57 protein-coding genes, 2 tRNA genes, 2 other RNA genes and 1 riboswitch (2 of these 62 only partly in view) are annotated in these 55,777 nt (G+C 54.5%); of the genes, 29 read left to right on the top strand and 32 right to left on the bottom strand.

What is annotated here, in order from left to right; translation table 11 throughout:
• Together mdtG and AM379_RS16620 are read left to right on the top strand one after the other, a co-directional pair.
• On the top strand, nt 1–63 hold the final stretch of the coding sequence (gene mdtG / locus AM379_RS16625; RefSeq protein WP_032681267.1) for a multidrug efflux MFS transporter MdtG. The gene continues 1,167 nt to the left of window position 1, outside the view; the window shows 63 of its 1,230 coding nt (coding positions 1,168–1,230); the start codon falls outside the window, past its left edge; its stop codon occupies nt 61–63.
• A gap of 84 nt (nt 64–147) precedes the next feature.
• Nucleotides 148–522 (top strand): MysB family protein, encoded by a 375-nt coding sequence (locus tag AM379_RS16620; protein ID WP_020884694.1) that lies wholly within the window; start codon nt 148–150, stop codon nt 520–522.
• A 6-nt stretch (nt 523–528) separates the two neighbouring features.
• Here the strand turns inward: AM379_RS16620 and AM379_RS16615 are convergent, their stop codons facing one another.
• From AM379_RS16615 to mdoG, 3 genes are all read right to left on the bottom strand, one after another.
• Nucleotides 529–756, bottom strand: a complete 228-nt coding sequence (locus AM379_RS16615; protein ID WP_020884695.1) for a YceK/YidQ family lipoprotein — start codon at nt 754–756, stop codon at nt 529–531.
• Between the two features lie 81 nt (nt 757–837).
• Nucleotides 838–3,366, bottom strand: a complete 2,529-nt coding sequence (gene mdoH / locus AM379_RS16610; RefSeq protein WP_106503929.1) for a glucans biosynthesis glucosyltransferase MdoH — start codon at nt 3,364–3,366, stop codon at nt 838–840.
• Nucleotides 3,359–4,912, bottom strand: coding sequence for a glucans biosynthesis protein MdoG (gene mdoG, locus AM379_RS16605; RefSeq protein ID WP_025204472.1), 1,554 nt, complete (start codon nt 4,910–4,912; stop codon nt 3,359–3,361). Before mdoG ends, mdoH begins: the two co-directional genes overlap by 8 nt.
• Before the next feature lie 255 nt (nt 4,913–5,167).
• Here mdoG and mdoC point away from each other — a divergent pair, with 255 nt between their 5' ends.
• Nucleotides 5,168–6,307, top strand: coding sequence for a glucans biosynthesis protein MdoC (gene mdoC, locus AM379_RS16595; protein WP_014169528.1), 1,140 nt, complete (start codon nt 5,168–5,170; stop codon nt 6,305–6,307).
• A gap of 34 nt (nt 6,308–6,341) precedes the next feature.
• Here mdoC and ymdB read toward each other — a convergent pair whose 3' ends face one another.
• The 5 genes from ymdB to csgB form a co-directional block, all read right to left on the bottom strand.
• Nucleotides 6,342–6,884 carry an O-acetyl-ADP-ribose deacetylase gene (gene ymdB, locus AM379_RS16590; RefSeq protein WP_106503928.1) on the bottom strand — a complete coding sequence of 181 codons (543 nt, stop codon included), beginning with the start codon at nt 6,882–6,884 and terminating at the stop codon, nt 6,342–6,344.
• 106 nt (nt 6,885–6,990) lie between these two features.
• A complete protein-coding gene (locus AM379_RS16585) occupies nt 6,991–7,311 on the bottom strand; it encodes a hypothetical protein (RefSeq protein ID WP_014169526.1) in 321 nt (106 codons plus the stop codon).
• A 159-nt stretch (nt 7,312–7,470) separates the two neighbouring features.
• Nucleotides 7,471–7,803 carry a curli assembly chaperone CsgC gene (csgC, locus tag AM379_RS16580; protein WP_106503927.1) on the bottom strand — a complete coding sequence of 111 codons (333 nt, stop codon included), beginning with the start codon at nt 7,801–7,803 and terminating at the stop codon, nt 7,471–7,473.
• Between the two features lie 59 nt (nt 7,804–7,862).
• Nucleotides 7,863–8,318 carry a curli major subunit CsgA gene (gene csgA, locus AM379_RS16575; RefSeq protein WP_014169524.1) on the bottom strand — a complete coding sequence of 152 codons (456 nt, stop codon included), beginning with the start codon at nt 8,316–8,318 and terminating at the stop codon, nt 7,863–7,865.
• Nucleotides 8,319–8,359: 41 nt separating this feature from the next.
• Nucleotides 8,360–8,815 (bottom strand): curli minor subunit CsgB, encoded by a 456-nt coding sequence (csgB, locus tag AM379_RS16570; protein ID WP_044857904.1) that lies wholly within the window; start codon nt 8,813–8,815, stop codon nt 8,360–8,362.
• 766 nt (nt 8,816–9,581) lie between these two features.
• On the opposite strand from csgB, the gene csgD reads away from it, so the two are divergent.
• Genes csgD through csgG form a run of 4 tightly spaced genes read left to right on the top strand, consistent with a single transcriptional unit; the run spans nt 9,582 to nt 11,923 of the window.
• Complete coding sequence (gene csgD, locus AM379_RS16565) at nt 9,582–10,232, top strand: biofilm master transcriptional regulator CsgD (protein ID WP_020884699.1); 651 nt, start codon at nt 9,582–9,584, stop codon at nt 10,230–10,232.
• A gap of 4 nt (nt 10,233–10,236) precedes the next feature.
• Nucleotides 10,237–10,626: a curli production assembly/transport protein CsgE gene (gene csgE, locus AM379_RS16560; RefSeq protein ID WP_106503926.1), complete on the top strand. Its 390-nt coding sequence runs from the start codon at nt 10,237–10,239 to the stop codon at nt 10,624–10,626.
• Between the two features lie 23 nt (nt 10,627–10,649).
• Complete coding sequence (gene csgF / locus AM379_RS16555; RefSeq protein ID WP_020884701.1) at nt 10,650–11,063, top strand: curli production assembly/transport protein CsgF; 414 nt, start codon at nt 10,650–10,652, stop codon at nt 11,061–11,063.
• Nucleotides 11,064–11,089: 26 nt separating this feature from the next.
• Nucleotides 11,090–11,923, top strand: a complete 834-nt coding sequence (gene csgG, locus AM379_RS16550) for a curli production assembly/transport protein CsgG (RefSeq protein ID WP_014169519.1) — start codon at nt 11,090–11,092, stop codon at nt 11,921–11,923.
• A 43-nt stretch (nt 11,924–11,966) separates the two neighbouring features.
• On the opposite strand, the gene AM379_RS16545 is transcribed toward csgG, so the two are convergent.
• The 4 genes from AM379_RS16545 to ghrA form a co-directional block, all read right to left on the bottom strand.
• On the bottom strand, nt 11,967–12,449 hold the full coding sequence (locus AM379_RS16545) for a DUF1097 domain-containing protein (RefSeq protein ID WP_074147008.1): 483 nt from the start codon (nt 12,447–12,449) through the stop codon (nt 11,967–11,969).
• A 96-nt stretch (nt 12,450–12,545) separates the two neighbouring features.
• Nucleotides 12,546–13,100: a TorD/DmsD family molecular chaperone gene (locus tag AM379_RS16540; protein WP_106503925.1), complete on the bottom strand. Its 555-nt coding sequence runs from the start codon at nt 13,098–13,100 to the stop codon at nt 12,546–12,548.
• Nucleotides 13,101–13,120: 20 nt separating this feature from the next.
• Complete coding sequence (locus AM379_RS16535) at nt 13,121–13,858, bottom strand: phosphatase (RefSeq protein ID WP_063925095.1); 738 nt, start codon at nt 13,856–13,858, stop codon at nt 13,121–13,123.
• Nucleotides 13,859–13,942: 84 nt separating this feature from the next.
• A complete protein-coding gene (ghrA, locus tag AM379_RS16530) occupies nt 13,943–14,881 on the bottom strand; it encodes a glyoxylate/hydroxypyruvate reductase GhrA (RefSeq protein ID WP_020884704.1) in 939 nt (312 codons plus the stop codon).
• A gap of 232 nt (nt 14,882–15,113) precedes the next feature.
• Between ghrA and AM379_RS16525 the strand changes: the two genes are divergently transcribed.
• Nucleotides 15,114–15,201 (top strand) — tRNA-Ser (locus AM379_RS16525).
• Nucleotides 15,202–15,245: 44 nt separating this feature from the next.
• Nucleotides 15,246–15,383: non-coding RNA, RtT sRNA (locus tag AM379_RS16520), on the top strand.
• A gap of 120 nt (nt 15,384–15,503) precedes the next feature.
• Here AM379_RS16520 and AM379_RS16515 read toward each other — a convergent pair.
• Entirely contained in the window at nt 15,504–16,409 is a 906-nt protein-coding gene (locus AM379_RS16515; RefSeq protein ID WP_025204476.1) for a LysR family transcriptional regulator, read from the bottom strand.
• 109 nt (nt 16,410–16,518) lie between these two features.
• On the opposite strand from AM379_RS16515, the gene AM379_RS16510 reads away from it, so the two are divergent.
• From AM379_RS16510 to AM379_RS16495, 4 genes are all read left to right on the top strand, one after another.
• On the top strand, nt 16,519–17,379 hold the full coding sequence (locus AM379_RS16510; RefSeq protein ID WP_020884706.1) for a pirin family protein: 861 nt from the start codon (nt 16,519–16,521) through the stop codon (nt 17,377–17,379).
• A gap of 20 nt (nt 17,380–17,399) precedes the next feature.
• On the top strand, nt 17,400–18,077 hold the full coding sequence (locus tag AM379_RS16505; protein ID WP_032677857.1) for an isochorismatase family protein: 678 nt from the start codon (nt 17,400–17,402) through the stop codon (nt 18,075–18,077).
• 147 nt (nt 18,078–18,224) lie between these two features.
• A tRNA-Ser gene (locus tag AM379_RS16500) sits at nt 18,225–18,312 on the top strand.
• Nucleotides 18,313–18,356: 44 nt separating this feature from the next.
• A non-coding RNA gene (locus tag AM379_RS16495) (RtT sRNA) lies at nt 18,357–18,494 on the top strand.
• Nucleotides 18,495–18,610: 116 nt separating this feature from the next.
• On the opposite strand, the gene phoH is transcribed toward AM379_RS16495, so the two are convergent.
• The 4 genes from phoH to efeU all read right to left on the bottom strand — a co-directional run bounded on the left by phoH (nt 18,611) and on the right by efeU (nt 23,191).
• Nucleotides 18,611–19,399 carry a phosphate starvation-inducible protein PhoH gene (phoH, locus tag AM379_RS16490; protein WP_024908976.1) on the bottom strand — a complete coding sequence of 263 codons (789 nt, stop codon included), beginning with the start codon at nt 19,397–19,399 and terminating at the stop codon, nt 18,611–18,613.
• A gap of 499 nt (nt 19,400–19,898) precedes the next feature.
• Nucleotides 19,899–21,182 carry an iron uptake transporter deferrochelatase/peroxidase subunit gene (gene efeB, locus AM379_RS16485; protein WP_106503924.1) on the bottom strand — a complete coding sequence of 428 codons (1,284 nt, stop codon included), beginning with the start codon at nt 21,180–21,182 and terminating at the stop codon, nt 19,899–19,901.
• A gap of 5 nt (nt 21,183–21,187) precedes the next feature.
• Complete coding sequence (gene efeO / locus AM379_RS16480) at nt 21,188–22,315, bottom strand: iron uptake system protein EfeO (RefSeq protein ID WP_032681274.1); 1,128 nt, start codon at nt 22,313–22,315, stop codon at nt 21,188–21,190.
• Between the two features lie 42 nt (nt 22,316–22,357).
• Nucleotides 22,358–23,191, bottom strand: a complete 834-nt coding sequence (efeU, locus tag AM379_RS16475; RefSeq protein WP_020884710.1) for an iron uptake transporter permease EfeU — start codon at nt 23,189–23,191, stop codon at nt 22,358–22,360.
• A gap of 251 nt (nt 23,192–23,442) precedes the next feature.
• Here efeU and AM379_RS16465 point away from each other — a divergent pair, with 251 nt between their 5' ends.
• Nucleotides 23,443–24,627, top strand: a complete 1,185-nt coding sequence (locus AM379_RS16465) for a NupC/NupG family nucleoside CNT transporter (RefSeq protein WP_014169507.1) — start codon at nt 23,443–23,445, stop codon at nt 24,625–24,627.
• A 32-nt stretch (nt 24,628–24,659) separates the two neighbouring features.
• Here the strand turns inward: AM379_RS16465 and AM379_RS16460 are convergent, their stop codons facing one another.
• Together AM379_RS16460 and putP are read right to left on the bottom strand one after the other, a co-directional pair.
• A complete protein-coding gene (locus AM379_RS16460; RefSeq protein ID WP_014169506.1) occupies nt 24,660–25,079 on the bottom strand; it encodes a DUF3574 domain-containing protein in 420 nt (139 codons plus the stop codon).
• A gap of 115 nt (nt 25,080–25,194) precedes the next feature.
• Complete coding sequence (putP, locus tag AM379_RS16455) at nt 25,195–26,703, bottom strand: sodium/proline symporter PutP (protein ID WP_020884712.1); 1,509 nt, start codon at nt 26,701–26,703, stop codon at nt 25,195–25,197.
• 423 nt (nt 26,704–27,126) lie between these two features.
• Here putP and putA point away from each other — a divergent pair, with 423 nt between their 5' ends.
• Nucleotides 27,127–31,089 carry a trifunctional transcriptional regulator/proline dehydrogenase/L-glutamate gamma-semialdehyde dehydrogenase gene (gene putA / locus AM379_RS16450; protein WP_073395893.1) on the top strand — a complete coding sequence of 1,321 codons (3,963 nt, stop codon included), beginning with the start codon at nt 27,127–27,129 and terminating at the stop codon, nt 31,087–31,089.
• A gap of 101 nt (nt 31,090–31,190) precedes the next feature.
• Nucleotides 31,191–31,586, top strand: coding sequence for a lysozyme inhibitor LprI family protein (locus tag AM379_RS16445; RefSeq protein ID WP_020884714.1), 396 nt, complete (start codon nt 31,191–31,193; stop codon nt 31,584–31,586).
• On the opposite strand, the gene rutR is transcribed toward AM379_RS16445, so the two are convergent.
• Nucleotides 31,583–32,221 (bottom strand): HTH-type transcriptional regulator RutR, encoded by a 639-nt coding sequence (gene rutR / locus AM379_RS16440; protein ID WP_014169502.1) that lies wholly within the window; start codon nt 32,219–32,221, stop codon nt 31,583–31,585. The genes AM379_RS16445 and rutR overlap by 4 nt on opposite strands.
• 243 nt (nt 32,222–32,464) lie before the next feature.
• Between rutR and rutA the strand changes: the two genes are divergently transcribed.
• From rutA to rutG, 7 genes are read left to right on the top strand one after another with little or no spacing between them, the layout of a single operon-like run.
• Nucleotides 32,465–33,556, top strand: coding sequence for a pyrimidine utilization protein A (gene rutA / locus AM379_RS16435; RefSeq protein ID WP_025204484.1), 1,092 nt, complete (start codon nt 32,465–32,467; stop codon nt 33,554–33,556).
• On the top strand, nt 33,556–34,245 hold the full coding sequence (rutB, locus tag AM379_RS16430; protein WP_020884717.1) for a pyrimidine utilization protein B: 690 nt from the start codon (nt 33,556–33,558) through the stop codon (nt 34,243–34,245). The genes rutA and rutB overlap by 1 nt, the downstream gene beginning before the upstream one ends.
• 11 nt (nt 34,246–34,256) lie before the next feature.
• The gene (rutC, locus tag AM379_RS16425) at nt 34,257–34,643 is read left to right on the top strand and encodes a pyrimidine utilization protein C (protein WP_050736619.1); all 387 of its coding nucleotides are present in this window, start codon (nt 34,257–34,259) and stop codon (nt 34,641–34,643) included.
• Between the two features lie 7 nt (nt 34,644–34,650).
• Entirely contained in the window at nt 34,651–35,451 is an 801-nt protein-coding gene (gene rutD, locus AM379_RS16420) for a pyrimidine utilization protein D (protein WP_020884719.1), read from the top strand.
• Between the two features lie 9 nt (nt 35,452–35,460).
• On the top strand, nt 35,461–36,051 hold the full coding sequence (locus tag AM379_RS16415) for a malonic semialdehyde reductase (protein WP_025204485.1): 591 nt from the start codon (nt 35,461–35,463) through the stop codon (nt 36,049–36,051).
• 9 nt (nt 36,052–36,060) lie between these two features.
• Nucleotides 36,061–36,555 (top strand): NADH-dependent FMN reductase RutF, encoded by a 495-nt coding sequence (rutF, locus tag AM379_RS16410; protein WP_014169496.1) that lies wholly within the window; start codon nt 36,061–36,063, stop codon nt 36,553–36,555.
• Nucleotides 36,556–36,576: 21 nt separating this feature from the next.
• Nucleotides 36,577–37,905, top strand: coding sequence for a pyrimidine utilization transport protein G (gene rutG, locus AM379_RS16405; protein ID WP_014169495.1), 1,329 nt, complete (start codon nt 36,577–36,579; stop codon nt 37,903–37,905).
• Here rutG and AM379_RS16400 read toward each other — a convergent pair.
• Both AM379_RS16400 and AM379_RS16395 read right to left on the bottom strand, forming a co-directional pair.
• Nucleotides 37,893–38,816, bottom strand: a complete 924-nt coding sequence (locus AM379_RS16400; RefSeq protein ID WP_041162529.1) for a DMT family transporter — start codon at nt 38,814–38,816, stop codon at nt 37,893–37,895. The two genes, rutG and AM379_RS16400, sit on opposite strands and share 13 nt — an antisense overlap.
• Nucleotides 38,817–38,933: 117 nt before the next feature.
• Nucleotides 38,934–39,104, bottom strand: coding sequence for a general stress protein (locus tag AM379_RS16395; protein WP_001273664.1), 171 nt, complete (start codon nt 39,102–39,104; stop codon nt 38,934–38,936).
• A 391-nt stretch (nt 39,105–39,495) separates the two neighbouring features.
• On the opposite strand from AM379_RS16395, the gene wrbA reads away from it, so the two are divergent.
• Entirely contained in the window at nt 39,496–40,092 is a 597-nt protein-coding gene (gene wrbA, locus AM379_RS16390; protein ID WP_014169491.1) for an NAD(P)H:quinone oxidoreductase, read from the top strand.
• Nucleotides 40,093–40,110: 18 nt separating this feature from the next.
• Nucleotides 40,111–40,338, top strand: coding sequence for a YccJ family protein (locus tag AM379_RS16385; RefSeq protein ID WP_106503922.1), 228 nt, complete (start codon nt 40,111–40,113; stop codon nt 40,336–40,338).
• 32 nt (nt 40,339–40,370) lie between these two features.
• Here the strand turns inward: AM379_RS16385 and agp are convergent, their stop codons facing one another.
• Complete coding sequence (agp, locus tag AM379_RS16380) at nt 40,371–41,612, bottom strand: bifunctional glucose-1-phosphatase/inositol phosphatase (RefSeq protein WP_106503921.1); 1,242 nt, start codon at nt 41,610–41,612, stop codon at nt 40,371–40,373.
• Nucleotides 41,613–41,698: 86 nt separating this feature from the next.
• Nucleotides 41,699–42,058, bottom strand: coding sequence for a winged helix-turn-helix transcriptional regulator (locus AM379_RS16375; RefSeq protein ID WP_014169488.1), 360 nt, complete (start codon nt 42,056–42,058; stop codon nt 41,699–41,701).
• A 100-nt stretch (nt 42,059–42,158) separates the two neighbouring features.
• Here AM379_RS16375 and AM379_RS16370 point away from each other — a divergent pair, with 100 nt between their 5' ends.
• Nucleotides 42,159–42,908: an SDR family oxidoreductase gene (locus AM379_RS16370; RefSeq protein ID WP_106503920.1), complete on the top strand. Its 750-nt coding sequence runs from the start codon at nt 42,159–42,161 to the stop codon at nt 42,906–42,908.
• 1 nt (nt 42,909) lies between these two features.
• Here the strand turns inward: AM379_RS16370 and AM379_RS16365 are convergent, their stop codons facing one another.
• The gene (locus AM379_RS16365) at nt 42,910–43,413 is read right to left on the bottom strand and encodes a DedA family protein (protein WP_106504364.1); all 504 of its coding nucleotides are present in this window, start codon (nt 43,411–43,413) and stop codon (nt 42,910–42,912) included.
• A gap of 288 nt (nt 43,414–43,701) precedes the next feature.
• A riboswitch (M-box (ykoK) riboswitch) is annotated at nt 43,702–43,871 on the top strand.
• A gap of 60 nt (nt 43,872–43,931) precedes the next feature.
• Between AM379_RS16365 and AM379_RS16360 the strand changes: the two genes are divergently transcribed.
• Nucleotides 43,932–44,933, top strand: coding sequence for a magnesium transporter (locus AM379_RS16360; protein ID WP_020884727.1), 1,002 nt, complete (start codon nt 43,932–43,934; stop codon nt 44,931–44,933).
• A gap of 41 nt (nt 44,934–44,974) precedes the next feature.
• Here AM379_RS16360 and AM379_RS16355 read toward each other — a convergent pair whose 3' ends face one another.
• A complete protein-coding gene (locus AM379_RS16355; protein ID WP_106503919.1) occupies nt 44,975–46,051 on the bottom strand; it encodes a LacI family DNA-binding transcriptional regulator in 1,077 nt (358 codons plus the stop codon).
• A gap of 269 nt (nt 46,052–46,320) precedes the next feature.
• On the opposite strand from AM379_RS16355, the gene AM379_RS16350 reads away from it, so the two are divergent.
• The gene (locus AM379_RS16350; protein ID WP_025204490.1) at nt 46,321–47,586 is read left to right on the top strand and encodes a maltoporin; all 1,266 of its coding nucleotides are present in this window, start codon (nt 46,321–46,323) and stop codon (nt 47,584–47,586) included.
• A 104-nt stretch (nt 47,587–47,690) separates the two neighbouring features.
• Here the strand turns inward: AM379_RS16350 and AM379_RS16345 are convergent, their stop codons facing one another.
• The 6 genes from AM379_RS16345 to AM379_RS16320 all read right to left on the bottom strand — a co-directional run bounded on the left by AM379_RS16345 (nt 47,691) and on the right by AM379_RS16320 (nt 54,765).
• Complete coding sequence (locus AM379_RS16345) at nt 47,691–47,933, bottom strand: glucose PTS transporter subunit EIIB (RefSeq protein WP_025204491.1); 243 nt, start codon at nt 47,931–47,933, stop codon at nt 47,691–47,693.
• Nucleotides 47,934–48,032: 99 nt separating this feature from the next.
• Nucleotides 48,033–50,090 (bottom strand): beta-galactosidase, encoded by a 2,058-nt coding sequence (locus tag AM379_RS16340; protein WP_106503918.1) that lies wholly within the window; start codon nt 50,088–50,090, stop codon nt 48,033–48,035.
• Between the two features lie 30 nt (nt 50,091–50,120).
• Nucleotides 50,121–51,323, bottom strand: a complete 1,203-nt coding sequence (locus tag AM379_RS16335) for a glycoside hydrolase family 53 protein (protein WP_040017106.1) — start codon at nt 51,321–51,323, stop codon at nt 50,121–50,123.
• A gap of 2 nt (nt 51,324–51,325) precedes the next feature.
• Nucleotides 51,326–52,177: a sugar ABC transporter permease gene (locus tag AM379_RS16330; RefSeq protein WP_014169479.1), complete on the bottom strand. Its 852-nt coding sequence runs from the start codon at nt 52,175–52,177 to the stop codon at nt 51,326–51,328.
• Nucleotides 52,178–52,188: 11 nt separating this feature from the next.
• On the bottom strand, nt 52,189–53,493 hold the full coding sequence (locus AM379_RS16325; RefSeq protein WP_047357206.1) for a carbohydrate ABC transporter permease: 1,305 nt from the start codon (nt 53,491–53,493) through the stop codon (nt 52,189–52,191).
• Nucleotides 53,494–53,550: 57 nt separating this feature from the next.
• Nucleotides 53,551–54,765 (bottom strand): extracellular solute-binding protein, encoded by a 1,215-nt coding sequence (locus AM379_RS16320; RefSeq protein WP_047744289.1) that lies wholly within the window; start codon nt 54,763–54,765, stop codon nt 53,551–53,553.
• 321 nt (nt 54,766–55,086) lie between these two features.
• Here AM379_RS16320 and AM379_RS16315 point away from each other — a divergent pair, with 321 nt between their 5' ends.
• On the top strand, nt 55,087–55,777 hold the 5' portion of the coding sequence (locus tag AM379_RS16315) for an ABC transporter ATP-binding protein (protein WP_106503917.1). Its footprint extends 425 nt past the window's final position; 691 of the gene's 1,116 nt are visible here — the first part of the coding sequence; it begins with the start codon at nt 55,087–55,089; its stop codon lies beyond the right edge, outside the window.

The raw sequence follows: 55,777 nt of genomic DNA, 5'->3' as shown, positions 1-55,777 counted from the left end.
ATTTATTCGTGGTTCAGTTTATCGAGGGCTTTACGACCAGTCGTTAATAAGACAAACGCGTGACAGCTTATTTTTGCATTCATACTTGCAGAACCCGATATTCAGCTATTCTTTCCCTGAAACCTTCAGGAAAACAGGGAGACACCAATGACCATGTACGCCACACTGGAAGAAGCTATTGATGCCGCTCGTGAAGAGTTCCTCGCCGATAATCCCGGCGTTGAGGAAGAAAATGCTGACGTGCAACAACTTAATATCCAGAAATACGTTCTGCAGGACGGGGATATTATGTGGCAGGCCGAATTCTTTGCTGATGATGGCGAGGAAGGAGAATGTTTGCCGGTCCTGAGCGGAGAAGGTGCGCAGGCCGTCTTTGATGGCGACTATGACGAAATCGAACTACGGCAGGAATGGCTTGAAGAAAACACCCTGCACGAGTGGGATGAGGGCGAATTTCAGCTCGAGCCACCGCTGGATACGGAAGAAGGACAGACCGCAGCCGATGAGTGGGATGAGCGTTAATTTCCCCTATTCATAAGGGCCGTGCTGAGCGTCGATCGGCAACAATAGCGTATCGAATACCAGTGAAAACGGTAAATCGAGCACGGTGAGATAGCGCCACGCTGAGTCACGTACATCCCATTTTACCCCGGGGTAGTACTGATTACCGTGGCCTTGCCCTGGAATGGTGCGGCTGATGATGCTGCCACAGCCGCTGAGTAAACACGCCATCATCACGGCGAGGATTATTTTCATCAATGACCTCTAAAAAAATACCGACTTTTCAGCCGGTATTTTTATTTGCCGGGTAGCGTAACGCTGCCGGGCACAGAAGGCTTACTTCGCCTTCAGCGCGAGTGGATTAATTTTAATCTCTTTATAGTGGCTGACCCACGAAGAGTATTTTTCCGGCGCAGACCACACACGGTAGTGAAGGCGTGCCATCGTAACCGGATCGCTCAACAGCACCAGACGACGGTCGCGGTTGAGTTTTTCCGGCGTATCGTTCAGCGCCTGCTCAACGTGACGATCGCGGGCAATCTCCAGTACCTGGCTTGCACGGTGACGCGCTGTCGCCATGGCCGTCGCCAGAGCGTTAAATGACGGGTTAAACACCGCGTGCATAAAACCATCTTCCAGCGAACGTTTGCGGTTCTGCTCCAGATACGTGTCGGTATCCACCAGCACCTGTGGCGGCGAATACTCTTCCGGGATCAGGAACAGTTTCCAGCGTTTGGTACGCAGCCCCACCGTTGAACGGCTCGAAATCACTGACACAAACGGTGACAGGATCAGCGAGAAGACAATCGGTGCCAGCCAGAACAGGAAGCGCAGATCCAGCCAGGCCATACCTGCCGCCCATACCAGACCCAGCAGCAGCTGCGAGCCATGACGCATGAAGGCTTCCCCCCACGGCGTGGAGTCATCATCACGCTGCGGTGAATTCCAGACCACTTCCCAGCCGAGGAACGCGCTGACCACAAACACGGTATGGAACAGCATACGCACCGGCGCCAGCAGCACCGAGAACAGCACTTCCAGCAGAAGCGAGAGCGTCACGCGGCAGAAACCACCGTACTCTTTCGAGCCTTTGCACCAGATCAGAATGATACTGAGCAGCTTAGGCAGGAACAGCAGCACCATGGTGGAGGCAAACAGCGCAATCGCCAGCTCCGGACGCCACTGCGGCCACACCGGGAACAGCTGGCGCGGTTGCAGGAAGTATTGCGGTTCCGTCAGAGCATGCACCACCTGTAGCGCAGTAGAGAGCGCAAGGAACATAAACCACAGCGGTGCGGAGAGATAAGACATTACGCCAGTCAGGAACACAGCACGGTGAACCGGGTGCATCCCTTTTACGAGGAACAGGCGGAAGTTCATCAGGTTACCGTGACACCAGCGGCGGTCACGCTTGAGCTCATCCAACAGGTTCGGCGGCAGCTCTTCGTAAGATCCCGGCAGGTCGTAGGCGATCCAGACGCCCCAGCCAGCACGACGCATCAACGCAGCTTCCACGAAGTCGTGCGACAGAATAGACCCCGCAAACGAACCTTCACCCGGCAGCGGAGCCAGCGCACAGTGCTCAATGAACGGCTTCACGCGGATAATGGCGTTGTGACCCCAGTAGTGAGACTCACCCAGTTGCCAGAAGTGCAGACCAGCGGTAAAGAGCGGCCCGTAGACGCGGGTTGCAAATTGCTGGCAGCGCGCATAAAGCGTGTCCATACCGGACGCTTTTGGCGAAGACTGGATGATCCCCGCGTTCGGGTTGGCTTCCATCAGACGCACCAGACCGCTCAGGCAGTCGCCGCTCATTACGGAGTCAGCATCGAGCACCACCATGTAGCTGTACTGATTCCCCCAGCGACGGCAGAAGTCATCGATGTTTCCGCTTTTACGCTTCACGCGACGACGACGACGGCGGTAGAAGATCTGGCCTTCACCCTGCACTTCCGCGATCAGTTCCATCCAGGCTTTTTGCTCGGCAACGCAGATGTCCGGGTTGTAGCTGTCACTCAGGATATAGACGTCAAAATGCGCCGCGTTACCGGTTGCCTTTACGGACTCCCAGGTCGCACGCAGACCCGCAAATACGCGGTCAACGTCTTCGTTACAGATAGGCATGATCAGCGCCGTACGGTGCTCAGGATTAAGGGGTTCATCCCCGACCGTTGAGGCTGAAATGCTGTATTTGTCCCGCCCCATCAGCAGCTGCAGGAAGCCCATCAGCGCGGTCCAGAAACCGGCTGACACCCAGCAGAAGAGAACGGCAAACAGCAGAAGAATGCCGCTCTGCAGGATATACGGCAGCAGCTGCATGAAGGAGACCCAGATATCCTGGCCCATCATGTCTACAGGGTTGATAAGCGCCCAGCCCTGGTAAGGCAGAATGGTTTTCATGTACCAGGTAGCGACCACGGTCTGCGCCAGCGTCAGTAACAGCAGAATGTAGCGACGAATGGTCCCCACGGTACGCCATTTCTGTTCGGAGGCCTGCTCTTCTTTCGTCAGGCGCGACAGATAGCGCGGCGTAACATCACGCCCACGCAGGCGATCCCAGAAGCGGCCAACCGGGTTGGTGCGCCACGGGTCAGGGAACATTGAGGAACGCGTGGCTTTCGGCATTGCCTGAAGCTGATCGCGTCCTTCATCGTCTTTAATCAACTGCCCTTCTGCCAGCGAGTCTGGCCATGCCTGCTCCAGACGCGCCTTTACTGACCCCAGCGGCGTATCATCGTCACGGGAAAACGGACGATGTTCGCCATCCAGCGCGGTATGCACCGCGCGGATGTCGCTTTTAGGCAGCGCCGCTTTTTCAATGTCCGTCAGCGGCATGGCATCAATATATTCAGATGTATTATTCATTGGCAGGTAGCTGATAGCTCCAGGTTTCACTCAGCGGCTGATCGTTACTGACCAGCGCAGCACGCATTTCAGTGGTCTGTTTCGGATCTTTCACTTTCACGCGCAGCGTCAGACGCCAGCCTTTCGTTACCGGGTTATAGCGTACGGTGTTCTCAACGATTTCACCGTTATCACCGATGCTCGCCTGAGCGGCAACGGCGGTATCCGGGGACAGTTTTTTCATATCCTGGCCCGCGAAGTCCACAACAAAGGCCACGGTGCCATCAGGCTGACGGATCAGGTTAGACTGCTTCACATCACCCGTAGAACGGCGAGTCTGCATGACGTACGCGTTATCCGGCGCATGCAGTTTGTCTTCGTCGCGGCTAAAGGTAATGGTGTATTTGAAGTTCATCTCTTTACCGGCTTCCGGCAGCTGATCCGGCGTCCAGTAAGCAACGATGTTATCGTTGGTTTCGTCATTGGTTGGAATTTCAACCAGCTCAACCTTACCTTTACCCCAGTCACCTTTCGGCGTGACCCAGGCGCTTGGGCGCAGGTCATAGCGGTCATCCAGATCTTCAAATCGGGAGAACTGACGGCCACGCTGCAGGAGGCCGAAACCTTGCGGGTTTTCCATCGCAAAACTGCTAACAGCCAGATGTTTCGGGTTATTCAGCGGACGCCAGATCCACTCACCATTACCTGCATGAATAGAAAGACCGTTGGAATCGTGCAGTTCCGGGCGGAAGTTCGTCGCCGGTGACGGCTGATTCGGCCCAAACAGGAACATACTGGTCAGCGGTGCAACGCCCAGTTTGCCGACTTTATCGCGCAGGTAAACTTTGGACTGCACGTCAACGACCGTGTCACGGCCAGGCATAATCACAAAGCGATAAGCACCGGTCGCACGCGGGGAATCCAGCAGTGCATAAATAGTCAGGCGTTTGTCGGTTGGTTTTGGACGTTCAATCCAGAACTCGCGGAAACGTGGGAACTCTTCACCTGATGGCAGCGCGGTATCAATGGCGAGGCCACGCGCAGAAAGCCCGTACACCTGCCCTGCCCCGATCACGCGGAAGTAGCTGGCACCGAGCATGCTGACGATTTCGTCGTTTTTATCTTTGCTGTTGATCGGGTAAAGCACCTTGAAGCCAGCGAAGCCCAGGTCTTTAACCGTATCTTTATCGTGCTGAACATTGCCAAAATTGAAGTAATCCGGGCTGTACTTGATTTTACGTACCGCGGTCGCCGTCACTTCATTAATGGCAACAGGCGTGTCGAAGTACATTCCCTGATGATAGAACTCAAGCTTGAACGGGGTTTTAATGTTGTTCCAGTACGCTTTGTCATGGTTGAACTGGATCTGCTGATAGTCCGCATACTTCATGTCGCGGAAAACGGAGGGCAAGTTACTTTTTGGCGCTTCGTAGCTCTTGCCTGCCATCGATTTTGCCTGTTTTGCGACATCGTCGATGTTAAAGGCCAGTGCCGATGAGGTATACAGAGATAACACCACTGCAGCACCCAACCAACGCATTTTCATCATCTGTGGTTTATGTTTCATAATAAGTAAGCACTTCCCCCTTTGTGTGCTTATATCGATCCGATCCATTTTAATGGAAACTCAGGCAATCCGACAACATTATCACTGCTTTGTTCAGCTCGCTGGCTCATGGATTAAGCAAATGAAAGAACCCGCTTTTCACTTTGCGTGCTTATCCTGGAGACAGGGTGTCGGTCTTGGTGTAGGGTTGGCTTCGAATGTAACCATTATGAGTCTTAGGGATAAGGCGAAAAGTCTGAGAATGCACAAAGTTATATGAGCTCAACACCTGTAGAACGTGAATATTTCCTCGACTCGATCCGGGCATGGCTGATGCTGTTGGGGATCCCCTTTCACATTTCACTGATTTACTCCAGCCACACCTGGCATGTGAATAGCCAGATGCCTTCCTGGTGGCTCACGCTGTTTAATGACTTTATCCATGCCTTTCGTATGCAGGTGTTTTTTGTCATATCCGGCTATTTCTCCTACATGCTGTTCTTACGCTACCCGGTAAAACGCTGGTGGAAAGTGCGCGTGGAGCGTGTGGGCATTCCGATGTTGACCGCCATTCCCCTGCTGACGTTGCCGCAGTTTATTATGTTGCAGTACGTCAAAGGCAAAGCGGAGAACTGGCCAAATCTGACGCTGTATGAAAAGTACAATACCCTGGTCTGGGAACTGGTGTCTCACCTGTGGTTCCTGCTGGTCCTGGTGGTGCTCACCACGGTCAGCCTGGTCATTTTCAGCCGCCTGCGCCATCGCCTGAGTACCCAGGCCGATACCTTCTTCGCCAATATTACGCTGGGTAAACTGTCTCTGCTCTTTTTGCTGCTGGGTATCGCCTATGCGGCCGTGAGACGCACGCTATTTATCGTGTATCCGCCGATACTGAGTGACGGGCTGTTCAATTTCGTCGTGATGCAGTCGCTGTTTTACATCCCCTTCTTTTTAGCCGGTGCGCTGGCATTTATTCATCCCAAACTTAAATCGCTGTTTACCACCCCGTCGCCATGGTGCGCCCTGGGTGCCGCTATCGCGTTTGCGGCCTATCTGTTAAATCAGCGCTATGGCAGCGGCGATGGCTGGATGTATGAAACAGAAAGCGTGATCACCATGCTGCTGGGTCTGTGGATGGTGAATGTGGTCTTCGCGCTGGGACACCGCTTGCTGAACTTTAAGTCCAGCCGCGTGACCTACTTCGTCAATGCTTCACTGTTTATTTACCTGGTGCACCACCCGCTGACGCTGTTCTTCGGCGCTTATATCACGCCACATATTGCGTCCAACACGCTGGGTTTCTTTACCGGACTGGTCTTTGTGATTGGGATTGCCATCGTGCTTTATGAAATCCATCTGCGGATCCCGCTCCTGCGTTTCCTCTTTTCAGGAAAACCACAGGCTAAAGCCTCATAAACAAACGCGGCGCACTCAGTGCGCCGCGTTTGTTTTAGCTCTCTACGTCCTGTCCACGCTGCGTGAGAAGCCGCTGATAAAGGTGCGTGGTTTCGTCGTCGAAACAGACAAAAATCACCTTCTCAGGCATCGGCTTGAGGGAGAGGTATCGGTAAACGGTCTCTACCGCGATCGTGGCAGCGGCAGGTTTTGGATATCCATATACCCCAGTGCTGATAGCCGGAAAAGCCATCGTCTTATAGCCGTTATCCGCTGCCAGGCGCAGGCAGTTGCGGTACGCCTCCTCCAGAATACTCGCCTCATGCCGATCGCCGCCATGCCATACAGGCCCCACAGCGTGAATCACCGCTTTGGCAGGAAGATCTCCCGCGAGGGTAATCACCGCATGACCCGGAGGACATTCACCCTGCTGCTGACGCACAGCTTTACAGGCCTCAAGGAGCTGCGGTCCTGCAGCCCGGTGGATTGCGCCGTCAACACCGCCCCCGCCCATCAGTGATGGATTGGCCGCATTAACGATCACGTCGACGTGCATCGTCGTAATATCGCCATGAATGACTTCAATTTGCGGTTTCATACGTACCCTCTGCTACCCGCCTTTTTCTTAAGTGTATCGCAGAGGAGGTATGGATAAAAAACTATCGGGGAAAAACCTCTTCCGCCGGGGAGCGGAAGAGCGAGAATTAACGATACTGAATTTGAACAACCGCGAGCGTTTTTTCGGGATTAAGGTACTTCATGCTGAGAGTTGCGAGGCTGGAATCGTTGACCTGACCGTTAAGTACATCTTCATAGCTGACTCTGCGCGTTTGCATCCGATTATTATCCGGGCATGTCATTGCAAACGCGTCATGATGCGGTGTGACCACGCAGGGGTCTGCGACAATAGCGCCGCGAAAATGAATCACACCACCGTCGACAATCGTGGCTGAAAAAGCGGGAGTAATAAATGCAGAGAGGATCAAACCTAAACCATAAACCCGTCGGGCTAAATATTTGGTCACTATATGTACTCCTCAATGAAAGTCGTCCTTGAGGGGTAAACGCGCTCCGTTAGGGCAAACAAAGCATCACGTTATGGAACAGCACTGCACAGCTCCTGATAACAGCATAGCTCAACCGCGCACGCCCGCCATATCCACAACGTCTTGATTTCATAATCATTAGAGCGCACTTCCCGCCGGGGACCATTGCTGTGATAAATGAAGCGATTTCCCGTCAGAGACGGTGACAGTAATGTTCACCTTGTCTCCAGAATCTATATTTAAACTCAGCCGCATTAAATCAGTCGTCTGATTAGCGGGAATAAAAAGTGTGTTTTGTTGCCGTGAAGAACTTTGCCCCCCCTGCCCCTGTCGCAAAGAGACAATCTGCACCTGACATTCACACGGTTCCGTCAGAATAACCTGCGGAATAATGGTGGTCATATTTCCCTGTTGCGATGTTTTAAACGTGATCTGACTGGAAAGCGCCGCGAGGAGAATTAAGGTATTCATGATGAACTCCCGAAAAAAAACAGGGCAAATGCCCTGTTTTTTGTAGCACAGACTGGAAATTAATACTGATGTGCAGTCGCGTGGTTGCCAAAACCAACCTGCTGAACAGTCACAGTGGATCCGGATGCGGTTTGATCAACAGCAGCACCGTTGCCACCACCGTACTGGCTAACGTTCATCACCGAGTGGTTACCATTCCACTGGTCAAGCGTTGCGCTGTTACCGAAACCATTCTGAGTCAGACTAATTGAGCTGTCATCAGAGCCCTGACCAACGTCAGCACCGTTACCGCCGCCACTCTGATTAATGGTCAGTGTGGAATTTCTCGCACTGGTTTGCAAAGCGAGAGCCGAGTTACCGCCACCGTACTGGTAAATGCTCAGCGTTGAATTTGGACCACTGTCATGACCACCGTGGCCATGCCCGTTACCCCAACCGCCTTGATTAATACTACCGGCCATAGCACTACCAGAAACTACGATTGCTGCAATTGCTGCCACTTTGATAAATTTCATGGTAAACCCCCATCGGATTGATTAAAGTCGCCGCTAAATAACTAACGCTGAATAACGCGAATCGCCATTTGCGACTGTCTCTGCACTACAACTGCGGTTTTCTGCGTACCGTACTGCGTAATATTTGCTCTATTACCCGACCCTTTTTGGATAATTTTCGCACTATTACCATATCCATCTTGCGTAATACCTGCATCATTCGCGCTACCGCTCTGATCGATCCAGGCAATATTATAAGTCCCTGATTGATCAACTCTCGCTCTGTTGCCTACTCCATCCTGAGAAACAATGGACAATAATTTTGACCCGTCCTGGCGAACCTGAGCATCATTTAACATGCCCTGCTGACCAATAATGGCTGCCTGATTTAATGATGAACGACTTAATTCATTAACCGTGAAGTTATATTCAGCGTTAGCCAAATCTGAATCAGCCGCGATTACAAATCCAGGCGCACCCAGTAATGTAAACATCATAAATAACGATGTATTTTTCATGTTGTCACCCTGGACCTGGCTATTTGATAACGCCATAACCTTGTTACTGTGACTTCGTGTTAGAACGACTCGTAATTTGTTAACGCGTCGTTACGGTGATGAGTATGTCTGCCGAAACATTTTAAATATCTCACCCGCGTGGCTTATTTTTATTTATCACGTCACCTCAAAGTAGTAATTCCATGCAAAAAAACGTTATAGACCGGGGTTCTTATTTTTCTATTAAGCTTTTCTTAATAATCGATTACGCAGCGGGACGAGAGGGGTAAAGCCCCCATGCAACGGACGCTAAACGAAACGCCAGGAGGACATTTTACACAACACGTGACACGAGACCTGTTTTCTTAAGACGCAGCACCGTTCATTACAGGACTTAGAAAATCTCTGTGACTCATACCTCTTTACAGGAAGAAATAAATAATTAATATTCATAAAAATCAAACAATTATAAATATTTGTATGATTTTTAAAATCTGTGCAGGGTTATTTACATGTACAACTTTCTTATCATTCCACAACATTTAAAAGAGTCCATTTTCACAAATTAATATTGATTTTTACATCCTGTTACACGTTTAACACTTGCTTTAAAGTTAGTAATAGCTAGATTGAAATCAGATGTACGAAATTTGTTTTATATTTACCTCCTGCTGGAGGTTATGGTTTTTTTCTTCACACAGCAGTGCAACATCTGTCAGTACTTCTGGGGTCCTCTTTTTTATCTGGAGGACCGCTGTCAGGTGTCATAAAAAAGTGGGGTTTCATCATGTATAATGAAGTCCAAAGTTTACATGGTCATACGTTACTGTTGATCACAAAACCTTCGTTGCAAGCGACCGCTTTATTACAACATTTAAAGCAATCGCTGTCTCTGCACGGGAAATTACATAATATTCAACGTTCTTTTGATGATATTGCACCTGGCAGTATCATTCTGATTGATATGATGGAAGCGGATAAAAAGCTTATCCATTACTGGCAAGATAATTTAAGCAGGAAAAACAATAATATCCGCGTGTTATTATTGAATACCCCTGATGAGTATCCCTTCAGAGATATTGAAAGCTGGCCGCATATCAATGGTGTGTTCTATATCACGGAAGAAGAAGATCGGCTGGTCGAAGGTCTGCAGGGTATATTGCGTGGCGAGTGTTATTTTTCGCAAAAACTTGCCAGCTACCTCATCACGCACTCCGGAAATTACCGCTATAACAGTTCAGAGTCAGCGCTGCTAACGCACCGTGAGAAAGAGATCCTGAACAAATTGCGCATTGGTGCTTCAAATATTGAAATCGCCCGTTCGTTATTTATCAGCGAAAATACGGTAAAGACGCACCTTTATAATCTTTTCAAGAAGATAGCTGTTAAGAACCGAACTCAGGCTGTTTCATGGGCAAACGATAACCTCAGGCGTTAATCAAATGAAACGTACGTTGAGTTGGATCGTCGCAGCGAGTTTTATGCTCGCTGCCGGGAACGTACGGGCCGTCGAGGTCGAAGTTCCCGGATTGTTAACAGACCACACTGTCTCCTCGGTCGGGCACAATTTTTATCGTGCATTCAGTGACAAATGGGACAGTACATTTACTGGAAATATAACAATCAACGAGCGACCCAGTGCACGATGGGGAAGTTGGATAACAATAACGGCTAATCAGGACGTTATTTATCAAACATTTTTATTCCCCACGAAAATAGACTTCGATAAAAACGTAGCCTTAGCACTGGCTCAATCAGAAGATGCTATTAATCGCCTGCAAATTGATAAAGCGCTATTAAGCACCAGCGATTTAGCAAAAGACGAATTCTAGCGAACCTATATCCGGAGGCTGTCATGCGTATTGCATATGCAGTTGTTTCGATAATGCTAATAACCCCTATAAGCTGGGCCGGAAATATGACGTTCCAGTTCCGTAACCCTAACTTTGGCGGTAATCCCAATAATGGGGCGTTTCTGTTGAACGAAGCCCAGGCGCAAAACTCCTATAAGGATCCCAGCTTTAAGGATTTTAGCGTCGATACCCCATCGGCACTGGACAACTTCACGCAGGCTATCCAGTCGCAGATTTTGGGAGGGTTGCTGACCAACATTAATACCGGCAAACCCGGCCGAATGGTGACCAACGACTTCATTGTCGACATCGCCAACAAGGACGGACAACTCCAGTTGAACGTTACCGATCGAAAAACCGGGAAAACCTCCACCATTCAGGTTTCCGGTCTACAAAGTGATTCAACGAACTTTTAAACAACAACGAAATAAGGACAACGATCATGCAGCGCTTCCTGATATTTGTTGCAGTGTGCTTATTGAGCGGTTGTTTAACTGCTCCACCTAAAGAAGCTGCAAAACCAACATTAATGCCTCGGGCTCAAAGCTATCGTGATTTAACACATTTACCTGCGCCGACCGGTAAAATATTTGTCTCGGTTTACAACATTCAGGATGAAACGGGACAATTTAAACCTTATCCGGCAAGTAACTTCTCTACGGCAGTGCCACAGAGCGCCACCGCCATGCTGGTGACCGCCCTGAAAGATTCGCACTGGTTTATTCCTCTGGAACGTCAGGGTCTGCAGAACCTGTTAAATGAACGGAAAATTATTCGCGCTGCGCAGGAAAATGGCACCGTCGCGAATAATAACCGCATGCCGCTGGAATCACTGGCCGCGGCGAACGTCATGATCGAGGGATCGATTATTGGTTATGAAAGCAACGTTAAATCGGGTGGTGTGGGCGCGCGTTACTTTGGTATCGGTGCTGATACGCAATATCAGCTCGACCAAATCGCCGTTAACCTGCGTGTCGTCAACGTCAGCACGGGCGAAGTGCTCTCTTCGGTAACGACCAGCAAAACCATTCTTTCTTATGAAGTGCAGGCCGGGGTTTTCCGCTTCATCGATTACCAGCGTTTGCTGGAGGGTGAAATCGGGTATACCTCTAACGAACCGGTCATGATGTGTCTGATGTCAGCCATAGAAACCGGGGTAATCTTCCTGATTAATGATGGTATCGATCGTGGATTGTGGGACCTGCAGAACAAAGCAGAGGCGCAAAACCCGATACTGGTTAAATACCGCGATATGTCAGTGCCTCCGGAATCCTGACAGGAAGCGCATAAAAAAGGCGAGATCATCATCTCGCCTTTTTTTATTCGCTTACCGCACTGATGTTTTGCGCTTTATCCCGTCTGGCGGCCAGCCAGAGGCCGCTGTTCTTCATAGCATAGCCAAACACCAACCCCAGCATTAGCGAGGGAAGCACCAGTGCCCAGTCCCCCTGCCCTGCAAACGTCGCGCATGCGCCCATAAAGGTACCGGGTACAAACGACAGCAGCATATGCTTTGCCTGGATACACATCAAAAACGCGACTACGCCGGTCATGATATAGCCCAGGATCTCCAGATGCGGGGCCAGCGCGCTGCCCTTCATAATCACGAGTGCCCAGATAACACCGCTCATCAGGGTACAGCCAGAGATAAAAAGCCCTTTTACGCCGCCCTGCGGGCAGGCAAAGTAAGCCGTACAGCCCAGAAACCCGGCCCAGCTGAGCAACCCGAGAGAGACCGCCACCCATCCCCATAGTCCGGAGAGAATGCCTGTCGTAAATGCGATACACAGTAATATGTTCATGGCGCGCATCTTAGCAGAAGCGCGCCATGAAAATGAGATCAGATGCACATTCCGTGCAAGATGAAATGTATGGTTGCAGAATTTATGTGACCTAAATCACTCTTTATCCTCTTCTTCCAGCTCATCCCACATTGCCGCAATGGCGTCGCGGGTCAGCGGAGCCAGCGTTCTCCAGAACGGCGAGGTCGCATGTGCTTCAACTTTGCCGAGGAAAGTACCGCACCACGGCAGCAGAAACTCTTCGAAGAGCGTTTCGATAGCCTTGTTCTCATCATCAGCGGCGTGATCTTCAATCCAGGACGCAGCCAGCAACAGCGTTCCGATATGGTCCGCAGGGGTATCCGTCAGCGGCATTCCGCGTTCAGAGAGAAACGCGCGCACTTCCGCTTCCGTCGCCCCTTCCTGCCAGGCTGAACGGTACGGCGAAACGCGGCATTCGTCGCCAATAAACAGTGCGTTGTAATCCGTTGAAATCTGCTGCATATCGCAACTTTTTTGCAGACGCTCCAGCAACTCATCCTGTTCCAGCGGCCAGTTTTGCGCCAGTTTCCCTTCACGAATCAGGGTAAAGAGTGGAACCAGCAGCGGGTCTTGCGGCTGACGATAGAACAGCGTACCCAGCACGCGGCAAAGGATGGAAAACTCATTCATTTTTTTATTCCATTACACAATTAAAGATCGGCAAATTCATCAATCGGATCCATTCCGCGTGACTCGAGGAAATCAAGCATGCGGCGTGGGGTAACGTTAAGGATCCTGTCTTCCGGGAAATCCACGTCATTCAGTATTTTCAGGCATTCACTAAAATCACCCAGCGTAAACGCGGTATGGGAATCGGAACCCAGCGCCACCATGCCACCGGCATCCCGCACTGCAGCTGCCACGGCGCGACAGTTTGCTTCACTGCCCTTACGCGAGTGAACAAAAGAAGAGTTATTGATCTCCAGCGCCACGTGGTGTTTCGCTGCCGCCTGGGCAACAGCCTCGATATCAATCGGGTATTTAGGATTACCCGGATGAGAAATAATGTGCACGTTGCCGCTGGCTATAGCAGCAATCATCGCTCGGGTGTTCGTCTCTTTATCCTGCGGCGCGAAAACCGGCTCGTGGAAACCGGCAAGGATCAGATCCAGAGAGGTCAGCATCGGTCCGGTGCAGTCGATTTCACCGTCTGTATTTTTAATGTTTGCCTCGATGCCGCGCAGTATCCCAATACCGTCCACCAGACGTGGCCAGATCCGCATATTCACAAAATGCCAGTAGTGCGGCGCATCTGCCATGTCCGGGCCGTGATCGGTAATCGCAAAAAGCGTAATGCCCTTGCGTTTCGCTTGCGCGATATAATCATGGAGGTTGCTATACGCGTGGGTACTGGCGACGGTGTGCATATGCAGGTCAACGGGATACATCTTTCTCTCCTCTGCGGTTTTTCCAAAGGATAGCAGTTATCTGCAGCGAATATTAGCAAAAACCCGGCTAACGCCGGGTTTCACTCAGTAGCCGCGCTGTCTGTCGACCTGTCCGGTTACCGGATGGCCCTGCTCCATCTCACTGATGGTGTGGGTAATATAGGCCACAGCTTCCGCCGGACGCGTGACCGCTGCAATGTGCGGCGTCATCGCCACACGCGGATGTGCCCACAGCGGGCTTTCGGCCGGTAACGGCTCGCGGCTGTACACATCCAGCATCGCCCCTTTCAGTTTTCCGCTGTTCAGCGCCTGCAGCAGATCGGACTCAACAAGGTGTACCCCGCGCGCCAGGTTCATTACGTAACTCTGGTCAGCCAGTTGATTAAGCAGTGCACCATTGATAATCCCCACCGTTTCGGCCGTATTTGGCAGCAGGTTGATGAGCACGCGCGTACCGTTCAGGAACGCAGGAAGCTCATCAGCGCCGGCAAAACTTTCTACGCCCGGATAATCCTTGCGGCTACGGCTCCAGCAACGCAGTGGGAAGCCCCACGGGGCAAGTGCTTCAGCGACTTTTGAGCCGAGCACGCCAGCCCCGAGGATACCAATGGTAAAATCTTCGCGCTGATAATCCGGCAGCGGCTCCCAGTGGGATTGCTGTTTTAATGCCTGATAGTCGTCGAAGCGGCGGAACCAGTGCAGCACCTGGCTGACAGCATACTCCTGCATTTGCTGTCCCATGCCGGTATCTTCCAGACGGAAAAGAGGGATCTCTTCCGGCAGCATTTCAGGGTGTGCTTTCAGTTTGCTCAGAATAGAATCCACGCCGGCGCCCAGTGCAAAAACGGCCTTCAGTTTACGGCCCTGGAGCATTTCTACCGGCGGATGCCAGACCAGCGCGTAGTCAGCATGTTCGTTATCACCACGTTTCCACTCACGCACGCGCGCCCCGGGCAACGCTGCCGAAAGTGCCTTAATCCAGTAAGCAGTATCAAAAGTGGGGTGATAGAAGATTATATCCATAGTCATTCCTGCCTTTTATTGCGCTGTTTTGTGTTCATTTTCAACTGGATTGCCAGCATAACAAATTTTTACCGCCACCGCGTTGTTGATAAAAAAGGCGCTTTCAGCACATTTAAAAGCCATGTTGACTGAAGTTTGTCTAAATGCGCTGATTTACTGAAAAAGTGAGTTGACGCCAGTTCGGCTTTTCCTTACATTAGCGCCCGTCCCGGCAACAACGGGATGACAATATGGTGAGGTGTCCGAGTGGCTGAAGGAGCACGCCTGGAAAGTGTGTATACGGCAACGTATCGGGGGTTCGAATCCCCCCCTCACCGCCATATTCAAGATGAGAGCTCGTACGAAAGTACGGGCTTTTTTCTTTTATATTCCCCGGAAAGGGGGGATGAGAATCCCCGACCGGGGTTCGACAACGGGCGACAGCCAGTTGGACAGACTGAGCGCGCAGCGAACAGGCTGCCCGCAGGGCGAGCGAAGCGAGTCAATCCCCCCCTCACCGACATATTTAAGATGAGAGCTCGAACGAAAGTACGGGCTTTTTTCTTTTATATTCCCCGCCCATGCAGCATGAGGCCTTGTGTGGTGTAAGATCCTCACCCACGCTCCAGGGGAGAGGGAAAGATTAATCTTCCACCATTCGCGCATACTCTTCGGTAAGAAAATCCACCAGTGCCCTGACAGACGGGAGTAACCCGCGTCTTGAAGGATACACAGCATGAATCACCTCACGTCGTGGCTCCCAGGCATCAAGTACGCGAATGAGGTCCCCTGACGCAAGCTGATCTTTCACCATCAATATGGGCAACTGCACCACGCCGATACCCGCTATAGCCGCTTCACGCAACGCCAGCATATCGGTAGTGATCAGGCGAGGATGATAATGGATTTCCGCCTTCGCCCCTTCGGGTCCGCTCAGTTCCCATTTATGGATGTGTTTACCCTCGTTCGTGCTTAATCCGGGCCAGGCACTGAGTTCAGAGGGCACCAACGGTTTACCCATCCGCTGAATCAACGCCGGTGCGGCGACCAGACAATGTCCCCGGTCAGCCAGTACCCTTAACACCAGATCGCTGTCATCGAACGGACGCGGGCGCACACGGATCGCGACATCAATCCCCTCCCCCACCAGGTCTACCCGCCGGTTGGTTGCCTCAAGCTGCAGCGCGATCCCTGGATAGCGCGCCATAAATCTCGCCAGCATCGGGCCAACATGGACATGCAACAATGTTATCGGGCAGGTGATCCTGACAATACCGCGCGGCTCAGCCTGTAACGCGGCCACCGCCTCCTCAGCAGCTTCTGCTTCCACCATCATCGCTTTACAGTGCTGATAGAAGGTCTGGCCTACTTCTGTCACCGTAAACTGCCGCGTTGTGCGATGTATTAACCGCACGCCAAGCCGCTCTTCCAGCTGAGCTATCCGGCGACTTAGCCGGGACTTCGGCAAATCGAGCGCACGCCCCGCGGCAGCAAAACCACCGTAGTCGACCACCTTCACAAACCAGACGAAGTCATTGAGATCCTGCATAAATCCTCATCGTTCTATTTTCAGAACAGTGAATGCCATTTTCACTATCTACCGGGATATTAACGCTGAATATAAGCTAATTACATCAACAACGCTTCAGGAGTTCATCATGAAAAACGTAACAGGCGTGTATACCGCTCCCCGTCAACACTGGGTTGGTGATGGTTTCCCGGTACGTTCAATGTTTTCTTACCAGACGCACGGCGAGCCGCTCAGCCCGTTTTTACTGCTGGACTATGCCGGGCCATACACCTTCCCGGCGGATGGGGCAAAGCGCGGCGTCGGCGAGCATCCACACCGGGGTTTCGAAACGGTCACCCTCGTCTATTCCGGCGAAGTTGAACATCGCGATTCCACCGGCAGAGGCGGCGTAATAGGCCCCGGGGACGTGCAATGGATGACGGCGGGCGCTGGCATTTTGCACGAGGAGTTCCACTCCAGCGCGTTCGCGCAGAAAGGCGGTGAACTGAAAATGATGCAGCTGTGGGTCAACCTGCCTGCCAAAGACAAAATGGCGACGCCGGGCTACCAGAGCATCACTAAGGCGGATATCCCTGTGGTCACGCTGCCGGATAACAGCGGCTCGCTGCGGGTTATCGCAGGTCGCTACGAGGATGTTGCTGGCCCCGCGCACACCTTTTCGCCGCTAAACGTCTGGGACATCGCGCTCAATCAGGGTAGCCATCTCACGCTCAGTCAGCCGGAGGGCTGGAGCACGGCGCTGGTTGTGATGGAAGGCACCATTACAGTGAACGGAACAGCCCAGGCAGGCGAGGCACAGCTGGTTGTATTAAGCCAGCAAGGCGACACACTCCATCTGGAAGCGAGCCTCGATGCCAAAGTCCTGCTGATGGCCGGCGAGCCGCTGAATGAACCCATCGTGGGCTATGGGCCGTTTGTGATGAACAGTAAAACCGAAATCGCGGAAGCCATTCGTGATTTCAACTCCGGCCGCTTCGGCCAGATCTGATGGTAATAAAGGAGAAGAAGATGTCTGCACCTGCAAATTTTAACGGCTCACGCCCGGTTATTGATGTAAACGATGCGGTGATGTTGCTTATCGATCACCAGAGCGGACTTTTCCAGACCGTGGGGGATATGCCAATGCCAGAGTTGCGCGCACGTGCTGCGGCGCTGGCAAAAATCGCTACCCTGGCGAAGATCCCGGTGATCACCACCGCTTCTGTTCCACAGGGACCGAATGGCCCCCTTATCCCGGAGATCCACACTAATGCGCCACATGCGCAATACGTTCCACGTAAAGGTGAGATCAACGCCTGGGATAACCCGGAGTTTGTGGCTGCGGTGAAAGCCACCGGGCGCAAAACGTTGATCATCGCCGGCACCATCACCAGCGTCTGCATGGCGTTTCCCTCTATTAGCGCAGTCGCGGAGGGTTATAAAGTGTTTGCGGTTATTGATGCCTCCGGCACCTACAGCAAAATGGCTCAGGAGATCACCCTGGCGCGCGTGGTCCAGGCCGGGGTGGTACCAATGGATACCGCGGCGGTTGCCTCTGAGATCCAGCGGACATGGAACCGGGAAGATGCAGCCGAGTGGGCTGAAGTGTATACCCATATCTTCCCTGCCTATCAGTTGCTGATCGAAAGCTATACCAGAGCACAAGAGGTGGTCAAAAACAGCGAAGTGCTCGATTCACAGCGTTAATCACCGGCTCCACGGTCAAAAAGACGTGGAGCTGATTATTGCTTAACCGAACAAGCACTAAAGCAGAAAATCTGCTTGACCGTTTTAGCGCAACTCCCTATAGTAGCGCCCCGTTGCCCCCCAAGCGGTCAGGCAGCAAAACAATATGGTGAGGTGTCCGAGTGGCTGAAGGAGCACGCCTGGAAAGTGTGTATACGGCAACGTATCGGGGGTTCGAATCCCCCCCTCACCGCCATATTCAAGATAAGAGCTCGTACGAAAGTACGGGCTTTTTTCTTTTATATTCCCCGGACAGGGGGGATGAGAATCCCCGACCGGGGTTCGACAACTGGCGACAGCCAGTTGGACAGACTGAGCGCGCAGCGAACAGGCTGCCCGCAGGGCGAGCGAAGCGAGTCAATCCCCCCCTCACCGCCATATTTAAGATGAGAGCGCGTACGAAAGTACGGGCTTTTTTCTTTTATATTCCCCGGACAGGACGCCCGCACAAAAAACAAAGCCCGGTTTCCCGGGCCTTGAACACAACGGCTTACTCAATAGTACGCTTGCAACGTACGCTGGCAGAGCGCTGAACGCACGCAGTCTTCTTTCGTGAAGCGTACCACCCCAATCATCTCATCTTCCTCAAAACGTGACATGGCGTCGCTCAGTCCGGACTTCACGCCCGACGGCAGATCGCACTGGGTAATATCACCATTGACGATGACCGTCACGTTTTCCCCGAGGCGCGTTAAAAACATCTTCATTTGCGCTGCGGTCACGTTCTGAGCCTCGTCAAGAATGACGACCGCATTTTCAAATGTACGTCCGCGCATATAAGCGAACGGCGCGATTTCCACCTTGCCAATCTCTGGTCGCAGACAGTACTGCATAAAGGATGCTCCCAGACGTTTCACCAGCACGTCATAGACGGGCCTGAAGTAAGGGGCAAACTTCTCTGAAATATCTCCGGGCAAGAAGCCAAGATCTTCATCAGCCTGCAGTACCGGACGGGTGACAATAATTCTCTCCACGTCTTTATGGATCAGCGCCTCTGCCGCTTTGGCTGCACTGATCCACGTTTTCCCGCATCCGGCTTCGCCGGTTGCAAAGATGAGCTGTTTACTCTCGATAGCATTCAGGTAGTGCGCCTGAGCCTCATTGCGCGCCACAATTGGAGAATTATCACGGCTGTCTCGGGCCATGCCAATTGCTTCTACGCCACTCATCTGCACAAGCGAGGTGACCGATTCTTCTTCACGCTGTTTATGACTACGTGAATCCCGTCTCAGCACACGTTTTGCTTCGCGACGAGCTTTGATCACTGCTTTTTGTCTTCCCATGGATAGCACCTTGAGTTGTTGGTATTCATCACACGTGCCAGTTTCAGCACGATTATGCGCACGAACATCAGAGGGTTGGCTTCCTTGTAAGCCATTGCTTGCTTTACCGGATGACGCAACAGAACGGCTACGCGCACCATTCTGCACGTCGGTCGAAAGAGATTCTTGAGTCGAGGGGGATAATTTTGTGGTAAGGAAATCGCTGCCGGAGTCTGAGCCTCCGCGCCGGGTGCTGCGGGTGTTGTGTTTACCATGTCCAGTACAGGACGCAACCATTCGCGATCTCCATAGTGATTCAGCATCACTGCCGGGAACTACCGCTGTCTTATCTTAAGTACATCAGGAGTTATCATAAATGCAACATTTATTTTACCTGAACGTAACTTTAAGACTGTCCCTACAGTGGAAATCAGTCTCATACAGGAATATTACAGAAATATAACAGCAGGACAGGCATATGAAAAAATAATGTCCCCGCGAATTATCGCAGGGACAATTATCAGGCTTCAATCAACCCTTGAGCGAGATAGGCGTTGCGATCGCGTGCGCCAGGCAGGGCAAAGAAATAACCGCCGCCGATGGGTTTAATGTACTCTTCCAGCGCTTCCCCGTTTAAGCGTTTCTGTACGGTCAGGAAGCCCTTCTCCAGGTCGTGCTGATAGCAGACAAACAGCAGCCCCATATCGAGTTGGCCGGCGTTGGTTACGCCAAGTGAATAGCTATATCCCCGACGCATCATCAGGCTGAATTGTGTCTCTTTGGTACGCGGATTGGCCAGGCGGATATGGCTGTCCAGTGCGATGACATCGCCATTCGGATCGCTGGCGTAGTCAGGCACATCATGCTCGTTCTTCATCCCGAGCGGAGCGCCACTCTGTTTATCGCGGCCAAAAATCGTCTGCTGCTCTTTGAGCGGCGTACGGTCCCAGAACTCCACGTGGAACTGAATAATCCGCACCGCCTGATAGCTTCCACCCACAGCCCATGCCGGCTCGCCCTGATCGGCCGTCACCCAGACCACCTCTTTCATGAGCGGGTCATTACGGCTGTCCGGGTTGGCCGTGCCGTCTTTAAAGCCCAGCAGGTTTACGGGCGTCTCTTTCCCTTTGCTGCGGGCGGCATGGTCAGAGATAAACCCTTCCCGCTTCCAGCGAACGCTCAGCAGGTCCGGCGTGTGCTTGATGATGTCGCGCAGCGCGTGGATCACCGTATCCTGGGTGTTGGCGCAAATTTGCAGGAGCAGATCGCCGTGGCAGAGAGCAGCATCCAGAGAGTCATTCGGGAAACGCGTCATTTTCTGCAGCGCTTTTGGCTTCTGTTTTGCCAGCCCGTAGCGCGCATCAAACAGCGACTCACCGAGCGAAACGGTTATCGTCAGGTTATCCGGAGCGATAAATGCCCCGAGGATACCGGAATCCATCGGCGGCAGACGCGGGTTAGGCGTGTCCGGCGCCGGACCACCGGCGGTGAGAAACGCGATGCGCGTCGTCAGCAGGCGGAACAAACGCTCAAGATCGGCTTTATCGCTTGCCAGCGAATCAAAAGCCACCAGCATCATGGAGGCCTGCTGTGGCGTCAGAATGCCCGACTGATGCTCGCCATAAAAAGGCTGCGTCTCCATGCGTGCATTGGGTGACAGCGTGCCGGGAGCACTTTGCGGTTTCGCCGCATGCGCCACCGGACACCCTCCGGCCAGAGCAAGGGCGCCCCCCAGCGCCCCTACCCCTTTTAACAATCGACGACGTGAAGGTTCCACCACGTCGTGTTCATTCTGCTTGTTCATCGTGCTTAATCCAGACCCAGTACGCCACGCAGCAGGGAGAGATCTTCCGCCAGTGTGGTAATCGGGCCTTTCAGCGCGTTACGGTCGGCATCGGTCAGTTTATCGTAGGTTTCAAACCCGTCTTTGGTACGGTACTTCGCCAGAATGGTGTCGACTTTTTTGAAGTTGGCATCCACTTTCGCCAGCAGTTCGCTGTTATCTTTCTGCAGCTGAGGACGCAGCAGATCGACAATTTTCTGCGCGCCATCGACGTTGGCCTGGAAGTCCCACAGGTCGGTGTGGCTGTAACGGTCTTCTTCACCGCTGATTTTACTTGCCGCCACTTCTTCAATCAGACCCGCGGCACCGCCCACCACTTTTGATGGCGGGAAGGCCAGCTCACTGATGCGTTTTTGCAGCTCAAGCACGTCACTGTTCAGCTGATTGGCATATTTATCCATCCCTTTGAGAGTGTTATCGCCAAACAGGGCTTTCTCCAGACGGTGGAAGCCGGTAAATTTCGGGTCGGCGGCTTTTTGCTCAAAATCATCTTCACGGGCATCAATGCTGCCATCCAGGTCAGAGAACAACTCGGCAATCGGCTCAATACGCTCGTAATGCTGACGGGTTGGCGCATACAGGGATTTCGCTTTCGCGATATCGCCCGCTTTTACTGCATCGGTGAAGGCTTTAGTACCGGTAGCCAGGTCCGCCGTCTCTTTGATGACATACGCTTTATAAGCAGTAATCGCATCACCCAGGCTCAACAGGGCCGTGCCTTTTCCGGCATCGGCCGTGGCGTCGCCCTTCACGATAAGCTTGCCTTTAGGGTTCGTCAGCAGCCCGCAGGTCATCTCATATTCACCCGGTTGCAGGTTGGCGGTCATCTTCTGACTAAAGCCCGGCGCGATATTTTCACGCTCTTCCACCACCATGACGCCTTTCAGGATTTCCCACTCCAGCGCCTTCTGGCTGTGGTTCTGAATAATAAACTGGGTTTTGCCGCTGTTGACCGTGATGGTCATTGGCTCGCACTGCTTATCATTGACCGAAACCTTGACCTGCGGAACATCCGCGCCCCAGGCGGAAAATGCTGAAGCGAACAGCGCGGCAAGGCCTGCGCATAACGCACTACGACGGAACTGAATTGCCATGACTCTTCCCTTTAAAAGTATGTTGTAACTAATGCAGTCAGATTACGGCGCAACGCGCGACGTCTGAGTGCCGGTGCGCGGCGGCATGGCAAACAGCACCAGCGCCGGAACCAAATAGATAAAATACATCGCCACTTCGCTGACGCTCGGCGTTTCCTGGTAACCAAATATACCTTCGAGCAAGGTACCGGTCAGGGAGTGCGTTGAGAGCACGTTACTGAGGTCGAACGCCACTTCCTGGAAGTGATTCCACAGGCCCGCTTCGTGGAAAGCGCGGATCGCCCCCGCCGCCAGCCCAGCGGCCACCAGCAGAATAAACAGGCTGGTCCATTTAAAGAACGCACCCAGGTTAAGACGAATGCCGCCCCAGTAGAGCAGGAAGCCCAGCACCACAGCAGTGGCCAGACCCAGCATCGCACCCAGCGGTGGCCAGATCCCCACATCCTGCTGAAATGCCGCCAGCAGGAAGAAAACCGACTCCAGCCCTTCCCGCGCCACGGCGAAAAAGACCATCATGATCAGCGCCCAGCCGTGGTTATTGCCCTTTTGCAGGGCGTTATCCACCGCTTGCTCCAGCTGCACCTTCACGTTGCGGGACACTTTACGCATCCAGAACACCATCCAGGTGAGGATTACCACGGCAATGACGGCCACGATCCCTTCAAACAACTCTTGCTCTTTCTGGGGAAACTCACCGGTGGTTTCATTGATAAGAATGCCAAGGCCCAGACAGAGTGCTGCGGCGAGGAATACCCCTATCCACATGACACCGATCCAGCGTCCACGCTGGGTTCGCTTCAGATAACTGGCGATGAGGCTGACGATGAGGGCCGCTTCGAGACCTTCACGTAACATAATGAGAAATGGAACAAACATGCCGACACCTTAAATGTTTATCGCGGTCAACGGATGCAAAGAAAGGTAAATTCTTGTGATAGTGATTATCATTACGCCAGCAAGAAAAACAAGCGAAATGTGTGTTGTTTTGATGACGAGTTGTAAACACCCAGCCTGGTAATAATTGCTGGCGTTATCGTTAAGTTTATAAGTTATAGCGAAAATGCCCATTTACGGTTAATCAGGGCTGTGGCTAAATATCTGCCTCAAAAACCAACTGAAAATTAACCATGTTTAACATTATCCATTTCCTGCTGGCGCTGGTGATTATTCTTGCGCTTGCCTGGCTGGTGAGTTTCGACCGCCGAAAAATTCGCATTCGTTTTGTTTTACAGCTGATTGTCATTGAAATAGCCCTGGCGTTCTTTTTCCTGCATGCCGAAAGCGGGCTGTTCATTATTAAATATGTCTCGGGATTCTTTGAGTCACTGCTGAAATTCGCGGCTGAAGGCACCAATTTCGTCTTTGGCGGGATGGGTGAAAAAGGACTGGCGTTCATTTTCCTCGGCGTACTCTGCCCGATTATTTTTATCTCCGCACTGATTGGTATTCTTCAGCACTGGCGAATTCTGCCGATTTTTATTCGGGTGATCGGGACACTGCTGTCAAAACTGAATGGCATGGGTAAGCTGGAATCGTTCAACGCGGTGAGCTCGCTGATCCTCGGACAGTCTGAAAACTTTATTGCCTACAAGGGTGTACTGGGCGACCTCTCCTCTCGTCGTCTCTTCACCATGGCGGCCACGGCCATGTCGACGGTATCCCTGTCGATTGTCGGTGCCTATATGACCATGCTCGACGCCAAATTTGTCGTTGCCGCGCTCATCCTGAACATGTTCAGCACCTTTATTATTCTCTCCATTATCAACCCGGCGCGCCCGGAAGCAGAGCCGGACATCAAGCTTGAAAAGCTGCACGAGTCCCAGAGCTTCTTCGAAATGCTTGGCGAGTATATTCTGGCCGGTTTTAAAGTGGCGATGATTATTCTGGCGATGCTGATTGGCTTTATTGCCCTTATTAGCGCCGTTAACGCCCTCTTCTCCAGCGTATTTGGTATGAGCTTCCAGCAGATCCTGGGCTATGTATTTTATCCGCTGGCGTGGCTGGTTGGTATTCCGCTGAGCGACGCGTTGAATGCCGGCAGTATTATGGCAACCAAGCTGGTCGCAAATGAATTTGTGGCAATGATTGAGCTGCAAAAAATTGCGCATCAGATGTCACCCCGCGGACTGGGCATTTTGTCCGTTTTCCTGGTGTCGTTCGCTAACTTTGCCTCTATCGGCATTGTGGCCGGGGCGATCAAAGGCCTGAACGAGCAACAGGGGAACGTGGTATCGCGTTTTGGCTTACGTCTGGTGTATGGCGCGACGCTGGTCAGTTTGCTGTCCGCCAGCTTTGCAGGACTGGTGCTGTAAGCGATAACGGCGGGTTCTCCCGCCGTCTTTCATTAAAACTGCACGCACACCGGCTGATCGACCCGCATCACCGACTCCTGCGCGAAGCGTGATTTATAAATACCGCGCAACGCTTCAATATTCTTCTCGCTCTGCGCATCTTTACCGTGGATCAGCATAAGCGCCTTGCTCGGTTCACGCGCCACTTTCCCGTCGTTACCCAGCCACTGCCCGCGCGCATCAAAGACCGTCAGGCCATCGCGAAAACGCGGCGTCACGTCCTGGTCAACGAACTGCTGCCACTCGCCGGTGGTAATTTGCGCCCCTGCAGGACGGTTTAGCCCGAAATAGAGCGTGGTTTGCTGCATCTGGTTATCCGCTTTGCAGGTCTCCATCGCCGCGTGTTGCGACGGCACGCTGCAGCCCGCCAGCATCAATAATGCCGCTGCCATTACCCCTGTTTTGATTGTCATGCTTCGCTATCCTCATTGTTATAAGCACAGCGATATCATCGTAAATTGCGGATTTTGGCAAGAAAAAAGCCGGGTAGCGCGCGCGCTTACCCGGCCTGTCTATCAGCGAAAAAGATTACTCAGCCTGCAGCTTAGACGGCGGTGCAGTGTGATAGTGTGCGTCTGCTTCAGCAAAACGTTTCTGCATTGAGGCAGAAGGCGCTTTACCCAGCAGGCTGAACACCACAATGCCGATACTGCCGAAGATGAAGCCCGGGATAATTTCGTACAGACCGAGCCAGGCGAACTGCTTCCAGACGATCACGGTAAGCGCACCGATAATCATCCCCGCCAGCGCGCCGTTGCGGGTCATGCGCGACCACAGCACCGAGAAGAGCACCACCGGACCAAACGCCGCACCAAAGCCCGCCCACGCGTAGCTCACCAGGCCCAGCACGCGGTTCTCAGGGTTTGCCGCCAGTGCAATGGCAATTAAGGCCACCACCAGCACCATGAAACGCCCCACCCATACCAGCTCTTTCTGGCTCGCATCTTTACGCAGGAACGCTTTGTAGAGGTCTTCGGTGATTGCACTTGAGCAGACCAGCAGCTGGCAGCTCAGGGTGGACATCACGGCCGCCAGGATCGCGGAGAGCAGAATACCGGCAATCCACGGGTTGAACAGAATGCCCGCCAGTTCGATGAACACACGCTCGGCGTTCTGGTTTACTGCACCTGCCTGCGCCGGGTTATTGTTGAAGTAAGCGATGCCGAAGAAGCCAACCGCACAGGCACCCGCCAGACAGAGGATCATCCACGTCATACTGATACGACGGGCATGAACAATCGTGTGGTGAGAGTCAGCGGCCATGAAGCGCGCCAGAATGTGCGGCTGACCGAAGTAGCCCAGACCCCAGCCCATCAGAGAAACGATGGCGACAAAGTTCAGCCCTTTCAGCATGTCGACGTTTTCAATGCTCTTCTGCTTAATCACTTCCAGCGAATCAGCAAAGCCGCCGACGGTGAAGATGACAATGACTGGCGTCAGGATCAGAGCGAAGATCATCAGGCTCGCCTGCACGGTGTCAGTCCAGCTTACGGCCAGGAAACCGCCCACGAAGGTATAGAGAATGGTTGCCGCAGCACCGGCCCACAGCGCCGTTTCATAGCTCATGCCGAAGGTGCTTTCGAACAGGCGCGCACCGGCCACAATGCCAGAGGCACAATAGATGGTGAAGAACACGAGGATAACCAGCGCAGAGATAATACGCAGCACGCGGCTGTTATCTTCAAAGCGTCCGGTGAAGTAATCCGGCAGGGTCAACGCATTGTTGTTGGCTTCGGTATGCACGCGCAGACGGCCTGCAACCAGCTTCCAGTTGATCCATGCCCCAACGGTCAGGCCAATGGCGATCCAGCTTTCAGAAATACCGGAGATGAAAATCGCCCCCGGCAGACCCATCAGCAGCCAGCCGCTCATGTCGGACGCGCCCGCAGAGAGTGCGGTGACCATCGGCCCTAAGCTACGCCCGCCCAGAATGTAGTCGTCAAAGTTCTTTGTTGAACGCCATGCCAAAAACCCTATCAGGATCATGCCAAATATATAAACGAGAAATGTCACCAGCATCGGTGTGCTAATTGCCATTCAAATTCTCCAAAATGTCGAGCGACAACCGTCCGGGTTGCCTTGTTATGTCATCACCGGAACGTAGTGATGTGTGTATGTGTTTCTGTTGGCCGCGCGTATCCTGCCGTAAGCAGTGCTCGCACACAAACGATTTAACACTGCATTTACATCAAATTCATCCCTGGTTTTATACGTCTTTCGTATAGGTTGCACTCGCTCACGCTTTTACGGGTTGCACCTTTTAAAAGTGTTAAGTCCCGCATAAAAACAGGCCTCTCATCCAGAAGCCAGCACTTTTTTCCAGCTAACCATCTCTTCACATTCCATTCATTTCCTGGGTTGCAAACCAGGTCACATTTAACACGGTTGCACAAAGTTGCAACATGGTGGATATTTCACGCTATCGATAGCACACGACGACAGAACAACAGGAGCTTTGGCATGGGTATGACCACCATGGGGGTTAAGCTGGATGACGCAACCCGCGAACGGATTAAGACCGCAGCAACCCGCATTGACCGCACGCCGCACTGGCTAATCAAGCAGGCGATTTTTAACTACCTCGAAAGACTCGAAAGCGATGAGGGGCTGCCAGAGCTGCCCGCGCTGCTGGCGGGTGCAGCCAATGAAAGTGATGAGGTTTCCGCCGCTGCTGACGAAAACCATCAGCCGTTCCTTGAATTCGCCGAGCAGATCCTGCCTCAGTCCGTCAGCCGCGCCGCCATTACCGGTGCTTACCGTCGTGCCGAAACCGACGCCGTACCGATGCTGCTGGAGCAGGCCCGTCTGCCAGAAGCCATTGCCTCTCAGGCGCACAGCCTGGCGTATCAGCTTGCCGACAAACTGCGTAACCAGAAAAATGCCACCGGCCGCGCCGGAATGGTACAGGGTCTGCTGCAGGAGTTTTCCCTCTCCTCTCAGGAGGGCGTAGCGCTGATGTGTCTGGCGGAAGCGCTGTTGCGTATTCCTGACAAAGCCACCCGTGACGCACTGATCCGCGACAAAATCAGCAACGGTAACTGGCAGTCACACATTGGCCGCAGCCCGTCGCTGTTCGTCAACGCGGCGACCTGGGGCCTGCTGTTTACCGGCCGACTGGTCTCGACCCATAACGAAGCCAACCTCTCTCGCTCCCTGAACCGTATCATCGGCAAGAGCGGTGAACCGCTGATCCGCAAAGGCGTGGATATGGCGATGCGCCTGATGGGCGAGCAGTTTGTTACCGGCGAAACCATCGCGGAAGCGCTGGCCAACGCCCGTAAGCTCGAAGATAAAGGTTTCCGCTACTCTTACGACATGCTGGGTGAAGCGGCGCTGACCGCCGCCGACGCGCAGGCTTATATGGTCTCTTACCAGCAGGCGATTCACGCCATTGGTAAAGCGTCAAACGGTCGCGGTATTTATGAAGGCCCGGGGATCTCCATCAAGCTCTCGGCCCTGCATCCGCGCTACAGCCGTGCGCAGTACGACCGGGTGATGGAAGAGCTCTATCCGCGCCTGAAATCCCTGACCCTGCTGGCGCGCCAGTACGACATCGGTATCAACATCGATGCCGAAGAGGCCGACCGCCTGGAGATCTCCCTCGATCTGCTGGAAAAACTGTGCTTCGAGCCGGAGCTGGCAGGCTGGAACGGAATTGGTTTCGTTATCCAGGCGTATCAGAAACGTTGTCCGTTCGTGATTGATTACCTGATTGACCTGGCAAGCCGCAGCCGCCGTCGCCTGATGATCCGCCTGGTGAAAGGCGCCTACTGGGACAGCGAAATTAAACGCGCCCAGATGGAAGGTCTGGAAGGCTATCCGGTCTATACCCGCAAGGTTTACACCGATGTCTCATACCTTGCCTGCGCGAAAAAACTGCTCGGCGTGCCGAACCTGATTTACCCGCAGTTTGCCACCCATAACGCCCACACTCTGGCGGCCATCTACAGCCTGGCCGGTCAGAACTACTATCCGGGTCAGTATGAGTTCCAGTGCCTGCACGGCATGGGTGAACCGCTGTACGAGCAGGTCACCGGTAAAGTGGCGGATGGCAAACTGAACCGTCCGTGCCGTATTTATGCCCCGGTGGGCACCCATGAAACCCTGCTGGCGTACCTGGTGCGTCGTCTGCTGGAGAACGGGGCGAACACCTCCTTCGTTAACCGTATCGCCGATACCACCCTGCCACTTGACGAGCTGGTTGCCGATCCGGTGCAGGCGGTTGAGAAGATGGCTGCCCAGGAAGGTCAGATTGGCCTGCCGCATCCGAAGATCCCGCTGCCGCGTGAACTGTACGGCAAAGGTCGCGTGAACTCCGCGGGCCTGGACCTGGCGAACGAACACCGTCTGGCCTCCCTCTCCTCCGCCCTGCTCAACAGCGCGCTGCAGAAATGGCAGGCCAAACCGATTCTGGAGCAGCCCGTCGCTGATGGCGAAATGCAGCCCGTGATTAACCCGGCGGAGCCAAAAGATATCGTCGGCTACGTGCGGGAAGCAACCGAAGCAGAAGTGGATCAGGCGCTGGACAGCGCGGTGAATAACGCGCCAATCTGGTTCGCGACACCGCCGCAAGAGCGTGGCGCCATTCTGGAACGTGCTGCGGTGCTGATGGAAGACCAGATGCAGTCGCTCATCGGGATCCTGGTGCGCGAAGCAGGTAAAACCTTCAGCAACGCCATTGCCGAAGTTCGTGAAGCGGTCGACTTCCTGCACTACTACGCAGGCCAGGTTCGTGATGATTTCGATAACGAAACCCACCGTCCTCTCGGTCCGGTGGTGTGTATCAGTCCGTGGAACTTCCCGCTGGCGATCTTCACCGGCCAGATTGCCGCCGCACTTGCCGCAGGCAACAGCGTGCTGGCAAAACCGGCGGAGCAGACCCCGCTGATTGCCGCTCAGGGTATTAACATTCTGCTGGAAGCAGGCGTGCCTGCGGGTGTCATACAGCTGTTGCCGGGCCGCGGTGAAACGGTCGGGGCGAAACTGACCGCCGATAACCGTGTGCGCGGCGTGATGTTTACCGGCTCGACTGAAGTTGCCTCCCTGCTCCAGCGCAACATCGCCACCCGTCTTGATGCACAGGGGCGTCCAACGCCGCTCATCGCTGAAACCGGCGGCATGAACGCCATGATCGTCGACTCCTCCGCGCTCACCGAGCAGGTGGTGGTCGATGTTCTCGCCTCCGCCTTCGACAGCGCGGGCCAGCGCTGTTCCGCCCTGCGCGTGCTGTGTCTGCAGGATGACGTAGCAGACCACACGCTGAAGATGCTGCGCGGCGCGATGGCCGAATGCCGCATGGGTAACCCGGGCCGCCTCACGACCGATATCGGGCCGGTTATCGACGGAGAAGCCAAAGCGAATATCGAAAACCACATTCAGACCATGCGCGCCAAAGGCCGTCCTGTCTTCCAGGCCGTGCGTGAAAACAGCGAGGATGCCCGCGAGTGGCAGACCGGCACCTTTGTGCCGCCAACGCTGATTGAACTGGCCAGCTTCGACGAGCTGAAAAAAGAGGTCTTTGGCCCGGTATTGCACGTGGTGCGCTACAACCGTAACAACCTCAACGAGCTGATTGAACAGATTAACGCCTCCGGCTATGGCCTGACCCTCGGCGTGCATACCCGCATCGATGAGACCATCGCTCAGGTGACCGGCAGCGCTAAAGTAGGCAACCTGTACGTCAACCGTAACATGGTCGGCGCGGTAGTGGGCGTACAGCCGTTCGGCGGTGAAGGTCTGTCAGGTACCGGTCCAAAAGCCGGTGGTCCACTCTACCTGTACCGTCTGCTGGCAAACCGTCCGGACAATGCGCTCGGCGTGACGCTGGCACGTCAGGATGCCGAACGTCCGGTGGACGCGCAGCTGAAGGCCGTGCTGACACAGCCGCTGGAGGCGCTCATCACGTGGGCAGAAACACGCCCGGAACTGCGCGCTGTCGCACAGCAGTATGGCGAACTGGCGCAGGCGGGAACGCAGCGCCTGCTGCCGGGGCCAACCGGTGAGCGCAACACCTGGACGCTGATGCCGCGCGAGCGTGTGCTGTGCGTGGCGGACAACGAGCAGGATGCGCTGGTTCAGCTGGCCGCTGCTGCTGCAACCGGTTGTGAAGTGCTGTGGCCGGAAGATGCACTGCATCGTGACCTCGCGAAACAGCTGCCGAAAGCGGTCTCTGCCCGCATTCATTTTGCGAAGCCCGATGCCCTGCTGACTCAGCCGTTTGATGCCGTTATCTATCACGGTGATTCCGACCAGCTGCGCGAACTGTGCGAGCAGGTGGCGGCCCGCAGCGGTGCGATTGTTTCGGTACAGGGCTTTGCCCGCGGCGAAACCAACCTGCTGCTGGAACGTCTGTACGTGGAGCGCTCGCTCAGCGTGAACACCGCGGCAGCGGGCGGTAACGCGAGCCTGATGACTATCGGTTAATCGTGTAAAATATCCCCGGTGGCACTACGCTTACCGGGGTGACAAAATAACCCAGGGCCGGATAAGCACAGCGCATCCGGCTTTTTTACATGGAGGGGATGATGAAAAGATATCTGATCGCGGGGGCTGCATTGCTGCTGAGCGCGAACGCGCTGGCAGAAGAGTGCGCAAATGCGACCACCCAGCTTGAAATGAACACCTGTACGGCGCAGCAGTACCAGGCAGCCGATAAAAAACTGAATCAGACGTATCAGGCTGCCATCAAACGCGCAGAAGCCCCACAGCGTGAGCTTCTGAAAAAGGCGCAGCAGGCGTGGATTGCCCTGCGCGATGCCGACTGCAACTTTATCGGGTCGGGTACTGAGGGAGGCAGCGTCCAGCCGATGATCATCAGCCAGTGCCTGAACGAAAAAACCGTTGAGCGTGAAGCGTTTCTTGCCTCACTGATGCAGTGTGAAGAGGGCGATTTAAGCTGCCCTCTTCCGCCGGGAAACTAACGCACGCGGATCCCTTCAATGATCATCTGCTGAACGTTTTCCAGCGTGCTGTGGAAAAACGCCTCATCCTGGAGCGTTTTACCGGTCACCGCTTCAACCTGGGCCGCAAAGTCAGCGTAATGCTGAGTGGAGGCCCAAATCATAAAGATCAGATGATGTGGGTCAACTGGAGCCAGCTTCCCGCCCGCCACCCATCCGGCAATAATGGCCGATTTCTCGTCAACCAGCTGTTTTAAATCCCCGGTCAGTTCCGCCTGCAACAGCGGTGCGCCCTGTAGCATCTCCAGGCAGAACAGCCGTGACGCCTGCGGATAATCACGCGACACCTCCAGCTTCAGGCGAATGTACTCCCTGATCGCCACCAGCGGGGCAAGCTCTTCGCGAAACGCCTTAAGCGGCGCCAGCCAGATATCGAGGATCTGCTGCATCACCGCAATGTAAAGCGCCTCTTTCGACGGGTAGTAGTAGAGCAGATTCGTTTTCGACACCCCGGCCTGTTCCGCCACCTGCTCCAGGCGCGTGCCATGAATACCAAACTGCGAAAAGGTCTCCAGCGCCGCACTCAGGATGGCCTGCTTCTTCGCACTGACCGCCTGCGAACGTTTACCAGGTGTTTTCACTGCACCTTGTGTCATTCCCGCTCTCCATATTTTGCGTTGCCATCAGCATAGCAAAACCCCTCACCGACCACGACACTCTGCACTCCGATCGCGCATGAATGCCTGTTTTCTGTGCAATGTTTTTGACCATTTAGTCCACATTTGCGTATCTCAATTAACCAACCATTGATTAACACATTAATAACAAAGCCATTTTCAAAACTGGCATTGCCTTTGCAAAACCCTCTTTACCTGCAACGTCGTAAAGAGAGGTTCGTGATGAAAATTGGCGTATTTGTACCTATCGGCAACAACGGCTGGCTAATCTCGACCACCGCCCCGCAATACATGCCTACTTTTGAGCTGAATAAGGCCATCGTGCAAAAGGCGGAGCACTACCATTTCGATTTTGCACTTTCGATGATCAAACTGCGGGGTTTCGGCGGAAAAACCGAATTCTGGGATCACAACCTGGAGTCCTTCACCCTGATGGCCGGGCTGGCAGCCGTCACCTCGCGCATTCAGATCTACGCGACGGCCGCCACCCTCACCCTGCCGCCGGCGATCGTTGCCAGAATGGCCTCCACCATCGACTCCATTTCCGGTGGTCGCTTTGGCGTTAACCTGGTTACGGGCTGGCAAAAACCTGAATATGAGCAGATGGGGATCTGGCCGGGCGACGAGTATTTCTCCCGCCGCTACGACTACCTGACCGAGTATGTGCAGGTGCTGCGCGATCTCTGGGGCACCGGCAAAAGCGACTTCAAAGGTGATTACTTCACCATGAACGACTGCCGCGTCAGCCCGCAGCCTTCCGCCCCGATGAAAGTGATCTGCGCCGGGCAGAGCGACGCAGGAATGGAATTCTCCGCTAAATACGCCGACTTCAACTTCTGCTTTGGCAAAGGCGTGAATACCCCAGCCGCCTTCGCCCCGACCGCGGCACGCATGAAAGAGGCCGCGGACAAAACCGGTCGCGATGTGGGTTCCTATGTCCTGTTTATGGTCATTGCCGACGAAACCGACGACGCCGCCCGCGCGAAATGGGAACGGTATAAGGCGGGCGCGGACGATGAAGCGCTGAGCTGGCTCACCGAACAGAGCCAGAAAGATACCCGTTCCGGCTCGGACACCAACGTCCGTCAGATGGCCGACCCGACCTCAGCGGTCAACATCAACATGGGCACGCTGGTCGGTTCCTATGCCAGCGTCGCCAGAATGCTCGATGAAGTGGCCGCCGTGCCCGGTGCGGAAGGCGTGCTGCTGACTTTCGATGAGTTCCTGACCGGTGTGGAAACATTCGGCGAGCGCATTCAGCCGCTGATGCAGTGCCGCGCCCACATTCCTGCCATCACAAAGGAGGTCGCGTAATGACCACGCTTGCAGCACGTCCGGAAGCCATCACCTTTGCGCCGCACCAAAGCGCCCTGATTGTGGTGGATATGCAAAACGCCTATGCCAGCCAGGGCGGCTATCTGGATCTGGCGGGATTTGACGTCTCCGCCACCCGACCGGTGATTGAGAACATTAAAACCGCAGTCAACGCAGCCCGCGCGGCAGGCATGCTGATCGTCTGGTTCCAGAACGGCTGGGACGATCAATATGTGGAGGCCGGTGGCCCGGGCTCTCCCAATTTCCATAAATCGAACGCCCTGAAAACCATGCGCAAACGGCCCGAACTGCAGGGCACACTGCTGGCGAAAGGCAGCTGGGATTACCAACTGGTGGATGAGCTGGTGCCAGAGGCAGGCGATATCGTGCTGCCCAAACCGCGCTACAGCGGCTTTTTCAACACCCCGCTCGACAGCCTGCTGCGCAGCCGGGGGATCCGTCATCTGGTCTTTACCGGCATCGCTACCAACGTCTGCGTGGAATCCACCCTGCGCGACGGCTTCTTCCTGGAATATTTTGGCGTGGTGCTGGAAGACGCCACCCATCAGGCCGGGCCGGCGTTTGCGCAGCAAGCGGCCCTGTTCAACATCGAAACCTTTTTTGGCTGGGTCAGCAACGTCGCGGATTTTTGCGACGCCCTGAATCCACCGCTAGCCCGTATTGCCTGAGGAACAAGACCATGCCGAAATCCGTGATTATTCCGCCAGGAACCAGTACCCCGATTGCCCCGTTCGTGCCCGGCACGCTGGCCGATGGTGTGGTGTATGTATCCGGCACGCTGCCGTTTGATCAGCACAATAACGTGGTCTACCCCAACGACCCAAAGGCGCAAACCCGCCACGTGCTGGAGACGATCAAAAAAGTGATCGAAACAGCGGGTGGCACAATGGAGGATGTGACGTTCAACAGTATCTTTATCACCGACTGGAAAAACTACGCCGCGATTAACGACATTTACGCCGAGTTCTTTCCCGGTGATAAACCGGCCCGGTTCTGCATTCAGTGTGGGCTGGTGAGGCCAGATGCGCTGGTTGAAATCGCGACCGTTGCACACATCGCAAAGTGAGGCGGCCATGAAGCTCTCTGTCTCACCTCCCCCTTACGACGGCGCGCCCACGGTTGTCCTCATTGCCGGGCTTGGCGGGGGCGGCAGCTACTGGCTACCGCAGCTTGCCGTCCTGGAGCAAGAGTACCAGGTGGTGTGCTACGACCAGCGCGGGACGGGCAATAATCCCGACGTGCTGCCGGAAGCCTACAGCCTGGCGATGATGGCCGACGAGCTGGCCCGGGCGCTGAATGCCGCCGGGATCGTTCGTTACTGCGTCGTGGGTCATGCGCTGGGGGCGCTGATCGGCCTGCAGCTGGCGCTCGACCACCCCGATGCCCTCAGCGCGCTGGTGTGCGTGAACGGCTGGCTCACTCTGAATGCTCATACCCGACGCTGTTTCCAGATCCGCGAACGCCTGCTTCATGCAGGCGGCGCACAGGCGTGGGTAGAGGCACAGCCGCTGTTTCTTTACCCGGCCGACTGGATGGCCGCCCGCGCGCCGCGTCTGGAGGCCGAAGAGGCTCTGGCACTGGCCCACTTCCAGGGCAAAAACAACCTGCTGCACAGGCTGAATGCCCTGAAGAAAGCGGACTTCAGTCGCCACGCCTCACGCATTCACTGCCCGGTACACCTCATCTGCTCCGCCGACGATCTGCTCATCCCTGCGGTCTGTTCCACTGAGCTACAGGCGGCCATCCCCGGCAGCCACAAGGTGGTGATGCGTCAGGGCGGGCACGCCTGCAACGTCACCGAGCCAGAAACCTTTAATACGCTGCTGCTGAACGGGCTTGCCAGCCTGCTGCACAGCCCTGAACCCGCTTTATAAGGAGCCCTGATGAGCGAAGCGATTACCCCTGGCGCGCTGGCATCACTGTTTACCGGCGCACGCACCCATAACGGCTGGCAGGCGATCCCCGTCAGCGACGAGACGCTGCGCGAGATCTACGACCTGATGAAATGGGGTCCCACGTCCGCCAACTGCTCGCCAGCGCGGATTGTGTTTGTACGAAGCGCAGAGGGAAAAGAAAAACTGCGCCCGGCGCTTTCCAGCGGCAACCTGGAGAAAACCCTCACCGCCCCGGTTACGGCGATTGTCGCCTGGGATAGTGAATTTTATGAACGCCTTCCCGCCCTGTTCCCCCACGGGGATGCGCGGAGCTGGTTTACCTCAAGCCCGGCGCTTGCCGAAGAGACCGCCTTTCGCAACAGCGCGATGCAGGCGGCTTACCTGATTTTCGCCTGTCGGGCGCTGGGGCTCGATACGGGCCCGATGTCAGGCTTTGATCGCCAAAAAGTCGACGACGCGTTTTTCACCGGCACGTCGCTGAAAAGTAATCTGCTTATCAATATTGGCTATGGCGATACCAGCAAACTCTACGGCCGTTTGCCGCGTCTGGCCTTTGAAGACGCATGCGCACTGGCATAAGGAGCCACCATGATGACACCCGATAAACAAACCTTCCGTGATGCCATGGCCTGCGTCGGTGCGGCGGTCAATATCATCACCACCGACGGTCCTGCCGGGATGGCGGGTTTCACCGCCAGCGCGGTGTGCAGCGTAACGGATTCACCGCCCACGCTGCTGGTATGCCTGAACCGTGGCGCATCCGTCTGGCCGACCTTCAGTGAAAACCGCACCCTGTGCGTCAATACCCTGAGCGCCGGACAAGAGCCGCTATCAAACCTGTTTGGGGGGAAAACCCCGATGGACGAGCGCTTCGCCGCCGCGCGCTGGGAGACCGGCGAAACGGGGTGCCCGCGTCTGGAGGAGGCGCTGGCCTCGTTTGACTGCCGTATCAGCCAGGTGGTGAGCGTGGGCACGCACGACATCCTGTTTTGCGACATCGTTTCGATTATTCGCCACCCCGCGCCGCAAGGGCTGGTGTGGTTTGACCGCGGCTATCACGCGCTTATGCGACCCGCCTGTTAACCCTCCTTAAGGAGTCAGCTCATGGCAATGTTCGGTTTTCCCCACTGGCAGTTGAAATCGACCTCTACAGAACCTGGCGTGGTCGCGCCGGATGAAAGGCTCCCGCTCGGGCCAACCTTAGTGATGGGGGTTCAGCACGCGGTCGCGATGTTCGGCGCAACGGTGCTGATGCCCATGCTGATGGGGCTTGATCCCAATCTGTCCATTCTGATGTCGGGTATCGGTACCCTGCTGTTCTTTTTCATCACCGGCGGGCGCGTGCCCAGCTATCTTGGTTCCAGCGCTGCGTTTGTCGGCGTGGTCATCGCCACCACCGGCTTTAACGGTCAGGGTATCAACCCGAATCTGAGCGTCGCGCTCGGCGGCATTATCGCCTGCGGGCTGGTCTACACGCTGATTGGCCTGGTGGTCATGAAGGTCGGGACGCGCTGGATAGAGCGGATGATGCCTCCCGTCGTCACCGGGGCTGTGGTGATGGCAATTGGTCTGAACCTTGCGCCAATAGCCGTCAGAAGCGTCTCCGGTTCGCCCTTTGAAAGCTGGATGGCGGTGATCACGGTACTCTGCATTGGCCTGGTGGCGGTGTTTACGCGGGGGATGATCCAGCGACTGTTGATCCTGGTGGGGTTAATCGTTGCCTGTCTGGTGTACGCCCTGCTGGCAAACGTCTTCGGTCTGGGCAAGCCGGTTGATTTTACACTGTTGCATAACGCCGCCTGGTTCGGCCTGCCGCAGGTGACGTCTCCGGTCTTTAACACGCAGGCGATGATGTTAATCGCGCCGGTTGCGGTGATCCTGGTGGCGGAAAACTTAGGCCATCTGAAAGCCGTTGCGGGTATGACCGGGCGCAGCATGGACCCTTACATGGGCCGCGCCTTTGTCGGCGACGGTCTGGCTACCATGCTCTCCGGCTCGGTCGGCGGCAGCGGTGTAACGACCTACGCTGAAAATATTGGCGTGATGGCAGTGACCAAAGTTTACTCCACCCTGGTCTTCGTGGCGGCAGCGGTGATGGCGATGCTCCTCGGCTTCTCACCGAAATTCGGCGCGCTGATCCACACCATTCCCGCGCCGGTGATTGGTGGGGCATCGATTGTGGTATTTGGTCTGATTGCCGTTGCCGGGGCACGCATCTGGGTGCAGCATCGTGTCGATCTGAGCCAGAACAGCAACCTGATTATGGTGGCGGTCACGCTGGTGCTGGGGGCGGGAGATTTTGCCCTGACGCTGGGCGGCTTCACCCTTGGTGGGATTGGCACCGCAACCTTTGGCGCAATCCTGCTTAACGCCCTGCTGAGCCGCCGGGAAGCGGCTGCACCGCAGGGCGACGTGGTACATCAGGACTCTTGATTTATCGCAGCGCTGTCACGCTCAGGCAGCGCTTTTTTCTTCCGTTTCAGCTTCAGCTCACTCACCAGCACGCCGGCGACAATAAACGCCGCACCCACCAGCGCCAGCAGCGGTAAACGCTCTCCGGCGATACGCCCGAAAATGCCCGCCCATACCGGTTCACCGGTATAGATAACCGTCGCACGCGTCGGGGAAACGCTGCGCTGCGCCCAGTTCATGGTGACCTGGATAATGGCGCTAAAGATACCCAGCCCCAGCGCCACCACAACCAGCCCGGTAGACATCGGCGGAACAGACTCCCCTGCCGGCACCATGGTGGCAAAAGCCACCAGCGACGCGGTCGCCAGCTGAACCACGGTGACGCGCTTGACGTCCACTTTGCCAGCCCAGGCGCTGATCAGAATAATTTCCGCGGCAATCGCGATAGCGCCCACCAGCGTAATGATTTCGCCCGGCCCCAGCGCCAGCAGGTTGTTTTCCGGCCCGGCAAGCAAGATAAGGCCAATAAACGCCAGCACGATCCCCGTGCAGGACATCAGACCCGGTATTCTCCCCAGACAGAGCCATTGCAGTAACGGCACCAGCGGCACATACATGGCGGTGATAAACGCCGATTTGCTGCTGGTGATGGTCTGTAATCCCCACGTCTGCAGGCTGTAGCCCATGGCAATCGCAACCCCAATGGCCACCCCGGCCTTCAGTTCTTTAAGCGTCAGCCCGCGCAAGGTTTTAAGCGAGAGTAATCCCACGGCAATCGCCGCCGTCGCAAAGCGCAGGCCGACAAAAAAGAACGGACCGCTCAGCGTGACCGCGTACTGGACGGCGAGAAAGGTTCCGCCCCAGAACATGGTGATCAGAATGAGAAGGGCTTCCTGAGGTTTGACGGAGAATGTGAAACGGGAGAGAGACATGCGGCACCAGCAAATAAGCATCAATCCTCTAGTGTGCGATGCCTTTGGTTACAGTTCAATGTTGCAGAAATAAAAAACCGCCGGGAGATCCCGGCGGCAGGGTATCAGTCCGGCGTATTACTTATTGCTGCCATGACTGTTTTTGCCCCCTTTTTTGCCAGCTTCTGATGCGCGCTGAGGGTCATTTTTGAAATTCCCCCCGCTAGACTGGCCACCTTTACGACCTGCTTCTGATGCTCTTTCACGGTCTTCAGCGAAATTACCTGAACCACCACGATGGTTTGCCATCTCTAACCTCCAGAGTGTGAAACATTAGACATCATATTGCATTCAGTAAAAGAGGATTCTTTCACCGCGCGGCTGAAGGACAGTGCCTTTATCTGTGCCGCGTGAAATTAAGCTTAGTGGAATGCGGCTATCCGGCAAGTCAGAGGTAATATTCTGCAACATGATCTCAGCCATTCGGGTGAGATTACGCGACGGCCATTTATAAGCCTTTCTTATCATTTTAAAAATCCGCAGCGGGAAAGTTGTTTCATTTTGCTACAAAGCGCTTTTGTATCCATATTGTTATAAATCAAAGAAATGCCGTTCATTTTTGCAGTCTGGCTGTGATGACTTATCTTTAAATGAACGCAGCGATCCGCTGTCAGAAAACACAAACGAGGAGTGATGCAAAATGGCAAAAGTTCTGGTGCTCTATTATTCCATGTATGGACACATTGAAACCATGGCTCACGCGGTAGCAGAAGGTGCAAACAGAGTGGACGGCGTAGAAGTTGTGGTGAAACGCGTACCGGAAACGATGCAGGCTGAGGCGTTCGCCAAAGCCGGGGGGAAAACACAAAATGCCCCGGTTGCCACCCCGCAGGAACTGGCTGATTACGATGCCATTATTTTCGGCACCCCTACCCGATTTGGCAATATGTCAGGCCAGATGCGGACCTTCCTCGATCAAACCGGAGGACTTTGGGCATCCGGAGCGTTATACGGCAAACTCGCCAGCGTCTTCAGCTCCACCGGGACCGGCGGCGGTCAGGAGCAGACGATTACGTCAACCTGGACTACCCTTGCTCATCATGGGATGGTGATTGTGCCGATTGGCTACGGCGCGCAGGAACTGTTTGATATTTCCCAGGTTCGTGGCGGGACACCGTACGGCGCCACCACCATTGCCGGTGGCGATGGCTCCCGACAGCCGAGCAACGAAGAGCTCACTATCGCCCGCTATCAGGGTGAGTATGTCGCAGGCCTCGCCAAAAAACTGAACGGCTAACTCAACAGGAGGACAAGCATGCCAACTCAAGAATCCAAAGCCCACCGCGTGGGTGAATGGGCAAGTTTACGCAACACCTCTCCGGAGATCGCCGAAGCCATTTTTGAAGTCGCGAACTATGACGAGAAGCTGGCAGAGCAGATTTGGGAAGAAGGCAGCGATGAAGTGCTGGAACGTGCCTTCGGGAAAACGGACAAAAACGCGCTCTTCTGGGGTGAGCAAACCATCGAACGTAAAAACGTCTGAACGTTTCCCCCCGCCTGAGCGGGGGGTTTTACCTATTTCGCCGCGTTATTCATCACCGCATTGAATTTATCGATTGGGCAAAAACCGTTCGCATCAACCGGACACCCCTTCAGCTCCAGCGTCACACGCTGTGCCGGCGCATCCAGTGATAATACGCTGGCGTTACGCAACTGGTCGGCGCTCTGATAGACATACTCAATCTTCATGAGCTCCTGGTTGGCGTTTTTATCATGCCAGCGCTGGAAAACAATTTTCCCGCCAATTGGCGTCCGCTCGTGCTGGTCATGCAGCTGGTACGGTTTGAAATCCAGCGCCGTAAGCAGCGACGCGATATTGGAATCATGCCCCACCAGCAGGGTGATTTTCGGCGCTTTCGCCTGCCCGGTGACGAGGGCCTGGTCGATATACTTCACCAGCGGTTTGGCCACGTTTTGCGCCACCTCGGTGGAGGTAAACAGCGAGTCCTGATAGCCATTTTTCAGCTGCGACAACACGCGCCACTGTTGATCGGTTTTAATTTCACCCCAGGCAACCTGGTCTGCCGGGAAGCCTTCGTAATACTGCAGCGTGAAGGCATCCACCAGCGAGTTACCGACTTTTAACGGACCCGATACGCCAGGTTCTTTTTCATAGTCAGCGCTGAAGGTATCTTTCGCCTCCGCCAGCGAGCACACGTTCTTCTCTTTACAGGACGGTGAATCGGCGTAATTCGTCATCTGCTCCAGCAGCTTGTAGCTCTCGCCAAGCTGCATTTTCTGCCGCTCAGTTTCCATCGCCTTCAGCGCTTTTTCACGGAATTCAGGTGAGTTATCCGTAATCACTGGGTTAAAGGTCGGATCCATGGTGCCCATTTTTTCCTGATGATGCACAGGCACATCGCACCCCGGGAAGGCGCCGGTGATAAAGAACTGCGCGGTGGCGACAGTGCGCTGCAGGCTGTTGGCATAGGCATATACGCTATCCGCGGCCGGGCACTCGCCGGTTTTCACCATTCCCTGCTGTGCCAGCCACTCGCGCATATAGTGGCCCATATAGACTTCAAGCACGCCACCTTTGGTGGTGAGCTGGCCGCCTGGCACCTCCCATTCTGGCCACTGCTTCGGTGTGGATTGCTCGAGCACGCTGCCATTGTTGGCGAGCGGCGCGCGCAAATTATGGCGACTCATGATTAAAACTTGTTCCAGCTGATACCCTTCCGGCGTCTCTTGCGCCTGCACGCCAGATGTCACTGTTATGGAACCGGCGATTGCCAGCGCGAGTAGTGCTTTTCTCATCCCTAATTCCTCACTCGTTTTAAAATGTCGCAGTGAGTGTGACAGATTCGTGACAATTTTCCGGGAAGCGTTTCGCAAACTGAGGATTACTTTTCAAGGCGATCGCCGTATTCGCTCATCCAGTCGGCCAGCGGGGAGAGCGCGCTCTGGAGGGTTAATCCCAGCGCGGTTATCTGATACTCCACTCGCGGTGGGATCTCCGGGTAGATAGTGCGCGACACCAGCCCGCGCTGCTCAAACAGGCGCAACTGCTTCGTGAGCTCTTTTTGCGTGATGGGGGCGGCGGCGCGCAGCAGATCGCCAAACCGGACCGGTGCATTGAGCATAATCAGGCGATAGAGCACCGGGATGGCCCACTTACCGGAAATCAGATTTACAAACTGCGTCATCGGGCAGAGATAAACCTCAGATTTTTTTTCACAGGGTATATTGAGCGATTCCGCCATAGCGCACCTCTTGCCTCATTAGTATCCAAATGGTACCTAGTTTCCTTTCGATACTAACGTTTCTATAGTGCTTTCTCCAGAGTCATTTCAGGAGAAACACATGGGTCGTTTAGCAGGTAAATATACGCTGATTACCGGCGGCACTTCCGGTATTGGTCTCGCTACCGCGCAGGAATTTATTGCCGAAGGGGCGCACGTTGCTGTCACCGGACGTAACCCGGATACCCTTGCCGAAGCACAACGCATTCTGGGCGATAATACCTGGGTTATTCCGACCGATGCGGGTGACATCGCCGCGCAAAAAGCGCTGGCGGACACGCTCGCCTCTCGCTGGTCGCGTCTTGATGCCGTGTTTATTAACGCCGGCGATGTGACGCACGGGCTGCTTGAAGAGTGGCAGGAAGACGCCTGGGATCGCCTGATGGGCATCAACCTTAAAGGACCGTTCTTTTTGATTCAGGCCCTGCTGCCGCTGCTCAATAATCCCTCCTCTGTGATCCTGTGCGGGTCCGTGAGCGCCCGCATCGGGCTGCCTGCCAGCAGCGTTTATGCCGCCAGCAAGGCGGGATTACTGTCGCTGGCACGCACGCTGTCAGGGGAGCTGTTGCCGCGCGGTATTCGCGTCAACGGCCTGAGCCCGGGTCCGGTAGAAACACCGGCATTTAATAAAACGGGGTTAAGCGAGGAAGCGCTCAAGGCGATGCTGGGGGATATCACCAAACTTGTGCCGCTGGGCAGAATGGGCACGCCGACGGAGCTGGCGAAAGCCGCGCTCTATCTTGCCTCTGACGAATCGCGCTATATGGTGGGAACGGAACTGCTGGTCGACGGCGGAATGGGAAACCTGTAGGTCAAAAGGCGCTGATGCCGGTGACGATGCCGACATACAGCGCCGCCCATACGACGGCTGAAATCAGGCTTACCGCGTACACCTTCGCCGCGTTCAGTCTGAGCATGCCCGCTGCCAGCGGGACGATATAACGCAGCACCGCCAGGAAACGCGCGGTAAAGAGCACCAGCACGCCGTTTTTCTGCAACTGATGTTGTACCCGCAAAAATTTCTCGGCGTGCCGGGAGGTAAAGCGCGTGACCAGCCGCGTGTGGCCCATCAACTGGCCGATATGATAATTCAATACCGACCCTGTTGTGGCACCCGCCGCGACAGCCAGCCACGTCAGTCCCGGATGCAGGCGGGTCTGGCTGACGGTGATCCCTGCCAGCAGCATCACCGAGGCCGGCGGAAGCACGGAGGAAACCAGTACCGTAGACTTGCTCAGCGCGATGATGAAAAGCAGCGCGAACAGATGCGTCGGATAGAGCGCAAAATGATTCAGCAGATTGTCAAACCACGTCATATTCCACCCCGCAGCGTTCGTGATGCTGACCATTAGAAACGAACAACCTTAAATGGGGTATCAACCGCTCAGACCTCCAACAGGAAGGCATTAACGACACGCCAAAATGTCAGCGACATTAGAAACACAGAGGTGTGGAATTATACTCTCTTGAGCAATAACCACCGTCATTGATGAATAATCGATGTCATTAATACGCGGATTAAATTATTGTTCTAAACGTTTCTTAAACGTCTTTTAAATTCCACAGCGCGATGTTTAAAGTGGCGTATTATCCCTCTCGTTTTACAACGATCTCGTTATGGCGAGGCTCCTGTACAAATACACGTTATCGCTCTGGTGGGTTCGAGAGAACCGGCACAGGGTAAAACAGGCACTGTCGAATCAAGGCTTTGTCAGTATAACTTCCCTTACGGGATACGGTGTACAGTGCTGAACCCAGGACGTGGGGATCTCCTCTTCGACATGCCCTGTCTTGCTCGCCCCTGAGAGATTTTATTATTCAAAGGGAATTCACTATGTCTTACGCTATTCACAATCAAAACCTGGCATTCAATGACAGCGCAATCGCGCAATATATGAATACCGATTTTATCGTCCTCGATATTTCATTATGCGTGGCGCTGGCACGCGAGCAATTTTTCGAAAAATTAAAAGACGATGATATTCCATCGCATATTTTCCTCGAAGATAACGGTCGGCTGGCGGGCATGGTTGCGGTGCGCAAACTGCTGCAGACCGCCGATACGGTACAGCCGGTGAAAACGCTGATGATTTCTCAGTTTCTGCAGGTCAAACCGGAAGACGAGCGTGCCGATGTCGCCGGGCTGCTGGCCCACGGCGAGGCGGATGTCGTGCCGGTGGTCACGCACGGTAAAGTGGTCGGCTGCCTGACCGAACGCGAAATCGCCCATCTGCTGGAAGATGATGTCACCGAAGATGCCCAGCTCCAGGGAGCAACGCTGCCGCTGGAAAAGCCGTATCTGGAAACCAGCCCCTTCAGCCTGTGGAAAAAACGCTCCGTCTGGCTGCTGCTGCTGTTTGTCGCTGAAGCCTATACCAGCTCGGTTATTCAGCACTTCGAAGAGGCGCTGGAATCCGCCATTGCTCTGGCCTTTTTCATTCCGCTGCTGATAGGGACCGGTGGGAACAGCGGGACGCAGATCACCTCCACGCTGGTGCGTGCAATGGCGCTGGGTGAAGTGCGTCTGCGCGACGTTGGCCGCGTGTTACGAAAGGAGATGACCACCTCGCTGATGATTGCCGCCACGCTTGGTCTTGCCGGGTGTGTTCGCGCCTGGATGATGGGTATCGGGCTGGAAATTACCCTTATCGTCAGCCTGACGCTGGTCTGTATTACGCTGTGGAGTGCGATTGTCTCGTCAGTTATTCCGATGGTACTGAAGCGCTGCGGCATTGACCCGGCCGTCGTTTCCGCGCCCTTTATCGCGACGCTTATCGACGGAACCGGTCTGATTATCTACTTCAAGATTGCGCAGTACACGCTGGGGCTGGAATAAGAGTGCAGCACCTCACCCACCGGGTTGAGGTGCTCACCGTTTTACATATCGCCAAGCTGATGTGCGATATCACGAAGCTGTTGCGCCAGCGCCTGCAGGTTTTTGCCCTTCTCACCTTTCGGCCCGGTCGACTGCCGCACCACCAGCCGGGCAGGCAAAATGGATGACATGCGCACGGCATTGTCTTCGCCACTGTCAAGAATGCGGCGCACCGCCTCTTTCCCCTGCAGATCCAGGTCCAGCGATACCGTGGTCAATGCCGGATAGAAGAATGAGCTTTCGTAGGTGTCATCGTAGCCAATCACCGACTTTTCACCCGGAATGGAAATCTGATGCTGATGGAAAGCACTTAGTACCCCCAGCGCCATCTGGTCGTTGGCCACCAGCACGGCAGAAAATTGCGGCGTCTCGCGCAGCATCTGCAACGCACCCGCGTAACCGCTCTGCGCATCCCAGTTCCCGCGGATCACCGAGGCCGGCTCCAGACCGTAACCGTTCAGGGTTTCAATCCAGCTTTTCAGCCTGAGCTGCGCCGAGACAGAAGAGGCTGGCCCCGCCAGCAACGCGATTTCCCGGTGCCCCAGTTCGTAGAGATATTTGACGCTGGCACGGGTGCCATCTGCCGGGTTAAACGAAACGTTAAACACGGAACTGTAAGGGTCAACGTCGAGGAACAGACAGACGATATCGTCGTTGTCCGTCGCGATTTTCTGCGCCTGCTCTGCTTCCAGCGGGACATTGATGATCACCTTACTGACGAGCTGAGATTTCAGTTCATAGATCGAATCCTGGATGCTGTGGTTGACGTTCTCATCAATCATGGAGATCAACACCTGATACCCTTCCACATTTGCATAGCGTTTTACCGCCGCGGCGACCTGTGACGGCGCATGCAAAGCCAGCGAAATCGTCACCAGTCCGACGGTCTGGGTCTGCTTTCCGACCAGCTGCTGCGCCAGGCGGTTCGGGACATACCGCAATAACTCTATGGATTTCTCCACCTTGTGACGCGTGGCTTCGGATACATTGGCAGATTTATTCAGTACCCTGGACACGGTCTGATAGGAGACGCCCGCATGGCGTGCGACGTCCTCTAACGTTGCGCTTTTCGACTTCATGGTCCGGTTCCTTATGTTGTTATGCGCTGATTGTATCAGGGGCGATATAAAAAAACGCCCACTGGGCACTTTCGGCTGCCATAACACCATCAAAAAGTATTACGTTCACAATACTACATTTCTGCTCACACCTCATCAATCGTAACAAAATTGGCTATTTTATTTGCACTTAATCACAGATTAACGATCACGCAATTGCCAGAAAAAAGGTTTAGGCATTTTATGACATCGGATTTGTGAACGTATTACAAAACAATAAGAGGGTAACAATGAACACGACGATCCGCTCTGTATCTGTTGCGTTGGCTGCCGCGTTAGCGTCTCCTTCGCTGTTTGCAGCGTCTTCAGTACCAATTGATTTTCATGGGTATCTTCGCTCCGGTGTGGGCGTCTCACGGGATGGTGGGATGGAGGAGTGGCAAAAAAATAAAATTGGCCGTCTGGGTAACGAGGCCGATACCTACGGCGAGCTGGAGCTGGGCTCAGAGGTGTACAAAAAGAACGATGTCAGCTTCTACCTCGACAGCATGGTGAGCATGGTCTCTGACGGCTCTAACGACAATGAAACCACCTTCGGCGACGATGCGCAGTTCGGGTTGCGTCAGCTGAATCTGCAGATCAAGGGGCTGATCCCCGGCGATCCGAATGCGGTGATCTGGGGCGGTAAGCGCTACTACCAGCGCCATGACCTGCACATCATTGACACCAAATACTGGAACATCTCAGGCGCGGGTGCCGGTATCGAAAACTACACGCTCGGACCGGGTGCAGTGTCCGTGGCCTGGATCCGTGGCGATGCCAACGACGTGGACTACCGCGTGGACGGCGATAGCGACGTTAATATCAACTACATCGACCTTCGCTATGCGGGCTGGAAGCCGTGGGCGGGTGCATGGACTGAAGTGGGCATTGATTACGCCATGCCAAACCCCACCAATAAGCAGAAAGAGTACGGTGGGCTGTATGAGGCCGACAACGGCGTCATGGTCACCGGTGAGATCAGCCAGGACATGTTAGGCGGCTACAACAAGCTGGTGCTGCAGTATGCGAACAAAGGCCTGGCGCAGAACATGGTGTCCCAGGGCGGCGGCTGGTATGACATGTGGAACTACGTGAACGACGCCAGCGGCTACCGTGTGATTAACACCGGCTTAATTCCGATTACGGACAAGCTCTCCTTCAACCACGTGCTGACCTGGGGCTCGGCGGATGACACCACGCAATTCACCGATAAATCGCGCCTTGTCTCTCTTGTGGGTCGCGCACAGTACCAGTTCACCGAATATGTGCGTCTGATTGGTGAAGTGGGCGGTTTCTACCAGAAAGATACCTACACCGATGGCTCCAGCTACAAGCAGAGCGGAGAGAAGTACACCCTCGCACTCGGACTGGCGGATGGGCCTGATTTTATGTCGCGTCCTGAACTGCGCGTCTTCGCCTCTTACCTGAATGACTCCGAGAAAGGACAATCCTTCGAAGACGGCACCGCAAATAATACCTGGAACGTTGGCGTGCAGGTGGAAGCCTGGTGGTAATGTTTATTTCCTGATATGCGTTAATCGTTATTGTATCTCCAACAACTGGCAGTCTATTCTCCTCGTTTGGGATAGCCATTATTTTGGCTATCCCTTTTTTATTATTAGTGATTAAAATGCGCATCTAATAATTGCCGCAAGGTATCAGACTGCCGGCCAAATATCGCATGCACCTGCTGGCCGATAATAATCACGCCCAGCGCCCCCTCCTGTTGTAACGCCTGCGTATCCACCTTATTTAAATCTTTTACCGTGACGCGCAGACGGGTAATACAGGCTTCAACATGTTCGATATTATCGTCGCCGCCGAATGCAGGAATTAAACGCTGAGTTATTTCACTGTCCATAATACGCCTCTCTGTTATGCAGATAAAAAAATGCCTGCTCATAGAGCAGGCGCCTTCAGATTGATTAGCCAGGGTTGTACGACGCGACGCCCTCAGCGACTACGCTTTACGCCTGAGTACCCGACAATCCCACGGCAGCAGAGCGGTATCACCCGCGGCGGCGGCATCGGTCATGCAGTCGGTATACCCCTGCGGCAGCGTAATGAGCTGCTGCTGGGCGGTGTAGTTCTGCACAAACACCCACGTGGTTTCGCCGTCCGTGCGGGCCGTTGCCACTACACCCGGTGGGAAATCGCATTCCATGGCCCGCGGCAGCGCCAGTTCGTCAATAATCCCGGCGAAGAAATCACGCTGGAACGGCAGATCGTTGCGCGACGCCACATGCCACGCTTTCCCCTTACCGAAACGGTTCACCGTCACGGCAGGCCGACCGGCGTAGAAATCATCCCGGTAGGTCGCCAGCGGCTGAGCGTTTTCGACATGGATCAGTTCGCACAGATGACGAACCTGATACGGCCCCTGCAGGCCAGCCGCATTACCCGCCAGCCCCTGTACCAGATTACGTTCTCCCTCACCGAGACAGTCGATCTCTTCTGCCCAGATGCCGAGCAGTTTACGCAGCGGCCCCGGGAACCCGCTAAGATGACAAAGATCGCTTTCATCCACGATGCCGCTCCAGTAGGTGGTCACCAGATGGCCGCCCCCGGCGACAAACGCTTCTGCGCGTTCGGCGAAGCCTTCCCGCACCATATAAAGCATCGGCGCAATCACCAGCGCGTACTGGCTGAGATCGCCATCGGCATCAATCACATCCACCGCGATGCCTTTTTCCCAGAACGGACGGTAGTGTTCGTTAACGGTTTTTTCGTACTCCATCCCCATGTTGCGCGGCCCTTCGGCATCGTCCAGCGCCCAGCGATTTTGCTGGTCGAAGATAATCGCCACCCGTGCCTGCGTGCGACACCCGACCACCCCCGGCAGACGCTGAAGCATTTCGCCCAGACGCGTCACTTCGCGCCCGACACGCGTATCAAGATGCCCCACGTGGTCGATAACCGCCCCGTGGAATTTCTCCACCGAACCGCGGCTTTTACGCCACTGGAAGTACTGCACCGCATCGGCCCCGTGTGCCACCGCCTGCATTGACGAGAGAATATGCATCCCCGGCTTTTTCAGCTTGCTGGTCGGCTGCCAGTTGGTGGTGCTCGGCGTGGACTCCATCAGCACAAAAGGTTTGCCGCCTTTCAGGCTGCGCATCATGTCGTGGTACATGGCGGTATAGCAGGCGAGCTGGGTTTCGTCTTTCTCCTTGTGCCACATCGGGTAGCTGTCCCAGGAGATAAAGTCGATCGCTTTCGCAAGCTGCCAGTAGTCGTAATCGTAGAAATACTCCATGAAGTTGGTCGTCACCGGCAACGCTGCGTTGACGGCTTTTAGCGGCGCAACCTCATGGCGGCAGAAATCTGTTACCTGCGCCGTATTAAAGCGGCGCCAGTCGAGGTTCAGACCGTGAATGGACACCTCGCCCTGCGGCGCAGGGGACTCAATCTGCGACCAGTCGCTATAGGTGTGGCTCCAGAAGGTGCTCCACCATGCGTGGTTCAGCGCATCCAGGGTTTTGTAGCGCGCTTTCAGCCAGTCACGAAAGCGCTCCTGGCACAGATCGCAGTGGCACTCACCGCCGTACTCATTGGAGATATGCCAGCCCAGCACCGCCGGGTGCTGTGAATAACGCTCAGCCAGTAAGGTATTCATTTTGAATGTCTTCTCACGGTACACCGGGGAAGACATACAATGGTTATGACGCCCACCGTGCAGCGCAGGCACGCGGTTACGCCCTACGCGCAGCACCTGCGGGTATTTTTGCGACATCCATGCCGGGCGCGCACCGCTCGGCGTGGCGAGGAAAATATGGATCCCCGCTGAATATAATTTATCAATGACGTTATCCAGCCAGACAAAATCATATTCCCCTTCACGCGGTTCGAGCTTCGCCCAGCTAAATATGCCCACCGACATGACATTACATTTCGCCTGCTGCATCATGGCAATATCTTTTTCAATAATACCGGGGTAATTCTCCCATTGCTCCGGGTTATAGTCGGCGCCATGCAATAACGCAGCGACCTTCGAACTTAAAGGCGCAAATTTATTCATATTAAAAACGTCCTGAAGTGAAACAGAATACTATTTAAATACCGTTATCGACGGCAGCACTTTGCCATGACAATCAAATAACGCCTGGTTTTCGCGGGCATTTCCCTCTTTCCAGTCATCATGGATATATTTCATGCCGGTTTTGGTGGCCCATGTAGTGCCCGGTACGGCAATCCAGGTCGGCTCCCAGTAAAACAGGCCCTTACCGCGACGATCGGGAACGTCAATCACGGCCTGCATTAAATCGTGGATATAATCGTACTGACCCTGCACGGTGCCGGGGTAGCCACCGTCCTTCTCTTCTTTGGCCTGGAAACTGTTTTCTGCGTTATCGCAGTTCTCCAGCGTATAGCCATAGGCCGCTTCCACCACAATCACGTCTTTGTTATAGCGTTTGCTGATGTCATCCATATTGGCTTTCAGCGCGCCGATCGGGCCATTCCAGTAGGTGTACATCGACAGGCCGATAATATCGAACGGCACATCGCGCTTCGTGATCTCATCAAACCACCAGCGGAAGGTGTCATTTTTAGTGCCTTCGGCCAGGTGCAGCATAATTTTCACCTGCTCGCCGTCGGTCAGGTTCTCTTTCATCCCGCTGATTGCGGCGTTGAGTAACCCGGCTACGCGGTCAAACTCGCCGCCACCCTGCCCCCAGCTTTTGCCTTCCGGCCAGAGCAGCCCGCCATTGATTTCATTACCAATCTGGACCATGTCCGGCAGCACGCCCTCTTTTTTAAAGCGGGCAATGGTGTCGCGCGTATAGTCATGGATTGCCGTTTTAAGCTGCGGGTAATCCATCTTCTCCCAGGCTTTAGGTTTGAACTGTTTGCCCGGGTCGGTCCAGAAATCGCTGTAGTGGAAATCGAGCAGGAGTTTTATGCCCTGGGCCTTCACGCGCTTCGCCAGCGCCAGCGTGTTTTCCAGATTGTTACTGCCGCCCCCGTAGGTATTTCCGTTGGCATCCTGCGGATCCACCCACAAACGCAGGCGCACATAGTTCACGCCGTTGGCTTTCAGAATGGCAATCGCGTCCTGCTGCTGGCCGTTCTGGTTATAAAATGTTGCGCCATGCTGTTCCGCCTCGAGCAGCGTCGAGATGTCCGCCCCCTTAATAAAGTCTGCTGGCATGGCATTAAAAGGACGCGTTTTTACCCCGTCCGCGGCGAACGCACTCGCGGCAAGACCGCAAGAAAGACAAACAGCAAGCAAAGCGGGTTTGAGTCTTTTCATGGTTATCCCTTAGTACTCCCGGAGGTCAGACCGGAGACGAAGTATTTTTGTAAGGCCAGATAAAGGATCGCGACCGGCACCGCAATCAGCACCGCGCCTGCCGCGTAGGTGGTGTAACTGGCACCCATTTTTTGCGCCACCAGGTTATAAAGCCCGATGGGTAAGGTGTATTTGTCCGGGGTGCGCAATATGGTGCTGGAGAGAATGAAATCCCCCAGCGGCCCGGTGAAGGAGAACAGCGCCACCACCGCCACAATGGGTTTGGAAAGCGGCATGATGATCTCGATGAAGATGCGGAAGTTACTGGCTCCGTCCATGCGCGCGGACTCATCCAGATCCTTAGGAATGGCGTCCAGGTAGCCCTTCATCAGATAGGTATTCATTGGGATCATGCCGCCAACGTAAATCAGCACCAGCGCCAGATGGCTGTTGATTAAGCCCAACAGCTGCGAGAGCACGAAGATGGCAATCAGCGCCGAGAACTGCGGGATCATCTGCAGCAGCAGGAAGAGCATCAGTCCGTTCTGCCGCCCCTTAAAGCGAAAACGCGAGAAGGCATAGGCGGTAAAGCTAACGCTGATTAAGGTCAACACCATGGTCAGGAAGCTGATTTTCATCGAGTTCCAGTACCACGTCATGTAATTCACCTGACCATTAAACAGGTCGGCGTAATGCTGGAACGACAGGTTCTGCGGAATAACAGAGGAGCTTAACAGGCTGTTTCCCGCGTTGAGTGAGGCGCCCACCGTCCACACCAGCGGGTAAATGATGATGACCGACACCAGCACAATAACCAGCCAGGAGAGTGAAAGGCGGACCCATTTCTCACGTTTAATACTTTGTGATTTAGCCATTGTTACGTCCCTTACGCCATGTCGTCATTTTTGAAAGATTTGGTGGCGCGGAACTGCCATAGCGCCAGGCCGACGACAAAAACAGACAGCAGGATGGTGATGGTCGCCGCAATGGCATATTGCGAAGATGACATCGTCAGTTTGTAGATCCACGACACCAGAATGTCGGTGCCGCCCGCATTCGACCCCACTACCGCCGGCCCGCCGTTATTGAACAGATAGATGATGTTGAAATTATTGAAGTTGAAGGTGTATTGCGTAATCAGGATCGGCGCAATGGCGTAGAGCACCAGCGGCAGCGTAATGGTCCGCAACCGGGTCCAGCTGCTGGCGCCGTCCATGGTGGCCGCTTCATACAGATCATCAGGAATGGCCTGCAGCACGCCGGTGGTCATGGCGAAAACAAACGGGAAACCAAGCCAGGTTTGCATCATGATCAGCGCCGTTTTGGTCCAGAACGGATCGGTCATCCAGGCTTTAGGCGCAATCCCAAAGAAGGCCAGAATGGCGTTGTTAATCACCCCGAACGAGTCATTAAACATCCCGGCGAAAACCAGGATGGTGACAAAGCCCGGCACCGCCCACGGTAAAATAAAGATGGTGCGGATCAGCGGCTTAAAGCGTAAATCTTTCTGGTTCACCAGAATCGCCAGCAGTACGCCCACCGTACACTGCAGCGTAGTGGCGAGCAGCGTCCAGACCACCGTCCACTGCAGCACGTCGAAGAAGGTGGAACGCCAGATAGAGAGCGTAAAGATATTGATGAAGTTCTTAAACCCGACCCAGTCAACCAGCTTAGCCGGCGGCGTGTGGTAGAGGTTGTAGTTGGTAAAGGCGATGGCAAACCCGAACAAAATGGGAAACACCACCACAAACACCAGCAGGATAAAGCCCGGGGTGATCATCAGATACGGGAAGCCGTCGCTCAATAGCATCTGATACTGTTTACGCACGCTGTTAAGCTGCAACCCTTCGTCACGTTTCAGGCCATTGACCCACGCATCACGCATCGACAGGTAATACACCATCACGCCGAACGCAGCGATTAACACGCTGATGATCCCCTCCGCCAGCAGGAAGATGGAGTTGTCGCGCGGCACCTCCTCACCCAGCGTCACCAGTCCCCACAGCCCTTCGCGCAGAAAATCAGCAAATACGCCGATAAAACTGGCAAGCAGCAACAGGAAGATGACCCCTTTCAGCCACTGACGGTGGTAAAACTGACCGAAGCCGGGAATGACCGCCAGCAGCAGGCTGGTCCAGGCGTGACGCCCGGCCACGCGCGGTTTGGCAAAATGTTCCGGGATGATACTCACAAACAACTCCTTTCAAAAAACGGGAGAGACGCCCTCCCGTTCTGCGACGTCAGAAAACTACTGGTTGCTGGCCTGCATGGCTTCGATTTGCATCTGAACCTGTTTTTCTGCGCTGTCGAGCGCGGCTTTCGGATCCTGTTTACCGGTCAGGCTCAGTTCGAGGGCCGCGTTCGCCGGAGCCCAGACTTCACCCATTTCCGGAATGCCCGGCATCGCTGTCGCCCGTGCGGCCTGCACGGCAACCGCGCTGGCTTTCTCGTCGTTCTTAATGAGCGGATCGTCAATCATCGCGGTCAGCGGCGGAATTTCTCGCGTCGCGATATAGCGCGTTTTGACGTACTGCGGCTGGTTGATAAATTCGATAAATTTCTGCGCCATGGCTTTGTCTTTGCTCCAGGTAGAGACGACATAGCCCTTCACGCCCAGGAATGAACTCATTGGCTTACCGTCCGGCAGCGTCGGCAGCGGCGCAACGCCGTAGTTAATGCCCGCCGCTTCATACGGCTGGAACGCCCACGGACCGTTGATGACGGCTGCCGCTTTTTTCTCGGTAAACAGAGAATCGATCGCGTTCAGACCGTTATCGCCGATGATCCCCGCCGGGAACACGTCATCGGTATAGAATTTTTTCAGGTAGGTGACCGCGTCTACCGCGCCCGGTTTGTTCAGGCCCACGTCGCTGGCGTTATAACCGCCTTTATCGTTTTTACCGAAGATGTACCCGCCCATCGGGGAGATAGCCCCCCAGCTGTAGTAAATCTGGTCGAACTTGGCGAGCAGGCCGTACTGGTTTTTGGCGCGCTGCTGTTTAGAAAAGTCATACCAGTCCTGAAGTGAGTTGAGCGGCTTCGCGATCAGGTCTTTGTTGTAAATCAGCACCAGCGTCTCAACCGCTTTCGGCACACCGTAAAGGGTGTTATCCATTTTGAAGGCATTGATGGACGCCGGCGTGTACTGTTCGGTCTGCTTCGCCTCCAGATTCAGGGGGGTCAGCAGCCCTTGCACAACCGCCCCGCCCAGTTGATCATTGGGAATGACCAGCACGTCCGGGCCAATTCCTGCCGGGCCGTCGAGGCGCAGTTTTTCCAGCTGCTGCGCGTAAGGCATCTCCTGCAGGTTAACCTTAACGTCGTACTGCTTTTCGAAATCGGCGACCGCGTCTTTAATGCCGGACGACTTTTTGATGTCTTCCCAGACGTTAAGCTGCGTGGTGGCATAAGCCTGCACCGCGAGTGTAGAGAGGATCAGAGCAGCGAGTATGTTCTTTTTCATTATCAACCTCATGTGAAGGTATAACAATTTTATGGTTGTTATTGCATTTCACCGCCATACACCTTCGCCAGAAAACCGACTAACACTGGCGTACAACGTATAACATCAAATGCCTTTGGTTTGGTATACGCTACCCTTCACATCATGATAACTCTACAAAAAACTGTAAGTTGTGTGATCGTCATAACATTAATGGAATATCAGTATAGGGTGCGCGAATACTGGAAGTTATAGTCAGAGCAGACAAATTGCACCGCCCAGCCATGTAGCAAATAATTGTTATACGTAATACATACGCGGCGGTTTACTCGGGGAATACAGATGTCGAACATACAATTGAGGAATGTCACCAAACGCTTTGGCGACACCGTAACCTTGCACAACGTGAATCTTGAGATTGAAGACGGTGAGTTTGCCGTCTTTGTCGGTCCTTCCGGCTGCGGTAAATCGACAATGCTGCGCATGATTGCCGGACTGGAGGACATTAGCGAAGGGGAAGTGTTAATTGGTGACGAGGTGATGAACGACGTTGCCCCCTCCCACCGCGGCGTGGCGATGGTGTTTCAGTCCTATGCGCTCTACCCACATATGACGGTGGCCGAAAACATGGGCTACGGCCTGAAGGTCAATAAGGTGCCGAAAGATCAGATCCGCCATCAGGTCGAGATGGTGGCCAAAACGCTGCAGCTTTCCCACCTTCTGGATCGCAAACCTAAGCAGCTTTCCGGCGGCCAGCGCCAGCGTGTGGCCATTGGCCGCGCCATCGTACGTAATCCGCGGGTCTTTATGTTCGACGAACCGCTCTCCAACCTGGATGCCGAGCTGCGCGTGGAGATGCGTCTGCACCTTGCCCGTCTGCACCAGGAGCTGAAAACCACCATGGTGTATGTCACCCACGACCAGATAGAAGCGATGACCCTGGCTGATAAAATTGTGGTGATGAACTACGGAAAGGTTGAGCAGATGGGCGCGCCGATGGAACTCTACTACAAACCGGCGAACAAGTTCGTGG

Source organism: Enterobacter cloacae complex sp. FDA-CDC-AR_0132 (genome assembly GCF_003010695.1).
Taxonomy (GTDB): Bacteria; Pseudomonadota; Gammaproteobacteria; order Enterobacterales; family Enterobacteriaceae; genus Enterobacter; species Enterobacter ludwigii.
Note: the sequence above shows the minus strand (reverse complement) of the source record. Positions and strands in the feature narration are given on the sequence as shown.

What these genes read in the sequence shown, in the direction of transcription:
- AM379_RS16620 (WP_020884694.1), top strand. Translation starts at nt 148, where the DNA reads ATGACCATGTACGCCACACTGGAAGAAGCTATTGATGCCGCTCGTGAA.
- AM379_RS16615 (WP_020884695.1), bottom strand. Translation starts at nt 756, where the DNA reads ATGAAAATAATCCTCGCCGTGATGATGGCGTGTTTACTCAGCGGCTGT.
- mdoH (WP_106503929.1), bottom strand. Translation starts at nt 3,366, where the DNA reads ATGAATAATACATCTGAATATATTGATGCCATGCCGCTGACGGACATT.
- mdoG (WP_025204472.1), bottom strand. Translation starts at nt 4,912, where the DNA reads ATGAAACATAAACCACAGATGATGAAAATGCGTTGGTTGGGTGCTGCA.
- mdoC (WP_014169528.1), top strand. Translation starts at nt 5,168, where the DNA reads ATGAGCTCAACACCTGTAGAACGTGAATATTTCCTCGACTCGATCCGG.
- ymdB (WP_106503928.1), bottom strand. Translation starts at nt 6,884, where the DNA reads ATGAAACCGCAAATTGAAGTCATTCATGGCGATATTACGACGATGCAC.
- csgC (WP_106503927.1), bottom strand. Translation starts at nt 7,803, where the DNA reads ATGAATACCTTAATTCTCCTCGCGGCGCTTTCCAGTCAGATCACGTTT.
- csgA (WP_014169524.1), bottom strand. Translation starts at nt 8,318, where the DNA reads ATGAAATTTATCAAAGTGGCAGCAATTGCAGCAATCGTAGTTTCTGGT.
- csgB (WP_044857904.1), bottom strand. Translation starts at nt 8,815, where the DNA reads ATGAAAAATACATCGTTATTTATGATGTTTACATTACTGGGTGCGCCT.
- csgD (WP_020884699.1), top strand. Translation starts at nt 9,582, where the DNA reads ATGTATAATGAAGTCCAAAGTTTACATGGTCATACGTTACTGTTGATC.
- csgE (WP_106503926.1), top strand. Translation starts at nt 10,237, where the DNA reads ATGAAACGTACGTTGAGTTGGATCGTCGCAGCGAGTTTTATGCTCGCT.
- csgF (WP_020884701.1), top strand. Translation starts at nt 10,650, where the DNA reads ATGCGTATTGCATATGCAGTTGTTTCGATAATGCTAATAACCCCTATA.
- csgG (WP_014169519.1), top strand. Translation starts at nt 11,090, where the DNA reads ATGCAGCGCTTCCTGATATTTGTTGCAGTGTGCTTATTGAGCGGTTGT.
- AM379_RS16545 (WP_074147008.1), bottom strand. Translation starts at nt 12,449, where the DNA reads ATGAACATATTACTGTGTATCGCATTTACGACAGGCATTCTCTCCGGA.
- AM379_RS16540 (WP_106503925.1), bottom strand. Translation starts at nt 13,100, where the DNA reads ATGAATGAGTTTTCCATCCTTTGCCGCGTGCTGGGTACGCTGTTCTAT.
- AM379_RS16535 (WP_063925095.1), bottom strand. Translation starts at nt 13,858, where the DNA reads ATGTATCCCGTTGACCTGCATATGCACACCGTCGCCAGTACCCACGCG.
- ghrA (WP_020884704.1), bottom strand. Translation starts at nt 14,881, where the DNA reads ATGGATATAATCTTCTATCACCCCACTTTTGATACTGCTTACTGGATT.
- AM379_RS16515 (WP_025204476.1), bottom strand. Translation starts at nt 16,409, where the DNA reads ATGCAGGATCTCAATGACTTCGTCTGGTTTGTGAAGGTGGTCGACTAC.
- AM379_RS16510 (WP_020884706.1), top strand. Translation starts at nt 16,519, where the DNA reads ATGAAAAACGTAACAGGCGTGTATACCGCTCCCCGTCAACACTGGGTT.
- AM379_RS16505 (WP_032677857.1), top strand. Translation starts at nt 17,400, where the DNA reads ATGTCTGCACCTGCAAATTTTAACGGCTCACGCCCGGTTATTGATGTA.
- phoH (WP_024908976.1), bottom strand. Translation starts at nt 19,399, where the DNA reads ATGGGAAGACAAAAAGCAGTGATCAAAGCTCGTCGCGAAGCAAAACGT.
- efeB (WP_106503924.1), bottom strand. Translation starts at nt 21,182, where the DNA reads ATGAACAAGCAGAATGAACACGACGTGGTGGAACCTTCACGTCGTCGA.
- efeO (WP_032681274.1), bottom strand. Translation starts at nt 22,315, where the DNA reads ATGGCAATTCAGTTCCGTCGTAGTGCGTTATGCGCAGGCCTTGCCGCG.
- efeU (WP_020884710.1), bottom strand. Translation starts at nt 23,191, where the DNA reads ATGTTTGTTCCATTTCTCATTATGTTACGTGAAGGTCTCGAAGCGGCC.
- AM379_RS16465 (WP_014169507.1), top strand. Translation starts at nt 23,443, where the DNA reads ATGTTTAACATTATCCATTTCCTGCTGGCGCTGGTGATTATTCTTGCG.
- AM379_RS16460 (WP_014169506.1), bottom strand. Translation starts at nt 25,079, where the DNA reads ATGACAATCAAAACAGGGGTAATGGCAGCGGCATTATTGATGCTGGCG.
- putP (WP_020884712.1), bottom strand. Translation starts at nt 26,703, where the DNA reads ATGGCAATTAGCACACCGATGCTGGTGACATTTCTCGTTTATATATTT.
- putA (WP_073395893.1), top strand. Translation starts at nt 27,127, where the DNA reads ATGGGTATGACCACCATGGGGGTTAAGCTGGATGACGCAACCCGCGAA.
- AM379_RS16445 (WP_020884714.1), top strand. Translation starts at nt 31,191, where the DNA reads ATGAAAAGATATCTGATCGCGGGGGCTGCATTGCTGCTGAGCGCGAAC.
- rutR (WP_014169502.1), bottom strand. Translation starts at nt 32,221, where the DNA reads ATGACACAAGGTGCAGTGAAAACACCTGGTAAACGTTCGCAGGCGGTC.
- rutA (WP_025204484.1), top strand. Translation starts at nt 32,465, where the DNA reads ATGAAAATTGGCGTATTTGTACCTATCGGCAACAACGGCTGGCTAATC.
- rutB (WP_020884717.1), top strand. Translation starts at nt 33,556, where the DNA reads ATGACCACGCTTGCAGCACGTCCGGAAGCCATCACCTTTGCGCCGCAC.
- rutC (WP_050736619.1), top strand. Translation starts at nt 34,257, where the DNA reads ATGCCGAAATCCGTGATTATTCCGCCAGGAACCAGTACCCCGATTGCC.
- rutD (WP_020884719.1), top strand. Translation starts at nt 34,651, where the DNA reads ATGAAGCTCTCTGTCTCACCTCCCCCTTACGACGGCGCGCCCACGGTT.
- AM379_RS16415 (WP_025204485.1), top strand. Translation starts at nt 35,461, where the DNA reads ATGAGCGAAGCGATTACCCCTGGCGCGCTGGCATCACTGTTTACCGGC.
- rutF (WP_014169496.1), top strand. Translation starts at nt 36,061, where the DNA reads ATGATGACACCCGATAAACAAACCTTCCGTGATGCCATGGCCTGCGTC.
- rutG (WP_014169495.1), top strand. Translation starts at nt 36,577, where the DNA reads ATGGCAATGTTCGGTTTTCCCCACTGGCAGTTGAAATCGACCTCTACA.
- AM379_RS16400 (WP_041162529.1), bottom strand. Translation starts at nt 38,816, where the DNA reads ATGTCTCTCTCCCGTTTCACATTCTCCGTCAAACCTCAGGAAGCCCTT.
- AM379_RS16395 (WP_001273664.1), bottom strand. Translation starts at nt 39,104, where the DNA reads ATGGCAAACCATCGTGGTGGTTCAGGTAATTTCGCTGAAGACCGTGAA.
- wrbA (WP_014169491.1), top strand. Translation starts at nt 39,496, where the DNA reads ATGGCAAAAGTTCTGGTGCTCTATTATTCCATGTATGGACACATTGAA.
- AM379_RS16385 (WP_106503922.1), top strand. Translation starts at nt 40,111, where the DNA reads ATGCCAACTCAAGAATCCAAAGCCCACCGCGTGGGTGAATGGGCAAGT.
- agp (WP_106503921.1), bottom strand. Translation starts at nt 41,612, where the DNA reads ATGAGAAAAGCACTACTCGCGCTGGCAATCGCCGGTTCCATAACAGTG.
- AM379_RS16375 (WP_014169488.1), bottom strand. Translation starts at nt 42,058, where the DNA reads ATGGCGGAATCGCTCAATATACCCTGTGAAAAAAAATCTGAGGTTTAT.
- AM379_RS16370 (WP_106503920.1), top strand. Translation starts at nt 42,159, where the DNA reads ATGGGTCGTTTAGCAGGTAAATATACGCTGATTACCGGCGGCACTTCC.
- AM379_RS16365 (WP_106504364.1), bottom strand. Translation starts at nt 43,413, where the DNA reads ATGACGTGGTTTGACAATCTGCTGAATCATTTTGCGCTCTATCCGACG.
- AM379_RS16360 (WP_020884727.1), top strand. Translation starts at nt 43,932, where the DNA reads ATGTCTTACGCTATTCACAATCAAAACCTGGCATTCAATGACAGCGCA.
- AM379_RS16355 (WP_106503919.1), bottom strand. Translation starts at nt 46,051, where the DNA reads ATGAAGTCGAAAAGCGCAACGTTAGAGGACGTCGCACGCCATGCGGGC.
- AM379_RS16350 (WP_025204490.1), top strand. Translation starts at nt 46,321, where the DNA reads ATGAACACGACGATCCGCTCTGTATCTGTTGCGTTGGCTGCCGCGTTA.
- AM379_RS16345 (WP_025204491.1), bottom strand. Translation starts at nt 47,933, where the DNA reads ATGGACAGTGAAATAACTCAGCGTTTAATTCCTGCATTCGGCGGCGAC.
- AM379_RS16340 (WP_106503918.1), bottom strand. Translation starts at nt 50,090, where the DNA reads ATGAATAAATTTGCGCCTTTAAGTTCGAAGGTCGCTGCGTTATTGCAT.
- AM379_RS16335 (WP_040017106.1), bottom strand. Translation starts at nt 51,323, where the DNA reads ATGAAAAGACTCAAACCCGCTTTGCTTGCTGTTTGTCTTTCTTGCGGT.
- AM379_RS16330 (WP_014169479.1), bottom strand. Translation starts at nt 52,177, where the DNA reads ATGGCTAAATCACAAAGTATTAAACGTGAGAAATGGGTCCGCCTTTCA.
- AM379_RS16320 (WP_047744289.1), bottom strand. Translation starts at nt 54,765, where the DNA reads ATGAAAAAGAACATACTCGCTGCTCTGATCCTCTCTACACTCGCGGTG.